Genomic DNA, 57,671 nt, shown 5'->3' on the forward strand with positions numbered 1-57,671 from the left:
TAGCCAAAAGACGAGCTAGAGGATACCGTCGTTTCGAGAATTTTCGTGCCATCGCCTACTGGATCGCGGGTAATCTCACGCTCAAAAATCAATGCCCGCTTACCCACTAAAATCTCAGGAGAGCCTAATTGGGATAGACAAAAATCTTAGCAGTTAGATCAGCGACGCACTTTAGTTGCCAATGCTGCTCGGGGTTGTAATCCTTCGGGCATTCGCAAGAACAACTGAAAGTTGACCCTTTAAAGCTGGTTCCGCCGGGACCCTTGTTTTTTGTATTCCTATCTATCTCGTAACCAGGCTCATTGTCCGCGGGATTAACATCGACGATGATCAACCCGAGGTAGTCCGCCTTGTTGATCATGTCGTTCCCGACAAACGTATAAAGGTTCACATCGCCCCGTTCACCAATCGGGTCCCTAGATAGCCAAAGAGGGATACCCGACGCGGTCTTCCGTGACTCGCCGTAGTTTTCCCGATGCGTTTCTAGGACGGCACGGCGAGCCTCTAAGCTCTCCGAAACACTTTCAGCAAAAAATCCCCAGACGCGGTTTTTCGCGGTGGGGTCGCTTTTGCTCGGCGCGGGTTCTGACAGGTAGTAGCCCAAAATTCTGGGCATAGTCCTAGCGACTTTCGGCGGCTAAAGGAAGAGGCTTTTTCAGGCCTTGCCGGTGTCCCCCCTTGCTCCAGGGGCGTCGCCCTGGTGGGCGTCGATGCAGCTCTCGGCTACCCGCGTGAACGCCATGTCAAAAAGTTTTGACTGACCCCTATTCTCCGTTCAGATTTTAAAGATCGACAAGCGATCCATTCCGCACTTTTGCCCAACCAACATGCTTAATCTTGGCTCCACGCAAGTTCACCGGACATTGCTCCGGCTCATCCGAGGCGACAATTAACTTAAAATCAGTGAGGCTAATGTGAAATCCAAGATCTCCTGCAACAGTCAGAACAACGAAGTCGTCCCATTCTCTTTCCCCAATTACAAAACGCGCCCTACTATCAGCTTGTGTCGGAATCATTCTGCAATTCTCGACAAGCCAAGCCTTACTTACGCTGTCAAACGAACCTAGCAGTCTAGATCCGGTGGACAGTTTCTTGACTGCCGTCTCGACCTGCTCCCTTTCCGATGTGGGCGACACGCCTTCGATTCCTTCCATGTAGCCACACGAACACAAGGCGCACATCAGCGATAGAATCAAACCAAGCCGCATCATTGCTACCTGACCTTTGTTGGGTTCATCTTGTTATCACAGCAATCCCAGCTGATCGTCATCTTCCGTTTCTTGTGGGCAATCAAAACGTTCCCACCACCCGGCCACGCATGACCAACTATCGAAGGGAGTGTTCCGCTATATGGATGACCGCCTTGATCACCTGGCTTAGCGTTACCCGGAACTCCCTGGCCGGGGAAGTAGGCGGCGGTTGCGGTAATCGTGATTTTTCCTTTCGTGCATAAGCCGCCATATCTGCTTTGGATCCAAGTGTCCTTGTTGCGATTAACGGTATTCCCATTGGTCTCCCAGTATTCTGTCAGGTTGGGTAACGCGAATGGATTCTGCTTCTCTAGCATCTTATCCGCCACATCCTCTTTGAACCCATCTCTGATTTGTTTGGCTTTCTTACCACAAATCTGATACCAACCGTCCCATTTGACTTGCTGTGCTATAACGCCTTTCTGTCCCTGCTCGGCGCCTGAAAGAACCCACTTGATAACCCATTGAGCACCGCCACAGGTGCCGGCCCCGTCCTTCTTCGACACAATATCCTGAGTATCCAGCTTGGGAGTCGGCCCTCTTCTTCCAGCAAGCCCCAAATAATCCCACCGGTTCACCCCATCATTCCCGACGAACCCATACAGGTTCACCCCTCCCTCTTCCTCAATCGGATCCCTAGATGGCCAGCGTCCAACATTCGGATCATAGTGAGCCTGCGTTGAGTTGGCCAAAAAGACCAAGTGAACGAGCGCTAAGAAGATGAATTTTAGATTTCTCATAAGTTTACCTGCTTTTGTGGAGACTTAGCGGTTTTGAGGGGGACGGCGGCAAGCCGAAATTGGGATTCCCAAAGGGTTGACCTGGCATTGGAGGACGGGGTGTGGGATCGGATAGGTGTTCGCCCGCGTGGCCGGGTGGTTCGCCGGAGTGGAGTGGCCCCTGATTTCGTAGGGTTTGCTGCTGATGCCAGAGAATCCAAGCGACTTCGGGAGGCTCGCCCCAAAGAGTCGGATCTGGCGGCATGCCAGCTCCCCGGAATTTCGACGCAGCTCGTGCGGCAGCTTCGCGTTTGGCCATGTCGAGAATGATCCCGTAAAGCTGGGCTTGCGGTGCGAGGCGAACAGCCTGTTCGTGAGCGGATATTGCCTCATCGCTCCGTCCTGCGGCCATGAGGCAATGCCCACGGATCGACATGAACACGGCACATTCCTCGGCGGCGGTCATATTTTTGATGAAGCCGTTGTCCTTCTCCTCTTGATTGGTCATCGGATAGGGCCATTTTCGATAGTGATCGTCATCGTAGGTGTTCACCCCAATGCCAGCAGCTTCAATATTGAGGCGTGTCTCCTGATCCTCCCAGCGCACGAACAGATGGTTTTTTGCACTGACGAGGGCGAGCGGATACTTGAGTCGTCTGCCAACGGCAATGTAGAACGAGGGCAAGGACGAGCAGGTTCCTGAGTTGTTTTCCCCTGTGAGGCCATGGATAAAGACGTCTCGTGAATCCGCAAAGAATTTGTCGTTCGACTCGAACACACCGACTGGAGTGACCCGATCCGGATTATAGATGATCCCGAAGTCCTGTTGGAGCACGGTCACGAGCATCGCCATGCGGTAATAAGGTTCCGAGTTCTCATAGTCGGCAGGATTCGAGCGGAACCGATGCATATTGCGGTCAGTTTCCAACCGGACACGAGTTGCCATTTCGTCGATTCGGTCGAGAGAATTGTCCAAGTCCAGTAACTCCGATCCTCGGAGACCCTCCGCGCAGAGGAGATTGATCAGTCCAATGTCCAACTCATCTATTTGATGCGGCTCGAGCGCAAGTAGGGCGGCAAGCGTCCACTTTTCGTAAGCCGGAGAATTAGACGAAATGGCACTGACCTTGGCCTCGTTCGCTTTGCGATTCCAAATCGCTGCTCCTGCCAGAAGAATCACAATCGCCGCACTAGCGACCCCCCAACGACGACTTTTCGCACGTTGTAGACGCTCTTGCTCAATCTGCTTGAGTCGCCGGTCTTTTTACTTGGACATCATGAGGAAAATGAACAATCAGGAATTCATTGCCAGCCGTTTCTTCCTCTGAGTTTATATTCTCCGCCTACCACGCACCCCTTCGTTCCTGAAAGTGAAAGGGGTCGCAGTCAAAGCGTTCTAGTTGAGATACAAGGAGTCGAGACTGCAGTCGCAAAGCGCAGAAACTGACTTCGCCAAACTTAATTCAGCCCATCGTCCGATCTACCATCCATCTCAAAGCGTTCAAAGTGCCAAAGCAGCTCAATGCGCCTGCCCCTCTACAAAAAATTCAACCCACCGCCCAGTCCTCGACCACCAGTCCAGGCATACGGTCGAACTCGCGGATATTGTGCGTCACCATCACCAGGCCCGCCGCCCTCGCGTGTGCGGCGATGAGCAGATCCATCGCGCCAATCGGCGTCCCTGACACCTCCAGATGCCGACGGATTTCCCCGTAATGCCGGGCGCACTCCCCACCGTAGGGCAACACCGGAAGCGATAGCAGGAAGAGATCCAGTTGCCGGTGGTAGACCTCATTCAAGATCATAGCACTACAGCAGTTCTTCGAGATCCTGGAGATCCTTCGGGCGCCCACTGGCGAGCTTGTTGATTTTCAGATCCGCGAGGCAAATGAAGGGGATCATCATGCTCCCGATTTCCACGAGATCCCGGCGATCATAGCAGCCGCTGAACTCGATGCCCGGGATACTGGTGAACAACTCCAGCCGCATCGACTCGAAGCCCATGCGGATAATCTTTTTGCCATCGGTGATCATCTCGGTGGAAACCGCATCCGGCGGAATCCAAATTCCTGCAGGACGGTGACGACGTGCAGGGCATTTTCAGGCGACGAGTCGATCCACAGATCCAGATCGCCGGTGTAGCGGGGTCGAGAGTGATGGATCACGGCGTAGCCTCCGATGACCATGAAGCGAACTTCAGACCGCCTCTTCCTCAAGCCTCTCCATCAATTCCCGGAAAGCCTCCGCGCCTCCCTCTCCCTCACACCACCGCCGGACGGCATCCAAATCGACCTCACTCTTTTGGCAGCGGCAGATCAGCACCGCTTGGTCAAAGTTCGCACGGGCTTTCCAGTGGATGTAGCCTGCAAGCCGGTCTTTCACACTGTCGGTCGGCGAGAGCAAGCGGAGCGTCCGACCTTCAACCTCGATATCCGCAGGCACCACCGGAAACTCCTCGCCAATCTCGACCGGGCCGCGCGGAAACTCCAGGAAAAGGTGAGGGCAGGAGGGATGCTTGAAATAGCGGGAACGTGAGGGCTCGAAACCGATGCGCGCAAGTTCTTCCGCCAATCTTGTCCGACCCGCATCGTCCGGCACCAGGTCGAGATCGCCGGAGCGATAAAGCCCCTCGGTGTAGATCGAGACCACCGCGCCACCGACCAACACCGAGCGGATCCCGGCACCCCCCAGATGCCGGGCCACGTATCTCCATAGCTTCTCCTCCGTGCAGCTTTTCCAATCGGGTTCTTCCCTCGCGACTTATGACTGGCTATTCGGGTCATATGACCGGACATTCAGGTCATGGTTTCAACGGCGCTCCAGGATCTGTTTGGCGGAAAAGCGGCGGAAGCAGTGCTTCTGGCGCTTTTCCATCATGGGGAAGCCTACGGACGATCCATCGCCCGTGACTTTGCCGTATCGCTGGATTCCGTCCAGCGCCAACTGGATCGCTTCGAGCGCTCCGGCACACTGGTCTGCAAACGGCAGGGACGCACCCTTGTTTACACTTGGAACTCGAAATCCCGCTTAGCCTCCCGACTCAGGGATCTCACCGGCGTGGTGTATGACGGTCTCGATCCGCAGACTAAAGAGCAGCTCTTCGCCGAACGCCGCCAACCCCGCGCCAAGGACAAGCCGGTGATTCGCAGGTAGATGATAGAAATGTTTCGATGCAGCACCTGCACTTGTCACGGTCGAGTCCATGAGAACCAGCCGATTTTATGAGAGGCTTGTTGTGTGTCTCGAAAGTGTCTGTCACTTCTCTCTGTGGTCAGACGAACTGCGTAGGCACTCCCTGTCGTATCTTCCGGAAACTTTTCCAGCTTCCAGTTGGGAACCCGCTCGCCGTCGATGGCTGGAAAAAACTCAAGAGGAACACCGCGGGCTTGCCGGCTCGCTCACCTCGTCAACTCTATTTTTGGATTTTTACTGTTTTAATTCACTGATATCCAATGCTTTGCTCCTTAACCTGACGCGAATGGGTAGCCAGCCACAGCAACCCAGTCTGGTCCAGAATTCCAGCACCACCGCAGCGCCAAGCCGTGTCACCACGACCTCATCGCCTTCGAAGCGAAATGACTTCGGCAAACGTACTGCCTGGCTGCGCCCGCTCTTGAATGGCTTCGCCGTGTCCATGAAACAACTATCTACCGTTGGTAGTTGCCGTAAAGTGGTGTTTTGCGGCACAGCATCCCTGCCATTCGCATACGCCGACTAATCCAGGCGCTCCTTGAGCCTCTCCATCAGTTCCATGCTCTCGTGAAAAACGGCAAGGATCAATGGGTGATCCCCGCTTCGCTCTTGGGGGAAGATTACATGTCTCTGGCAACGGGACACCCGTAGATCGCCACGGTGTCCAAAGACCGCTTTTGTGCGGGCCTCCCCTTTGCCAATCGCTTCAAAGTGGGCGTCGAGGAAACCGACATAGCGGATCGCCTGCTCGTCGTCCCATTTTACGATGGTGTAGCGAATAATCCCGGCGATGTCGCCATCGGCCAGATGGGATAGTTCAAAATTCGGCATGGGTCAGCGACTCTCCAGAATGTCCTGCAAGATGGCGCTGGCGGATGATCTGCCTTTCAATTGGCTTTCCCCATGGTGGTCGATCCGCGCATCAAGCAACGCCTCCAGCTCTACCAAGGCCTTCTCTTCATCGCCTGCTCCGATGTCGATCTTCCCCTCTAACAGGTAATCCTTCATCGACTTTCCCTTCAGGGCGGCAATGGCTTTCAGCTTCCTGTGCTCCTCAGGAGATACGTCGATTGAAATTCTGCTCATGATTCAAGTCCCTTCCGTTGCGCCCATCATACCCCACAAACCCACATTTGTGCAAACCGATTCTAGCAAGCTTTGGCCTGCCACTCTCCCCACCGGTAACTAATACCAAGCAAAGTCCCAAGCATCCCAGCCCGCAGCAGCAAAGCCCACCGCCAACCGGCATCCTCGCTTTCAAAACAGCTAAACGACCCTACCTCCGCGATTTGCCTCATTCCTCCATCGAGCACTCATCCTGAAATCGGAGTCATCAAGGTGGCTTGCAAAGCGGTGTCGGCGCTCCCTCCTTCGCGCAAGGCTTCGGCGGGCAGGCTCCGACTCGCTCTGCCACCCACCGACCATCGGCGCGGGCGCGCTCCAAATTCTTCCATCTCAGCGCCTTTTCCATCTCGCCGCCCCCTCCATTTTCCTCGCCCCTCAAATTCCATCCCCTACGGGGATCGCCCACCCAAATCGGGAATCCCCTTGCCAAGTTGCCCTCCGGCCCGCTAGTGGCTCCTCACCGACCACTCTGACACCTTCATGGGAAAAACACTGATCATCGCCGAGAAACCATCCGTCATGACCGACCTCAGCAAATCGCTGGCGAAAGTCCTCGGCAAGTTCACCAAAGAGGGAAAAGCCCGCGAAACCTGGTTCGAAAACGATAAGGCGATCATCACCTCGGCCGTCGGTCACCTCGTCGAACTGCGCATGCCCGTCGGCCCGAAAGGCAACAAACTCCCTTGGAATTTCCAGGTTCTCCCGGCCATCCCCGACCATTTCGAGCTCGATCCCGTCGAGAAAACCGCGCCGCGCCTCCGCCAGGTCCTCAAGCTCGCCAAACGCAAGGACGTGAGCGAAATCGTCAATGCCTGTGACGCCGGCCGCGAAGGCGAACTGATTTTCCGCTACATCATGGACATCGGAAAAATCGACAAGCCGGTGAAGCGCTTGTGGATGCAATCGATGACCAATCAGGCGATCCTCGATGCCTGGGACCGACTGCGCTCCGACGAGGAAATGCAGTCGCTCGCTGATGCCGCCCGCTGCCGTTCCGAATCCGACTGGCTCGTCGGCCTCAATGCAACCCGCGCGCTGACCTGCTTCAACTCGCGCCACGGCGGCTTCAACATCACCTCCGCCGGCCGCGTCCAGACCCCGACGCTCGCCATTTTGGCCAAACGCGAAGCCGAAATCCGCGCCTTCAAGCCGGAAGACTACTTCGAAGTCCACGGCACCTTCGGCGTGCAGGCCGGCGACTACCCGGGCCGCTGGTTCGATGAGTCGTGGAAAAAGGATGCCGAGAAACCCCACGCCCGCCCCGAGCGGATTTGGGACCGCACGCTCGCCGATGCCATCAAGCAACGCTGCGATGGCAAGACCGGCAAGATCGAGGAAACCAAGCGACCTTCCACCCAGATCTCGCCCCAGCTTTACGACCTCACCACCCTCCAGCGTGAAGCCCCCTTCTCCGCCAAAGGCACCCTCTCGCTGGCCCAGTCGCTTTATGAAAAGCACAAGATGGTGACCTATCCGCGGACCGACTCGCGCTACCTCCCCGAGGACTATGCCGCAACCGTCCGCGAAACCATGTCCGAGATCGCCAACTCCGATCTCCCCGTCGCCGATTTCGCCAAGGCCGTTCTCAAGGGCTCCGACGGCGCCAAGCTTCATACCTCGAAGCGCGTCTTCGATTCCAAGAAGGTCACCGATCACTTTGCCATCATCCCGACCGGACGCGTGGTGAAGCTCAGCGAGCCTGAGGAAAAGCTCTACGACATGATCGTGAAGCGCTTCATCGCCGTCTTCTTCCCGAACGCCGAGTTCGAACAAACGACCCGCCTCACCAAGATCACCACCGGTGACGTCACCGACGTCTTCAAGACCGAAGGCCGCGTGCTCATCAATCCTGGCTGGCTCGCCGTTTACGGACGCAAGCCAGGCATCGCCGCCGGCAAGGACGACCTCACCGTCGTCGCTCCCGGAGAATCCGCCGAGACCAAGGAAATCGAGATCCGCGACGAGCAAACCAAACCGCCCGCCCGCTTCACCGAATCCACCCTGCTCTCCGCCATGGAAGGCGCCGGCAAGCTGCTCGACGACGAAGCTCTCGCCGAAGCCATGTCCGAACGCGGACTCGGCACTCCGGCGACCCGCGCGGCGATCATTGAAGCGCTCATCCGCCAGAAATACATCGCCCGCGATGGCGACGGCGGTCGTTCACCGCTGCACGTCACCGCCAATGGCATGCGCCTGATCAAGATCGTCCAGGAAATGGACATCAACGGTCTCGCCTCGCCCCAGATGACCGGCGACTGGGAATACAAACTTCGTCAAATGGAGCAGGGCCAACTCGCCCGTGACGCCTTCATGAACGAGATCAAGGCCTACACGACTGACATCGTGGAAAAGGCCAAAGGACTCGCCACCGAACTGAAGAGCCGAACTTTCCCCGACCTGAAGGCTCCCTGCCCAAAGTGCGGCGCCAGCACCCTCAAGGTCACCGACGCCACCTACGAATGCCGCGAACCCGAATGCGGATTCCGTTCGAAAAAGTACATCGCCAGCCGCCTGCTCTCCGAAGAAGAAGCCCGCCAGCTCTTCACCACCAAGTTCGTTGGACCTCTTGAAGGCTTCCGCTCGAGATTCAACAAGCCCTTCGAAGCAGCGCTCGAGCTCGACGACAAATTCAAGATCAACTTCGTCTTCGACGGCGACGACAAGGACTCCTTCGACGACCTCACCGACGACCAGATCATCGCGAAGGTCGAGCGCGACGGCAAGGAGCTCAAAGTCTACGCCACCGACAAAGCCTACCTCGTTCCCGGCATCAAAACCAAGAACGACCCCGACGGCTTCCGTCTTGGAAAGTCCATTCTTCAGAAGGAAATCGAGCAGGCCCAGACGATCAAGCTCGTCACCGAAGGCAAGACCGACCTGATCAAAGGCTTCATCTCGAACAAGACGAAGCGTCCCTTCGACGCCTTCCTCACGCTCGACCCGAAGACCGGCAAGATCGGCTTTGAGTTCCCGCCACGGGAAGCCCGTCCGAAGAAGAAAAAGGACTGAGTCCGCTGACCCGAGGACTGCCGTGTCTCGGCATGAAATCGCTGCCGGGATCCATCGGCAGGCTTCGTCGGCCCCTAGTTGGGCGAAGCGGACTTCTGCCCCCCCGCGCGATTGAGGCTTGCCCCCTTTCATTCCCGGCTTAAGACCTCCGCCCACATGGTTCGTTTCTCCCTTTTTGGCATCCCGATCGAAATCCGGCCCTGGTTCTGGATCACCATGATCATTTTCGGCAGTCTGTGGACCGGCTCGGGCAGCTCGCGCGATGCCGTGATCCTCATCGCCCTGTTCGTCATTGCCGGCTCGCTTTCCATTCTCGTTCACGAGCTGGGGCACGCCCTGGTCGGACGCGCCTTTGGCGCCCCCACGGGAATCGTCCTCGAAGCCTTCGGTGGCTATGCCGCGTTTCCGGCCGGAGCCTTTACCCGTGGTCAGAACTTCCTCGTGACTGCGGCTGGCCCCGGCATTCAATTGATCTGGGGTGGCATTTTTCTGCTGATCCTTCTTTTCGGCAATTTGCCCGATACGATGATCCAGAGATTTGTGACCTACAGCGTGGCTGTTAGTTTCATCTGGGCCATCTTCAACCTGCTTCCTGTGCTGCCTTTGGACGGCGGACGTCTGGTCGAGCACACCCTTGGTCCGAAACGCACCCGCACCACCCTCTGGATCAGCTTTGCCACCGCGGTTGTCATCACCGTCCTCGGCGTGATCTACAAGCAGTACTTCATCGCCTTATTTCTCGGTTCGATGGCCTATCAGAACTGGCAGGCGATCCAGCAGCACCGCTGAGGCTCAGCTCAGCATCCTCACCGCCGCCATCGCAGCGAAGACCAGGATCATCCACTCGAAAGCGCGCTGCGGCACCTTCAGCAGGGCCCATTTCCCGATGTAGATCCCGGCGACAATCCCCGGCGCCAGTTTGAGGTTCTCCATCAGCGTCTCCGAGTTGATCAGATTGAGCTGCCCATTGATTGGCACCTTGATGATGTTGATCAGCAGGAAAAAGCGCGCGCCGATCCCGATCATCTCCATCTTCGGCAGCCGCCGCGAGAGCAGGTAAAGCTGGATCACCGGACCCGCCGCATTGGCCAGCATCGTCGTCACTCCGCCAGTCACGCCTGCCGCCGTGCCGAAGGCATGATGGTTCGCCATCCTTTCCAACACCCCAGGTCTCAACGCCCTGAGTCCTTGGAGCGCCAGCATCAGCAAAATGGCCACGCCAATCGTCCGCCGTGCCACCAGCTCAGACACATTTCCCAACAGCCACCAGCCGATCGCCAAACCCACCAGAGCCGCCGGCAGCAAGCGCCATACGTCCTTCCAGCTCCCGTATTTCCGAAAGGCCGGATACACGATGATGTCTGCCAAAATCAGCAAAGGCAGCGCCATCCCCGCCTGTGCCTTCGCCCCGTAGAGGTGCGTGAAAATCGCTACCCCTAACAGCGAGGTTCCACTGAACCCCGCCTTCGATACCCCCACGCAAAACGCTGCTAGCAGCGCCAAAGCAAGTTCCCACGGACCATCCAGCACGCGCGCAGCCTAGCGACCGTGGGCTAGGCTGCCAGCTTGATCGTACGACCACTGGTTGTTCCGGCTTTGGGGGTCAGGATTCAGGGGGCAGTGGTCAGAAAGATCGGTAAAAGGCTTCGCCTCACGCGATTACCCGGAGCGAAAGGGTCTTCTCACTTCTCACTTCTCACTTCTCACTTCTCACTTCTCACTGATCACTGATCACTGATCACTGATCACTGATCACTCGGCACTCGGCACTCCCGCGCAGCGGTCCTCACCCCATAAACCCAAGCGTCCCATATTCCCCCTTCAAGATCGGCGCGGGATTCGTTCGCATCCAGTCCTTCAGGACCGTCGCATACACCTGACGGAAATCCACCGAGTGCAGCAAGTCTCCCTTATCCAGATCCGTCAAACTCGGGGCCGCACCGTATAGCCCGCCTTTCACCGGCGCACCCGCCACGAACAAACACGATGCCCGCCCGTGATCCGTGCCCGCGCTGTTGTTTTCCTTCACCCGCCGACCAAACTCCGAAAAGGTCATCAGCGTCACGCGATCCGCATTTCCCTGATCCTTCAAGTCCGCAAAAAACGACTTCAAGGCATCATCCAACTGCCCGAGCAATCGATCGTGTGAATTGATCTGCTGGTTGTGCGTATCGAAGCCGCCGTGGCTCACGTAGTAAACCCGCGTCGGCATCCCACCGGCCACCATCCGCGCCACCATGTTCAAGCTCCGCGCAATCGGCGTCGCCCCGTAACGCACTTTCGTCCGGTGCTTCGCCGCAATCTCCAGCACCGTCTTCGAAGACACCCGCGCATCCATTGCCACACGCTCCAGGAAAGCCAGATTGTCCTCGCCCACAATCCCACCGGCCTTCCCTAACATCTCGATCGAAGCGCCATCCACCGGCGCGTCCGGTGAATTCAGCGAATCAAACAACCTCTCCGCCTCCGCCATTTCACCACCGCTGTGCATCCAGCGATACAGTTCCGGCGAACTCAGCGAAACTCCGGGATTCCTCAGCGCCCCGAAGCTCTCCGGCTGCGTCTTGTTGAGCGAAATTCCCACCGTCGGATCCGCGCCCGGACAGGCATTGTCAAAATATCGACCAAGCCATCCCGTATTCGAACGATTCGCCGTATCCCCCGTTTCCCAGATCGACGTCGAAACGAAGTGCGACCTGTTAGGGTTCGGATATCCCACCCCCTGCACCACCGCCAGCTCACCTTCCTTGAAGAGACGCCCCAGATAAGGCATCGAGCTATTCAGCCCGGCTCCATCCGCCAGCTTGATCAAATCCTTCTCTTTCTTCGCCAATCGAGGACGAGCCTTGTAGTAGGCATCATCCTCAAACGGCACGATCGTATTCAAACCATCGTTCCCGCCCGCCATCTGAAGAACGACCAGGATCGTATCATCCTTCCCCGTCACCGCCTGCGTCGCCAGATCCTTTGCCGCGACATGCATGTCGGCAAAAGTCCGCTCCACAAACATCGGCACCGTCCACGTCGCCGATGCCCCCAGCACCGTCGACCTCAAAAATTCACGTCTCGTCTTCATAGCTTCTAAAAGTTCGTTGTTAGAATTCCAGCACCAAGATGGATCGGACGAATAGGATATCAGAAAAATGGTCATCTATCTTATCCATCCCATCCATCCTGGTCCAAAAGCTTCACTGGTCCGTCTTCATCGTTTTGAAATTGGAAAATTGATCATTGAAAATTCCAGCGAGCCTAAGCGAGCTGGTAGTGCGGTGTGCTCATCATCAGATGACACAGCTCCGCCACTTCGTGATTGGTGAAAACCGCGCCCTTCTTCGCCTTCGCATACTCCACAAAAGTCTCACGCTGCTTGCTCCCAAGCTCTGCCTGGAACAAGCGTGCCATCAACGCGTCCGCCAACTTCTCCGGATCTTCCCGCAATGCTCTCGGGGCAATCTTCTCATAGTCCGGCCCCTCCCATGACTGCGTCCCACGCGCCATCATCCGCGCCATCGGACCATTCGCCTCCTTGGCCATCTCCATCATCATGTCGTCGCCACCCGCATCTTCCTGACCAGTCGACTCCGCGCCCTTCGTCACCATCCCGGCGATGTTGTAGCGACTCAGCAAGGTATTCGTGTTGATCCAAGCCTTGCCCCAGTCCCAGCCCGCGACATTCGGAGGCATGAAAAGCACCTGCCCCAGCTGCACCTGCGCCACCGTCACGTGACCGCCAGCCAGTTCATCGAGTTCCAGCTCGCGCGACATCTGAATCAAAAACTGAATCGGACTCTTGATCTGATTCCGCATCACCGTGGGATCGTAGAATGCCCGCGACAAAAAGATCTCGCGCAGCACAGCCTCCACCTCGAAACCGCTCTCGCGGAAAGTCTTCGCCAGCCGCTTGCTGATCGCCGCAGGCACCTCGTCCTCCACAAAATACTTCCACAGCTTGGTCGGCAAATACTCCGCCGCCGCTTCCTGCTCGAACAACAGATCAATGAGCTGATCGCCATCGAACTTCCCCGTCTTTCCGAACACCGTTTTCTCCCCGCCATCCCACTGGAAGCGCACATGCATGACCTTTCCTTCCCGACGATCAAATCGATACCCCGTGAAAGCACGCGCCGCCTCCTTGATATCAGTTTCCGAATAATTCCCCTCACCCAGCGTGAACAACTCCATCACCTCACGCGCGAAGTTCTCATTCGGTTTTCCTTTCACCGACGCCTGAGTATCGAGATAAAGCATCATCGCCGGGTCCTTCAGCACCGCATGAGTCAGTGCTTTGAAATCCCCGAAGGCATGCTCGCGAAACAGTTGGTTCTGTTTCAGCAAGAGCGCCGGTTGTTTCACCTTCTGAAGCGATGTCGCAAAGTGGTCGTGCCAGAAAAGCACCATCTTTTCCCGCAGCGGCGCTTGCGAATTCATCAGCCGCCCAAACCACCAAGCCTGTCCCTCGAAACCTTGCCGACGGCTCTCGCGCTGCCGCTCCTGCTGCTGCACCCGGAACTTCTCCTGAGCGGCCTCGCTCGTGTCCCGCTCCGCCGCCATCCGCGCCTGACGCTGCTTCGCAAAGTTTTCCCGCATGGTCACGAAGGCCGTCTTCGGATCGGCCCAAGCCGGCATCGGGAAAGCATCGAGCGGCTCCTGCGGGTTCAAATAGGCCTCCACCGCCGCCGCCCGACCGAGTTGGTAAACCCTCTGAATCTCCTCCGGTGATCCGCCGAATCCCGCTCTGCGCATCAAATGCGCCGCTTCGCTCACCGTCCATTCGTCTTTTGCTTGTGCCAACATGGTTCCAGAGTGATGAACCCCGTCCCGCAATTGGAGTCGCGAGCACCCATTCAAAATTATCACAACCCCGCCTTTGCGTCCTTGGCCACTTGGCGTTTCAATACCTCCCCATGACCGATCCCGAACTTCTCAGCCCAGCCGGAAACTGGGACTGCGCCCGCGCTGCCGTCGCCGCCGGGGCCGACGCCATTTTCTTCGGTCTCCCCGCCTTCAATGCCCGCCTCCGCGCCGACAACTTCACCGAAGACGACCTGCCGGAACTGATGGAGTTCCTCCACCAGCACGGCGTCAAAGGCTTCGTCACGATGAACACCCTCATCTTTACCAGCGAACTCGAAGCCGCCGAAGCGCAGCTCCGACTCGTCGCCGAAGCCGGTGTCGATGCTCTCATCATTCAGGATCTCGGCCTGGCCAAAATGGCCCGGGAAATTGCTCCTAATGTCGAGCTCCACGCCTCGACCCAGATGACCATCACCTCCCCCGAAGGTCTCGCGTTCGTGGAATCGCTCTTCCCCATGGAGCGCGCCGTGCTCGCCCGCGAACTTTCCATCAAGGAGATCACCAAAATCACCACCTCGCCCGAGACCGTCACTCCGATCGAAGTTTTCGTCCATGGCGCCCTCTGCGTCGCCTACTCGGGACAATGCCTAACAAGTGAATCCCTCGGTCAGCGTTCCGCCAACCGCGGCGAGTGCGCCCAGGCCTGCCGCATGCCTTACGAAATCCTCGTCGATGGCGAAGTCCAGGACCTCGGTGAACACCGCTACCTGCTCAGCCCGCAGGATCTCGCCGCCGTCGACCTCATCCCCGAGCTCATCCAGGCTGGCGTCAAATCCTTCAAGATCGAAGGCCGGCTCAAAACCCCCGAGTACGTCGCCGCCGTCACCCGCGTCTACCGCAAAGCCATCGACGCCTGCCTTTCATCCTCCATCTCCCCTCCTCCATCTCCCATCACGCACGCCGACAGGTATGCGTTAGAGATGACCTTTTCCCGTGGTCTCACCACCGGCTGGCTCGCCGGAACCGATCACCCCTACCTGACCCACGGTCGATTCGGAAAGAAGCGTGGCCCCCTTCTCGGCACCATCACCGAAGCCCAGAACGGCTGGATTCGTCTCGACGTTCCGCCATCCGAACAGAATCCGCCGCTCAAAGCCGGCGACGGCATCGTCTTCGATGCCGGAGAAAACCGCGACCTCGAGCAAGGCGCGCGCATCTGGAAGGTTGAGAACGACCGCATCATCTTCCACCGCACCTTCAGCGGCATCAACTTCGACCGCATCCGCCCCGGCATCACCCTCTACAAGACCTCCGACCCCGCCCTCGAATCCGAGATCCGCAAGTTCTGGCAGAATGCCAAGCTCACGCCGAAAAAATCACCTCTCCACCTCACCGTCGCAGGAGCCCCTGGCAAGCCACTGATTTTGCGAAGCGGTGAATCTCAAGTCACCAGCGAGCAAGCCCTCCAAGAAGCCTCAAAGCACCCCCTCAACACCGAGACCCTCACCAAGCAGCTCAGCCGCCTCGGAGATACCCCTTACGAGCTCGCCTCCCTCGACAACCAACTTGTCGGCGACTGTCACTTCCCCCTCTCCGCCCTCAACCAACTCCGCCGCGACCTTATCGAAAAGCTCGGACCGCTGACTAGCGTCGGCGCTGCAACCGGAGCGACCACCATCAGCTACCAGGACCTCCTCCCAAAAAGAGAGTCCAGTTCCTCGCTGCCCCCCCAGCTCTCCATTCTCTGCCGCAGCCTCGACCAGGTCAGCGCCGCCCTCACCTGCGGTGCCAGCATCATCTACTGCGACTTCGAAGACCCGCGCCGCTTCAAGGAAGCGGTGAGCCTCGTTCGCGAAGGAACCGCGAAGATCCACCTCGCCACTCCGCGCATCCTCAAGCCTGGTGAAACCGGATACCTCAAGCTCATCGAGCGCGCCGAGCCCGACGGACTCCTGCTCCGCAACCTCGCTTCCCTCAACTACTACAAACATCGTAGCGACCTCGCGAAAACCGGCGACTTCTCCCTCAACGTCGCCAATCCCATCACTGCCGCCCTGCTCAAGGATCAGGCAGCGCTCGATCTCCTCACCGTTTCCTACGATCTCAACATCGGCCAGGTCCTCGATCTGCTCGACCATGCTCCGCCCGAGTGGTTCGAGATCTCGCTTCACCAGCACATGCCGATGTTTCATATGGAGCACTGCGTGTTCTGCACCTTCCTGAGCGAAGGCACCACCTACAAGGACTGCGGACGGCCCTGTGAAAAGCACGTCGTTCATCTGCGCGACCGGGTCGGCCAGCTTCACCGCCTGCAGGCCGACGTCGGTTGCCGGAACACGCTCTTCAACGGCCGCGCCCAGACCGGAGCCCGATTCTACGAATCGCTGCGGGAAAAAGGCCTGTCCCGCTTCCGCATCGAGCTGCTCGACGAGGACTCCGCCACCGCCATCCGCACCATCGAAGCCTACCAGAAACTCCTCGCCGAACGCTGCTTCCCCAGTGAACTCCTCGCCGAGGTCGAAGCCATCGAAAAGCTCGGCGTCACCGAAGGCACCTTGCGGAGCGGCTCGCTCTGAGCACCCGTCGGGCCCAGCGGAAACGCATGTCATTCTCCCCCGAATCCGGAGGTTGCCCCACTCTAACCCCTGTGATATTTCTCGGCTCATGAAAGCCCAATTGCTCTTCACACTTCTCGCCCTTCCCGTCCTCAACGCCCAGGACAGCACCTCCACCATGAGCATGGAGGAACGCAAGGCCTCCGTGGTCCAACTCAAGGAAAACATCGAAGCCCGTGAGGAGCGGCTTCAGGAACTCATCGCCGACATCAAGACCCTCGACGAACGCACCGAAAAGAAGATTGATCGGGTCATCGATACCCTCAAGCGCCTTGAAGATTCCGAGTCCTCGAAAACCCGGATCACCCGGCTGAAAGGCGAGGTCATCGAAGGCCTGCGGAAGTCCATCAATGCCTACGCCACCGAGCGACGGAAAATTTTCGAACGCATCCGCACCGACCAATCCGGCGCCTCGGATCCGCTCAATGAAAGCATCAACAAGATTGACGCCCGCATTGAGAAGCGTGCCAGCCAGATCATCGAACTCGCCAAGAGCATGCCTCAAGGCAAGGACGTCAAAAAGTATGAAGGCGACGGCGGCGACTACTACAACGGCTGGTATCACGAGGACTCCCGCATCAGTGAGGAATGGCGCCAGAACCGCCGGCAGGGTGTCGCCACCGAGAACGAACTGCGCGATCTGACCCAGGCGCTTGAAGGTGCCATCGAAGATCTTGATCGCCGCATCATGGCAGTCGAAGCGAGGCTCAAGGACGGCAAGCTGAGCCCGGCCAACACCATCCTCGCCAAACAGGAACTTGCCCGCAATCAGGCGATGCTCTCGAGCCGGAAAAAGGAACTTCTGGAGCTTTCCACCCCCGCTGGCACCACCTCCGGCGATGAAGCGAACAAGGACACCGCCGACCGCCTCAAGGAGATGTTCGAGGATGCCCGCGGAGACATCCAGGACGACCACTGGGCGGTGCTCAAGAAATACGACGAAGCCGTGGACGAGCGCGAAAGCATCCTCAAGATGCAGGCCAACCTCGAGGCCCGCGAGAAGTGGCTTTCGGAAAACGCAGGCGAGTAAAACCCGCCCCATTGATTCTCATCACAAAGGCCCACCGCATCAGGTGGGCCTTTTTTTGCGTTAGGGATGGACCCTGCGGAAGAGGCTCTTCACCGCCACATCCGTTGCTTTCGTCAGAGTGCCCGACTCACCGGCATCCGCTCCGAAAAAGCGAGCCGTCACGTCCTTACGGGCCTGCTTGCCACTCGTTCTCGCTCTTACAATCGCGGAATCCAGGCTCTGGGAGAGCTGCTCCCGCATCTCGGCCTCCGCACTCACGGGAACCGCATCCGGCGCCGCCACGGCCATTTCCGGCCGCGTCACTTCACCGGTATCGAAGGGCGCACCATCGACTTCGCCGCTGATTTCCGCAGCCCGCACCAGTCCGTCACTCGTAACGACCACGCGGATCTCCGCCGTGTAAACACTCACCCGCTTGACCACCTGCTCAAGCTTCATCGTGATCTCCAGCGTGCCCCCCTCCAGTGAGCGCAGCACCGGCGTCGATGCCCGGAAGCTCAGGCCGTCGATGCCATACCACGCAAGCTGGTCTTCGTTCCAGCCGTTGAGGTCCCGGCCGACGCCGGACATGTCCAGTTCAGCCGCCGCCAGCGGCAGGGCGCCAAGCATCAGGATGGTAAAATAGTGTTTCATCTGTCGTCTTGTTAGAAGGAAAGCCGTGCGCCCGTGTGCCAGACCCAGGCATCAGTTTCGAATCCGCCGGCATCGTCCTTCATGAGGGCATACTCAAGTCCATTGAGCACCGTGACCTTGTCCTGATAGAGGTGCAGGTTCGCACCGAGATAGAAGGAGTGGAATTCATCCCCGACAAACAACGGCGAGGTGTCGTAGAAGGGGTCACTGCCCGCCCCAAGACCACCCACCAGCCCGGCCGCATCATCCGTATCGGCGTAGTGGTAGCGTCCCACAACCTTGAGGGTTCCCGGAACCGCCCAATAACTCGGAGTCAGGGTCATGCCCCAGGCATTCAGATCTCCATTCGCCAGCTGGAAATCGCCCTCGAAGGCGAAGCGATCGCCCTCCAGCTCGATCCCGGTCGAAAACAGATGGGTGAAGGCGGGGTTGTTCGCGATGAGCTGGTTGCCGTTCGCCGAACGCCGTCCCGCCACATCGTAGCGGGGAATCGACCGACTGTCTCTTCCATCCAGATTGTAGATATAGTCAAGGTGCCAGCGGGTCCGCATGGATCCACCGCCTTCGAGGGATTCGCCGCTTTCGTAGGCCAGACTACCGGCCAGGAATCCGTCTCCGTGGAAGCCGGGAATGTAGCGATCGGAGTCTCCCGAGAACCAGCCGATGCTCCAGTCCCAAGGCGCGCAGTCCTGAGAAAAGGAAACACCGAGCGTCTCTGCCGGCATCAGCATGTTGGAGAGAAGTGTGCGCTCCGGCGTGAGGAGTTGATGCGGCTCTTTCGAACCTTCGATGCCGAAACGTGGCCTCATCTTGCCGTAGCTGACATAATAGTTCGGACGAATCTGAGTCTTCGCCTTGAGTCGCTCAATTCGCTGGAAGTCGGCGTCGCCTGCAAACTCGCCGACGGCCTCGATCTCGGTGTTTCCAAACACCTTCATCCGTGCCCCGAGACGCGCCCGGCGGGTTCTTGTGGTGTTCAGGTCGGTGTCCGTGGCCCCCTCGGTCTTCGCATCACCCCATGATCCCGAAAACTCAAAGAGCCCCATGATGGCGAGCTGCTGGACCCACGGGTTGTCATTGTCTTCGAAAAGCACGGCACGTGACCAGACCGGATCGAGCGGACTTGGTGCCCACTCGGGTGCCACATAGCTCACTTCACCCCCGACCTCCTCGCTTTCCTCCTCGGGAAGCGGCGGAAGATCGATCTCGTTGACCTCCTTCTTTCCTTCAAGGATGTCGAGCGCTTCATTCGCCGCCAGCGGCAGGGAAAGAAGCAGGAACGGGGTGATGATTTGAAATGGTTTCATGGTCTTCATGGCTCTGTCTTTTCTTCGCTCTTCTTCGCCTCACGTTCGGCTTCCTCTCGTTCGATTCTTTGTTGCTCCCTGTCCGCCGCACGTCGGACCCGGCTCACGTAATTCTTCAAGCTTTCACTAGGCTTGAGCTCGAGCGCCTTATCCAGTGCCGGCATCGCCTGGATGTACTGCCTTTCTCGTACCAAAAGCTGACCCAGCGCGAGGTTGCCGGCGTAGGCCGATGACTCGATGCCTGCGGCCAGCTGGAGATTGGTTTTCGCATCGACGATCAGCTTGGCGCGGCGTTCTTCGTTTTCCTCGCTCTTCGCCATGGTTCCATAGTGGTTGCCCAACTCGGTCAACACTTCGCCATTCATCGAATCGCGCTTCACCAGTCCCTCAAGCACCTGGCCCACGCGTTCCAGATCACCTGCCGAACGCGCGATCTTCGCTTCAACCAATTCCAACTCGGTCTCGTCCTCCGCGCTCAGGCTGCTGCCTGCCTTTGCCCGGATCTGCATCACGAATGCCTCGGCCTTATCCGGATACCCGTAGTCATTGAGAATCCGCGCCGCCTTGAGCGATCGCTGGACATCGAGCTTCTCCTCTTTGTTCATCGCCGCCGTGTAAGCGAAGAGCGCCAACTGAGGCTCTTCCTGATCCATGTAAAGGTTGCCCAGCAGCGTGAGTTCCGACTCGGAGGCCAGACCCTTCATCCGCAGCACTTCGAGGTTCACCGCTGCCTCCATTTTCTTCTCCTGGGCGAGCAGCGCATTCGTCTGCTGCAGCCACAGGTCGCGATCCTCCGGATACTCCTCGATCAGCGTGCCCAGCATGGAACTCGCTTCCTCCATCTTCTCCTGCTGGATCAGTGCCTGAGCCAGTCCGAGCTTCCAATCGCGCGACTCGGGATCGAGCAGATAGGCCTGACGATAGGCATTCTCCGCCGCCAGCGGCTTCTGTTTCAAAAGGTAGGTGTATCCCAGCAATCCGTAGACCCGCGGATTTCCTTCACCGAGGGAAACCGCCTGCTGAAAGTGCGCCATCGCCTTATCAAAGTCCTCTTTCGAAATGTAGAGGTAGCCGAGGTTAACGTGGGCGCGGCGGAACTTCGGGAATCGGCGGATCGCCTCCAGAAAGGCCCGGCGAGCTTCCTCGCTACGGTCCGCGCTGAAATAGAGGTTTCCCAAAACGAAGACCATCGCCGCACTGATTTCCTGCGGCTCCTTCTCGGGATCCGTGGGGGCTTCGGTCTCCTTGATGAATCGGATCAACTCGGTCTCCGCCTCCTTGAATTTCGCCGCATCGAAGAGCTCGCGAATCTTCACCAGCATCCGGCTTTCCGCAGGGGAAACCTTCGGCTCGACATCGGATAGAAACCCATAACTCCCGACAAAGTCCCTGACGAACTCGGGATCCTGAAAAAGGTTGCGCGGAGGAATGATTCTCTCGGCCACCGCCGTCATGGACGCCGTGGCAAGGAGCAACACCGATAACAACCGGCGTGAAAAGGGATTGGTCATAACTCTCATCGTTTCACTTCGAAATTGAATGGCACCACACAGGTTGCCTTGACTTTTTTGCCACCGCGGACGGCTGGCTTGAATTTCCACTTCCGCACTGCTTTCAGCGCGGCCTGATCGAGACTGCTGTTCCCGGATGACTTGCGGATCTTGGTGCTACCGACACCTCCATCCGCATTGATCACGCAAGCAATCTCCACCTTTCCACCCACACCCTTGCTAAGAAGGTTGTTGGGATAGACCGGCTGGGATTTCACATAAGGTTGCGGGGGCGTTTCCAGATCACCGCCGCCAAAGGCATCGTCGCCACCGCCCATCGCGAAGTTCGGGATGCTCAGCGCAAAGCCGCCACCCGTACCGAGCGAAAGATCACCGACATCCAGTGCCATGTCCAGATCCGGCGCTGATTCCGGAGGGGGTTCGGGCGGCTCTTCCTCCGGCTCTTCCGGTGGTGGCTCCTCCATCACCAATTCCTGTTCCGGTGGTGGCGCGGCTTCCGGCTCGGGCATCACCACTGCAGGAGGGCTCGTCATGTCGGAAAGCTTCTGCGAAAGCGGAATCGCCACAAAGACCGCAAGGGTCGCAATGACGCCGCCGATGATCGCGAAGATCCCGGAGTAACGTCCGCGAGGGGGGCGGTAGACATGACGCGGCTTGCTCACTTCAGCGATACGGAGATTCGTTCTTTTTGAGCGCCAGCCAGGATCGCCTGCGCATGCACCTGCTGGACGATTCCGTGCGAGGCCTCCTTGTCACCCTGAATGATCACCGGCATGTCCGGCGTCTCGATGAGACTGGGTTTGATCTTACTCAGAACCCCCTGGACTCCGATGCTTTCGCCGGAATAGAAAACCTTATCTTCCGCCGTCACGGCCAGCAGGATGCTGTTGCTATCCAGCGCGCTCGCCGCACCACCCGAGTCCGGCTTGTTCACTTTCACCCCCGTCTCATCGACAAAGACGGTGGTCACAATAAAGAAGATCAGCAGGATGAAAATGCAGTCAATCATCGGCGAGAGGTCGATGTGCACCTCTTCATCCGCGTCATCTCCAAGACTTCTTCCAAACATAACGAGTAAAAATTGAATTAGTGATCCTTTTGAAACCGAGCGCAGAGAATCTGGCTTTCGAGTCGGGTCAGAGCGGCGGAGATCCGGTCCCGTTTGCTCTTCACGATCAGGGCAATGAACAGCCCGGGAAGCGCGATGGTCAGTCCCGTCTGAGTCGTGATCAGAGCCTCCTTCATCCCGCCGGCGACGCGCGTCATGGCCGCCGCTCCCCCGCCCTGAGCCAGTCCGTTGAACATCGCCAGCATGCCCATCACCGTTCCCAGCAGGCCGGCCAATGGCGCGGCGGCTACCAGGGTGTTGACCACCAGCAGGCGGCGATCGATCGCCGACAGGAGGTTCAGGCGGACTTCCGCAAATCGCCGCTGCACCGTCTTGATCGTCAGCCGCGGCCCATGCATCACATACTTGATCGCCTCACCCATCCGGCCTTCCGCCGACTCCGGATTCTCAATCCACTTCTCCCACTCATGCGAGTCTTCGCCTGTTAGATTGCCTCGATTCACATAGGCAAAGGCTGCGAATGCCGTCGCGTAGAGAATGAATGCCACACTTCCCAGCATCAACATGATCCAGCCACCCGAGGTGAAAACCTCGAGCACCTCGGAAACCAGTCCCTGACCCTCAGCGAGAACGAACATGACTTATGCGGGGTTGGGGACGAGTTCGGAATCGTCATCTTCACCCTCATCGGTGCCCATGACGGATTTCTCGCCACCAGTGAGTTCCGTCGTGCCATTGATCAGGGCAATGCCGATGGATTCGATTTCACTGAATTTGCCCTTCGCCAGACTTTTCATCATGCCATGCAGGACGAGCACCGGAATCGCCACCACCAGACCTTCCGCGGTGGTGATCAGGGCCTCGGAGATTCCCACGGTGAATGCCTGCTTGTTACCGGAATCAAGGGCCATCGCCTTGAAGGTCTTGATGATGCCGAGCACGGTGCCGAGCAGGCCCATCAATGGCGCGGCCGCGGCTGTTAGACCAAGGAAGGGCAGAAAGCGATCGAGCCGTGGCTTGATCGAAACCATCTTCTCAAAGAGGGATTCCTCCAGCACCCGACGTTTTTCATAAAAGCGTTCGACTCCTGTTCTCACCATCTCGCCGGACATGCCCTGAAGGCCTGCCGCCTTCTTCCTCGCTTCCTCCTGACGGTCGGAAACCAGGTCATCGATGATCTCATTGATCTTGCGACGCGATGGCACGGGAAATCTCGTGATCTCAAGGACCTTGAAGACCGTCAGACCCAGTGCCACCAAACCGAGAAGCAGAATTGCATGGCCGACAATGCCGCCAGCTTCAATCACCTCTATAAGCGACTCTTCAGCCGCCTCCACCTTGAGGGCCTTACCAAGCGTGGGATCGAAAGGAACGTGGCCCGCTCCGTTGCTTACCGCCGTGGCAATCATTCCATCCTCTGCCACCTTGACCCCCACGGCCGTCGGAATGCCGGTATTGTTTTCTTCGAATGTCGTGACGCCTTCAAATTCACCATCGCTTGACCGGAAGTAGGCCGCAGGACCGAGCAGCATGAACTCCCCTTCCTTGGCCTCGGTGCCGTTGCGCATCGCCTTTCCCTGAAATCGCTGACCACCAGCCAGCTCAGGCAAGCGCTTCAAGCCAATCTCGAGCGCTTCAAGTCGCGCCTCCATCTCCTTTTCCGGATCATCCTTGGCAGCCAGTGCCGCTTCGGAAATCGATTGGAGCTTCTCGCGATAAATCTGGTTCTCCGCCGCATGGAGACGGTTCGTCAGATTGTCACCATACTGACGGAGCACGCCCACAGCATAGTCGAAGTTGGCGCGCAGAATCTGGGTGTTGCGCTCGGTCGTGCGTTGCTTGCTGGTGCGCATCGCCTCCTCACGCTCGAGCTCCTTCAGCTCACGTGAGAGCTTCAGCACCTCGTCATCCAGTGTGTTGATCTCGCGGTAAAGCGCGGTGCGCATGCCTTGATACTCGCGCGATGTCGCTTCGAGCTCCTTGCGTGCCGTCTCGATTTGAGCTTCACCCGCAGTTTGAGCCGGCGAGGGCGAAGCGCTCAGGAGAAGGGCCATCAGGCCCGGAAAAATGAAGGTCTTCATGGTAGACTGATCGGTAGGGAAATAAATTTGGCGTCGGCATCACCATTCATCACATCGACGAGTGCCCGCACATCGGCAGCCAGCTCGTTCTTCTCTTCGAAAGCCCATCCATCCGGACCCGGCTTGCCGACAAAGGCCACTTCACCCGCATCATCCACACCATAGGCTGCCGCGAGACCGAAGTAGACCATGTTGATCTTGAGCTCGCGTCCATCCGCCACCTTGCGGCTTTCGCTATCCAGATGCACCGATCCCTGAAACTGCTCGGCTGCCGCCATCAGGTTCAGAACATTGTTAAGGCGTGCATTGCCACCCTGCTCAGCCTGCTCCGGCTTGGCTGCCGCCGCCTTGAGATCCGAAATCATCTGCGCCACCCGCGGCTCCTTGGTCAGTGCCGGCGGAAGGATCGGCAGTCGCTCCACCATCGCTTTCTCAAAATCGGAAAGGCGTGAAGCCAGCAGATCATTCGCGGACTTCAAGGCATCGTATTTTTCCACCGCTTCCAGCGACTTCTTGTCTGCCGCGCCCTTGCTCGACTTCGCTTTCTCAATCTGCTCCTTGAGATCCTCAATCTCTGTTAGAAGACCATCCCGATGACCTTGCAGCACCTGGCTGTCCTGGTCCCAGTCATCTTCCTGTTTCTGGATTTCGCGGGTGGTTTCGATCCATTCGCGAATCGAGTCCTTGAGTTTCTCAGTCGATGATGCCTTCGCATCCTCGGCATTTGCCAGGGATCCTGAAAGCAGCGACAGGGCGATGAAAGTGGATAAAGCGCGCATGGCTGGTAGCGGGCGAATCAAAGAGTCGAAATGGTCACTTTCCCATGGTCACCGTGTGACGAATTCGTCAGTTAGGCGATTTCTCCGTACACGAAACCGCCCGACTCCTGCGAGTCGGGCGGTCATTAATGGGGGGATTCAGGTTTGCTTACTCAGCACCCGAAACTTCGATGCGGTAGAACTCAGCCTCGCCGCTACCATTGAAGGTCGCGTCAAGTGCTGGGGCCGGAGTGAAGGAGCTCATGTCCTCCGAGCGGAACAGCGGCAGGCTCAGTGTCACCGGCTGACCGGCGCCACCACCCTGGACCATGATCTGGCTGCCAGTCACGAGGTCAAGAATGCCAGCCTCAGTATAGAGACCGTCAAAGACCGTGGAGGGAGTGCCGTTGCTCACATTCGGGTTGAAGCCAAGCTCACTGTTGGCGGACTCAACTTCATCGGAGATGCCGTCGCCATCGCTGTCGACCAACGAGCCACCGGAACCATTGGAACCACCGGAGGAATCGCTTCCACCGTCAGGCAGACCGCTGAGGTAGTTCTTGCGATAGAGGTAGGACCAACCGTTAAGCCAGTTCTTGTCACCGAAGGCACCCCGGAAGTTGACGGTGTCAAAGAATCCGGACGGAGCCGACGAAGGGAAGGCCGCGAGCGAAGCACCGCGCAGCGGGCTGCCGATCTCAGGACGAGGATCCAGGCCACAATCAGGATTGCGGCTGATGCCGATCAGCATCGGATCAACACCAGTGCTTCCATTGATCGAACCATTCGGAATGCCGTCGAGCTGGATGCCCGCCGTTCCCGGATCGGAATCGCCATTCACACCCGTGCCGATCACGGCTTGGAGGGACGGGTCACCGATGATTCCCCAGGTATTGTTGAGGAAAATCGGCTTGGGATCACCCACGCCATCGCTCTTGTCCTTGATCGCCTCGTCGGGAACATCGGTGATCACCGAGTTCGCCAAGGTGCCGGCGAAGTTGTTCTCCATGGCGATACCGTCGTTGTCGGTAGCACTGGCAGTGCCGCTTCCGATGAGTGTCGCATTGTAAACCTTGATCAGGTTGTAGGGAGTGCCGGTCTTAATGTTGCCATTGCCACCGTCCCATTCGCCAAGGTTGTCACCCAGGCTGTCGTCTTCGTTCTGAAGAGCAAACCAGAACTGGTGATGACCCTGATGGCCTTCGTCGAGGTCGAAGCTGTCGTCCTGACAGAATGCCACGGCGATGTGCTTGGTGTTGACCGTGCCGCCGAAGATCTCGACGCCGTCGTCCGTGTTCGAAACCACCTCGACATACTCAATCTCGGTGCCGGCACCGACACCACCGAGGGTCAGACCGTTGATCTCCGAGTTTGCTGCAAATTCGTAGCCACCGAAGCGAATCGATACATACTTGAGGATACCGCTGCTGTCGTTCGGGTTGCTACCACCGTAGAGGATGTCCGAACTCGCACCGCCGGGGAATCCCTCGATGTCGTTCTCATTCAGGTTCACGCCGCCGGCGTAGTAGTTGATCGGGGCCGATCCGAGCAGAACTACACCACCCCAGTAGCCACCATCACCAAGAGCTGGATCAGGCATCACATTTGGAGTCGATGCGTCGTCGTCATCGTCGAATCCGTCACGTTCCACAAGGGCCGTGAACTCGATCGGCTCGTTGACCGTGCCCTCGGCGATGAGCTTGGCTCCGCGAGTCACCACGAGGGAACCGTAGGTGCCATTCTCCAGGTTTTCGGTACCGTAGATCTTTGTTCCCGGTTCGATTGTCAGGGTAGCGCCTGGCTTTACGAAAACCACCTTATCAAGGATGTAGCAGTTGTCCTTTGTCCAAGTGGTATCTACGGCAATCTCAGCACCAACCACGACCTCAGGACATGGAGTGATGTAGCCCGCGCGGGAAAGATAGGACCATTCATCCAACCAGTTTTCGTTGGAGGCGAAAGCGCCACGGTAGTCAACCTTGCTGAAGAAGCCTGCAGGGGCCGTGGTGGGGTAAGGGGCAAGCGAAGCACCAAGAAGCGGGCTGTCGCTGGCCGGGCGAGGGTCAAGTACGCCATCCGCGTCCCGGCTGATACCGCGAAGCTTCACGTCCACGCCGACTCCGTCGTTGCTCGATCCGTCAGGTGTCCCAGCAGATCCAGCTCCAACCGATGTAAGCAAGGAAGCGTCTCCAATCGCACCCCAGGTATTGTTAAGGAAGATTGGCTTCGGTGAACCGATACCATCGCTCTTGTCCTTGATCGCCTCGTCGGGAACATCGGTGATCACCGAGTTCGCCAAGGTGCCGGCGAAGTTGTTCTCCATGGCGATACCATCGTTGTCGGTAGCACTGGCAGTGCCGCTTCCGATGAGTGTCGCATTGTAAACCTTGATCAGGTTGTAGGGAGTGCCGGTCTTAATGTTGCCATTGCCGCCGTCCCATTCGCCAAGGTTGTCACCCAGGCTGTCGTCAGCGTTCTGAAGGGCAAACCAGAACTGGTGATGACCCTGATGGCCTTCGTCGAGGTCGAAGCTGTCGTCCTGACAGAATGCCACGGCGATGTGCTTGGTGTTGACCGTGCCGCCGAAGATCTCGACGCCGTCGTCCGTGTTCGAAACCACCTCGACATACTCAATCTCGGTGCCGGCTCCGACACCACCGAGGGTCAGACCGTTGATCTCCGAGTTTGCTGCAAATTCGTAGCCACCGAAACGAATCGATACATACTTGAGGATACCGCTGCTGTCGTTCGGGTTGCTGCCACCGTAGAGGATGTCCGAGCTCGCACCGCCGGGGAATCCCTCGATGTCGTTCTCATTCAGGTTCACGCCACCGGCGTAGTAGTTGATCGGGGCAGATCCGAGCAGAACCACACCACCCCAGAAGCCACCGTCACCAAGAGCTGGATCAGGCATCACGTTTGGAGTTCCCGGATCGTCGTCGTGGTCGAAACCGTCGCGCTCGACGAGAGCGGTAAACTCGATCGGCTGCTTCCTCGTACCTTCGGCAACAAGTGTCGCACCACGTGTCACGACGAGGGATCCATAGGTCCCATTGGTCAAATTCTCAGTACCGTAGATCTTCGTTCCGGGCTCGATGGTCAGTGTCGCACCAGGCTTCACAAAAACCACCCTTTCGAGGATATACTCGTTGTCACTTGTCCAGGTCGTATCGGCAGTGATGTCCGCCGTAACCGTAACATCCGCCGCCATAACTGCGGGGGATGCCATCGTCGCGAGCAACGCGATTATCTGCTTGGTTTGTTTCATATATTCGTATTCTTGGTAGATTCTTTCGGCATGAAGTCGGGATCCTTGGCCTAAAATTCGTATTTGAACGAAATGCTGTAGCTGCGGCCGGGCTTGTAGGACTCGTAAATCTTATCGGTTCCGTCAAAAACCTGAGTATCTGTAGAATCCAAAAGGTTCCCGCACTTTAATTTGACGATTCCGACACCATTCCAGATATCGAAGCGCTTCCGGACCACCAGATCCAGGAGATCGAAGGACTCCCTGCGGATGGGTGGATCGATATCACTCAGGGGAACTCCTGTGAGATAGGAGCCGGTAAAGTTGTAGATCAGGTTGACCGCCCACCCCGTCTCCACGTTGTCGTAGCCGAGATTCAGGTTGAAGATATGCTCCGGCTGTCCTTCAAAGGTGGTATGAATGGTTCGGGAAGCGCCACCCAAGGCCTGCTGATAGACCAAGCTCGAATCGATGTAGGTAAAGTTTGTCGTCAGGGACCACCAGGTCAGGAAGTCCTTACTGATCTCCAACTCCACCCCCTGAAGTGTTCCCTCTTCTCCGTTTACCCAGGTCTTCCGGGTCAGATTGTAAGCCTGTGCAATCGGATCCGTCATGTCCTTGTGGAACAAACTGATCCCCACCGAGGTACCCGGCGTGGGCCGCCATCCGACCGTTAGATCATAGTTGTAAATCTGGGTATCCTTGAGATCCGGATTTCCCTCAATGATGTCTCCGGTCGCCTGATCCTGGGTAATCGTCGGCGCGAATTCATAGAAAGTCGGACGAGCAACCGTCTTCGACCATCCGAGAGTCACCCCGAATTCGTCGTCCTGTCCAAACGACCGGTTGATGAGGATGCCCGGCAGAAGGTAGCTGTTCTTCTCAGGCGGTGGACTTCCGACCGCGAAGCCAGGGTTGAGCCCCGGAAGCACCGAGTACCCCCTGCTCTCCCCTTCGTAGCGGAAACCCCCGGTGAAATCCCAGCGGTCGAGTTTTGCCGTTCCCATGATATAGGAAGCCATCAAATCCGTCTCAGCATCGACGTTCCGAACCGTCCGGCCGCTGGTGCTTTCCTCCGTCAGAATCAGGTTCCCGGCACGACCAATATTCGACCAACCATCGAACTTGGGGTCACCGTTTGGATCAGTCAGGGAATCGAAGGAGTCCAGATAGTCCACACCGAACTCGCCCGAGTCATCGTCGATCAGACGATCATTCAAATTGCTTGGAATCCGGTAGGTAAACAGACGTCCTCTGACCTGCCTCGAGCGGTTGAAATGAGAACCACCTGCCGAGAGTTCGAAAAAGTCCCCGGAGTTGTTAGACCACATCGGGAAGACCAGATCCAGGCGCTCGTTTCCCGCCTCTTCGTGGGTCTCGAGGTTCTCCCGGTAGCTGACCACCAGCGGAGGGTTGCTTCCATAAACGTCGCCAGCCGTCCGCACTACGCCTAGCGATGGATCGTAAGGCTCATTAAGCTCGGTTTCGATTCTGGGATCAGTGAAGTCGAGCTCCTGCGAGAAGAGGGTTCGTGACTGAGGCCGGATTTCATCAGCATCACTCCGTGAGAACGCCCACCCGAGCTCGATCGGATTTTCAAAGTCACCAATCTTATGCGATCCCGTCAGCTGGTTTAGCGTGAGGGTTCGCTGAAGCGGATCAATTGAATCGAAGGCCTCTGTCACGTAAGCACCGGCACCAAATCCCGTATCGTCTGCTCCGATGTGACCGGTGCGTCCTTCACCGACGATGACCACGTCGCTACCACGCGTTACGTGGTCCTCACCGCGGTGATTCTGGAAGAACGTATAACTGACTTCATGCCGGTCCTTGATTCTCACTCCCACGGAACCGAGCAGACCGTATCCGGCGTAGGACTCGTAGCGATCCTCCGTCTGCGAACGCAACAGTGAGTCGTCGGCCGTGCCGGCAATCTGGTCCGGGCCGGGACTGAAACTCCGCCCCACCTGCACATTTTCCGTCACGTCGTCTCCCACGTTCCAAACGCCAGAAGCCACCACGCCCACCTCAATTCCGTTTTCGAAGTCAAAGGTCTGACCGTACAGAATGTTGAGATCCTGTCCAAGCTCCGGTGAGCGAAGCGTTGGAGTCATCCCGGCGCTCGAATGCAGGGCACTCCACTCCTCGATTGCCGCATTCGCTGCGGCGTTGCTAGCTGTCGGAGGCCGGGTAGATGTCGAGCCCCGTGCAAGTCCGCCAGCCTCAAGCGGCGTGATCCCTGCGGGCAATCCGTCGTCGGGCTTGCCGAACATGCCAAGATCTCGTCCCGGCACCGCCCAGAATTCATCCGAGTCGAGGTTGTTGTTATAATCGATGCCGTATTCGAATTCCAGAATCTGCTCTTCTGGAAATGACAAGGTCTCGATCGCGACCAGTCCCCCGGCGAACTCACCCGGAAGGTTCGGAGTGAAGGTCTTGAAGATATTGATCGACTGCAGAAGATCGCTCGGAAAGAGGTCGAGCTGAACCGCCTTCTTCGAGGGATCCGCGCTTGAGATCAAGGCACCGTTGACGAGGGTGTTCGAGTAGCGATCGCCGAGGCCGCGAACCACCGCGTAGCGCCCGCCCACAATGTTGGCACCGGCGATTTTGGAAACCGCACCCGCCGCATCGCTGATGCCCGAGGCCGTGAACTCACTCTTGTCGAGACCCGAGACCAGATTCTGGCCAAGCTCGATGCTCATTTCGAAGTCCGCCTGCGCTGTCTCGCTGTATTCACCGACCACGACTTCTTCCGCCAAAACAAACTCACCATCACCGGAGTCACTCGGCTTCACCGTCAGGGCAATCCGGATCTCGGCGGGACGACCTGGCCGGGGACTCGCCGGCGCACTTCCCATTGAATACCCCAGCTTCAGGACCTCCACGAGGTAGTCCCCACTGGGCAATCCATCCACGCGAAAGCGGCCTTGTCTGTCGGTCTCCGCTTCGCGTCCCGTACCGCCAATCGTGACGATGGCTCCAATGATCGGATCAAGCGTGGTCTTGTCGGAAATTTCACCCATCACCGTGCACTCGCCGACCGTTTGAGCCGCGAGGACCGGGTTGATCGGCCCCTGCTGCAAAGGCAACTCGCTCGCCGCAGCGGCCGGCGCCCCCACCCCATCCGCGGGGGCCCATGCCCCATCGTCAGGTGGCAGGGCGATGGATTCTCCGGCGACGTTGGCGATTCCCGTTTTGACCGGGATCGGCAACATTGGCGTCGTTCTCGCATGTATCTGCTGCGTCGAACCCGCTTCCCAGGCTTCAAATAGCGTCTGAGACCTGGCGGGGTTGCCCGGAGGCTGCCACGCCTTCTTCTGCGCCGCAAAACCCCATGGAGACTCAGCCTCTGCCTCGCCGATCGTCGGGAAAAGCGAATCTGAAATCGAGGCACTGATCCCTGTCGGCAAGGAAATCATTGCCTCACCATAGCAAGGACCCAGCACCATTGCCGGACTCACCGCGATGACGGCAAGCAATCTAACAAGTGCCTTCACCACCGTCGTCCTACGCCTTTTGAAAGCGAAGTACGAAGTGACTGAGGCTAGCTGGGTGGATGAAATGGGAAGCAACACGGCGCAGTGAGGGGATGCCCTTACCTCCGAAATCGTCACTTCACGAAGTGACTCGCCGTGACGCTTCTGTCACTTTTGCCGATGACCCCTCATCTGAAAGGTCACAGCTTCGTTTCAATCCTGCTGCCAATCACTCCCGCGCCCTCACCTCACACCAGCCACGAGACCACCTGGCTTTCAGTGGCAAGCCATAGAGCTCGCTCAATCTCTCGGAGCGAAGTAGCCTCCTCGGCGACCCGTCTGCCAGGACACTGCCATTCCTGAGCATCACCACCCGCCCGATCTCCGGCGGAATCTCACCAGGGTCATGGGTGACCAGCACCAGCGTGTGACCACTTCCGATCAACTCGCGCAGGGTCATCGAGAGCTCCGTCGCCGCCGCGAAATCCAGCGCGGTCGATGGTTCATCAAGCACCAGCACTTCCGGGTCATGCGCCAGAGCCCGCGCGATCAGAAAGCGCCGTCGCTCGCCCGACGACAGCGCACCGTACTCCCGGCTGATCAGACTCGTGATGCCCATCCGGTCCACGGCTCGCGAAGCCGCAACGCGTTCCTTTTTGGAAAAACGCATGTCGCGCGTCCGACCGTAGGCCCCTCGGAAAGCCGACAGCACCACATCAAACGCTTCCTCCAGTGGGTCGAACCTCGCCACCTCTTCCGGCATCACCACGCCGATCCGGTGCCTCAGGTCATCGATACTCCAGTGTTCCTCCCCAAAGAGCCGACAAGACGAAGCATCCCGCACCTCCGGCCTCAGAGCTCCCGTCAGCAACTTCAACAGCGTGCTTTTCCCTGATCCGTTAGGACCGAGCACGGCGACGCTCTCCCCCGTCCTCAGCGTCATCGTCACCTCCGACAATGCCGCGACCTGCGCCTCGTCACCCCGCCACACATTGACCCGTTCAAGTTCCAGAAACGCCTCGCTCACCCGGCCATTGCCGCCTGTTTCATCCGAGCTGACGAGACCAAATCCACGGCCGAGCCCAAAAAGCGCGGCTCAGAGGAATCCACGGCCGCGACTCCCCCTCACTCCTTCATGCTCTTCAAGTGACAATTCCCATCAACAAAGCTCATCTGATAGGTCGACGCCCGTCCCTTGCGAATCGCCGACGCGTGTTCTGCCCGCGCCCGGTCCGTCAGGACGAACTTCGTTCCGCGGTAGTGCACCGCCCAAGCGCCCTTGCCTTGATAGCGGAGATCCCTCAGCTCGGCACCGAGCTTCACCCGGTAGCTGCTGCCGGGCCGCAAGGGGTCCACCCTGATGCCGATCTCACGTAGCCGACGCAGACATTCCGCTTCGGAGGGGACGCTCCGTGATGAGGGCGTGAAAATGACTCGGCGGACCGATCCCACCTTCCTCTGCTCTCCTAACTTCATCTTCGCCAGCCCCCTCTCTCCATACTCCAACTTCATCCCTTTCCCCAACTCCCCTGCCGTGAGCGTGGAGATCAAGGCAATCCCGATTAGACCGTGAACACTTCTCATCAGTGAAGAGACTGACATTTCCTGGAAAGCATTCAGAGAATTTTCTGCAGTTCGCAAAAAAATGCGGCTCACGGGGAAATCCCGTGAGCCGCGATAATCTGTTACGTCTTCTCAGACAGCAACAAGACGGTCACTTACAGTGCCATGTCCTTGAGCTTCTTGAGAGGGCGCACCTTGACGACGGTGGTCGCAGGCTTTGCCTTGAACATCACTTCTTCCTTGGTGAAAGGGTTGATGCCCTTGCGAGCCTTCACAGCGGGCTTGCGGACGGTGATGATCTTGAGAAGACCTGGGAGAACGAATTCACCACATGCATTCTTCTTCACGTGACCTTCGATAACACCGCTGAGGCTTTCGAGCACAGCCGACACTTGCTTGCGGCTGAGTTCGGTTTCCTCAGCGATCTGGTCGAGGATTTGGGTCTTTGAGAAACGGTCTTTGATTGCAGCTTGCTTTTTAGCCATGCCGGGAATTCCTTGAATGAGCGACGAATGTCAAGAAACCTGATCAAAAACCCGAAATTTATTTCACCACGACAGCGCTCTCGAGACTGAAAAACGAGTCGATTTTGGTCAAAAATCCGTCCGCCGACTACCCCAAAAACACCCCCGAAACACCCCCGAATCCGGCTTTGATCCGTGGGAGATTTTTTGAAAAAAGTTCTCTCCCAGCCCCCTCCGAGTCGACCGTGAATTCGGGGTTTTGCCACCCCCATCGCCGACGACCTGAGCGAGCCAAAAACCGCCGACAGCGGTCTGACGAGTTCACCCATCAAGGCATGCCAAACCATCCTTTGAGATCAAATTTTTCAGTGAGCAGAAAGCACAACTTCTGATCTTGTTAGATTAACACAAGTTCATCTCGATCATGGCCTTCATGGCGATCCGTAGTCGACAAAGGAAAGCCACCCCCGCCTGCGGAATTTCCTCATCCCGATCCCGAGCGGTCATGGCGAACCATTTAAGAAAACTTGAGCCCATCAGCTCCGTTGTGCGTCAAGCACCCGCCAAGAGCAGCGAGAAAGAAGCGGATCGCAAAGAAGCGCACGCTCGCCACTTTCAGTCAACCCCCGTTCCAAAGCTCACAACTGACTGAAAATCAGGATGGAGGCGGAGGCGGGAATCGAACCCGCGAATGTCGGTTTTGCAAACCGATGCCTTACCACTTGGCTACTCCGCCGTAACGCTCGTCGCGTGGGGCCGATTCACTACGCCGCTCCTGCCCGGGTGTCAATGCCCGGAATTTCAAAGAAACTCCACACGCATGCCCGCATTTCCCATTGGCAGCCTCTCTCAGCCTGATTTCCTTCCTTCATGTCCGACCCCGTTCGCGAGCTTTATTCCGAGCACCGCTATCCCGCACTGAGCCACGCCGAGGCGCATCCCGCGGTGCTCTGCGCCTCAGCCCGCTGCGCCGGAGTCGTCTCCCCGGCCCTGCCGGAAAGCTGCCGAGTCCTCGAAATCGGCTGCGCCTCAGGCCACCACCTGCTGCCGCTCGCCGCCGCCTATCCCGAGAGTCAGTTCGTCGGCATCGATTTTTCCGACACGGCCATCCGGACCGCCACGCGCATCGCCAGGGAGACCGGTCTGGAAAATATCCGCTTCGAGCATGCCGACCTCTGCGACTGGCAGCCAGGCGAGGAAAAATTCGACTACATCATCGCTCACGGCATGCTCTCCTGGATCACGGATCCGGCAAAGGAAGCGCTTCTCGAGCTGGTTTCCAACACGCTGGCCCCCGATGGCGTCGCCTGCCTCAGCTACAACACCCTGCCCGGCTGGTCGCTGCGCCAGGAAGCTGCGGCGATGGTCAAAGCACTTCCGAGGCTCACTCCGGAGGGGGGCAAGCTCGAGGCATTGTTAGAAAAACTCGCGACCACCGCCTCGATCAGCCCTTCCGCCCATGCACGCGATCTTGCGGCGATCTTTGAAGACATGCGCCGCAAAGGCTCCGAGATCCTCCGCTTCGATGAGCTGGCACCCATCAATGACCCGCTCCATTTCAGCCAGGTCATCCACTGGGCAGGTCAGAAGCATTTGCGTTACCTCAGCGAGTCCTCCCTTCCGGAAAATCTTCCCCCGAAGCTCGCCCCCGAAACGCTCACGCACCTGCAGCCGATTGCCGGTGACCCTGTGCTCCTCCAGCAGACCCTCGACCTCCTCTCCGGGCGCACCCATCGCTGCTCGCTCTTCTGTCACGCCGATTGCGAGATGGATCTCGCCACCACTGCGGCCGTCACTCTGCATTTCTCCGCCCGCCTCCTCGAGCCCTCGCTTCCCCGCGAAGCCATCACCGGCGAGCTCGTCGAAATCTTCCACGCCTCTCTCACCGCCGCTTCTCCCTCGGCCCGCAGCGTCCGCACAATCATGGAAGAGTGCGCCAAACGGCTCGGCAACCGCTGGGATCCCGCGCAAGCCGCCAAGGCCATCGCCAGCTGGCTTTACCAAGCGGCACGGCTCGGCTGGGTTGAGCTCCGCGCCGACGAAACCCTGATCGAGCCCGTCCCGCCCGAGCGTCCGCAGCTTTCCCCGCTCAATCGGGCCTTCGCAGGTGCCGAGCTTCCGCTTGTCGACGCCTTTCATCAAAGCTGCCACTTTCCCGTCGGCCATCAGGCCATCGTCAAAGCCCTCGACGGCAGCCGCAATCGCGAGGAACTCGCCACCTTTGCCAAAGAGCAGGCCCCAGACCTCCACTTCGACCCTTGGCTCGTCCACCTCTCCGCACGCGGATTATTCAGAGAGTAGGGAACGAGGTCGCGCAAATCATCGGATGCCGCCGAGAAGGGGGAATCCCCCGCCATCGGCCTTGAATCCAGGCCATATCGATAAACGCCTCAGACCCATGGAATTGAGCCGTTTGCGGCGTTCCTGATCCTGATTCTGCCTCCTTTTTCCTCGACTTCCCCCAGAGCCATCCGAGGGTTTCCCCTTCATGAAAACATTACTGCTCGCCGCATGCGCGGCCACCCTCAGTCTTGGCACCGCCCTCGCTGGCGGCGAAGGCTGGACCGACGATTTCGAAGCGGCGAAGAAACAAGCCGCTGCCGAAAACAAGGATCTCCTCATCGACTTCACCGGCTCGGACTGGTGTGGCTGGTGCATCAAGCTCAACAAAGAAGTCTTCAGCCACGACGTGTTCAAAGAGGGCGTGGAAGACAAATACGTCCTCGTCGAACTCGACTTTCCCAAGGACAAGTCGAAGCTCACCGAGGAGACTCTGAAGCAAAACGCCAAGCTGAAGGAAGTTTACCAGCCCAAAGGCTTCCCCACCATTCTCCTCGCCGACCCCCAAGGAAAGCCCTACGCCAAGACCGGCTATCAACCCGGCGGACCGGAAAAATACGTCGCCCACCTCAACGAACTCCAGGAATCCAAAGTAGCTCGCGACGAAGCGTTTGATGCGGCCTCCAAGGCAGAAGGAGTTGAAAAAGCCAAGGCGCTCGTTGCTGCTCTCGGCTCCATGAAGCTTGCCGATGCCACCCTTGCCTCCTCCTACAGCGACACCATCGAGGAAATCAAAGCCGCGGATCCCGACGACGAGACCGGATTCGTCAAAAAGATCGAACTGAAGGAAAAATTCGCCCAATTCGAAACCGAACTCAACAAATACGGCCAGAACGGCGATCGCGACGCCGCTCTGAAACTCGTCAATGAGACCCTTGCCGAGGATGAATTCGGCGATCCGGAGAAACAGCAGATCACTTTCATCAAGGCCATGATCCTCGCCGAGAAAAAGCAATTCGACGAGGCACTTACCACCCTCGATGCCGCCAAAGCCATCGCACCTGATAGCAAGCTTGGCGCCCGCGTCGATAGCTTCAAGGAGCACATCTCCAAAAGCCAAGCGGAAAGCAAAGCTCCGAAGACCGAAGAAAAGAAGGACGGCGAATAAGCCGATCCCCCAATCCATTCTCCAAGCGCCGCCGGACCTGCTCCTGCGGCGCTTTTTCGTTTCGATCGAGCCCCCTTCGAACCGCTCCGAAGCACCCCACTCAGGATGCAATCCGCCCTCTCGAAGACGTCACAAAATACGCTGAAACCCTTCCATGGCAGGACCTGGGACAATTTCCCATGTCCCACCCCCACTCCTCGAAAAGTCTCATTTTTGTTCTTCCGAACAGCATTTTCAATTTGACCAAGCATCGCCGATCTGCGACATCCTTTGCCATGGCCAAGACCGCAGATTCTTCCGACAAAATCGCCGACGCACGCAAGCGCAACCTCGACCTCGCAATCTCCCAGATTCAGAAGGAGTTCGGCGAAACCGCCATCATGCGCATGGGCGATGAAAACGTCGTCGACATCGACGTCATCCCCACCGGCAACCTCGTCATCGACCGCGCCCTCGGCGTCGGCGGCTTCCCGCGCGGCCGCATTATCGAAATCTTCGGCCCGGAATCCTCCGGTAAGACGACCCTTACCCTCACTGCCATCGCCCAAGCCCAGAAGCGTGGTGGTCTCGCCGCCTTCATCGACGTCGAGCACGCGCTGGATCCCCAGTATGCCCGCAAGCTCGGCGTCAATCTCGACGACCTGCTCATCTCCCAACCGAGCTCCGGTGAAGAAGCCCTGCAAATCTGCGAAGCCCTCGTCCGCTCAAACGCCCTCGACGTCGTCGTCCTCGACTCCGTTGCCGCCCTCGTCACCAAGCAGGAACTCGCTGGCGAAATTGGCGACTCCACCGTGGGGGCCCAGGCCCGCCTCATGAGTGCCGCGATGCGCAAACTCACCGCCCTCATTTCCAAGGCCAGCACGGTTTGCATCTTTACCAACCAGATCCGCGAAAAGATCGGCGTCATGTTCGGCAACCCCGAAACCACTCCTGGTGGCCGCGCCCTGAAGTTCTTCTCCTCCGTCCGCGTCGACATCCGCCGCATCGGCCAGATCAAAGCCACCGACGGCACCGTCCAGGGCAACCGCACCAAGATCAAAGTCGTCAAAAACAAAGTCGCGCCTCCCTTCACCACCTGTGAGTTCGACATCATGTATAACGAAGGCATTTCGTCGACCGGTTCGCTGCTCGACATGGCCCTCGAATTCGACCTCGTCCAGAAGCGCGGATCATGGTTTGCCTATAACGGCGAGCAGCTCGCCCAAGGCCGCGACGCCGCCAAGATTGCCCTCAAGGACAACCAGGAAATGTTCGACGAAATCACCGCCAAGGTCCTCGAAAAGCTCAACGAAGCGAAGAAGTAACCCCACGGGAAAAGCGGCTTTGCAAGCCGCCGCCTGACGTTCGGCGTCTTCAGATCTCAACGAAATTCCAACACTAACCTAGGGTTCCGCAACCCTGGGTTTTTTCGTATGGAGGTGCGACGCCCGCGTCGCGCATGGGTGGACACCTCCGCCACAAAAGAGTCGAAAGCATTACTGCAGACCCCAGCAGCGCCTCCCCTTGATCACCTGTTAGAGAATCGATGGCAGAAAACATCTCTCGCGTTGCGCTACGAGGACGTCCCCCTACCGCGACGCCACTTTCCGCTTCTTCCTCGCCGCCGTCACCTCCGCAATCAAGCGATGCAGCACCAGGCGGTGGTCCAGCCCCGTGGTCACCAGCGCCTGATCGGCTCGAAGCGCGGACTCCATGACCTTTCGCAAGCCCCTCATTTCGAAAGCCGCCGCCGCACTCATCGACAAGAAAAGCGGATAGGCATTCACCCCACCCGCCTTCTTCTGCGGCAGCCAGGCCCGTTGAATTTCCGGCAGGCGATCCAGTTCAGCGGCGAAGGCCTTGTAGTTTCGCGTCGACACTCCGGTCTCGGAAACCACCTTTGCCATGAAGAGATTGCGCACCGTCGGGATCACCGAAGCGCGCATCACCGCGATCGCGCTTTCGCCCTGCTGGAGCTGCTGGTCGATCAGCTCGATCGCCCTCGCCGCGTCGCCATTTTGCAAAGCACGGCCCACCTCAAAAATCACCCCGGCCCGGCTCATTGGCACCATCCGTCGGACATCATCGAGCTCCACCGTCCGGCGCTCCGTGCCCAGATAGAGGTCGAGCTTCTCCAGTTCGCTCCCGATCTGCCGAGTCGCCTCACCCGCCAGCATCACGAATAGCTCCATCGCCTCGGGCTCGAACTTCAAACCCAGATCCCTGGCTCGCCCCTGCACCAGCAGCGCCACCTCTTCCTCCCAGCCATCACGCGTTGTGTCGATCTTGTCATAGCTCTTCACCTCGGCGTTCTTCTGAAGAAACTTCCAGAAGGCCCGGCGCTTATCGATCCCCGTCGCACTGAGCAGAAACACCACCCCGGGCCCGAGACCCGCCGCCAGACAATCCTTCAACGATTCCACCCCGCTCAAAGTCCGCTCCGATCGCCCCGTCACATCATCGATCAAAAAGGTCGCCGACTTCAGCCACACCACCTTTTCTCCGCCGAAGAACGGCAATGTATTCAGCGCTTCCACCACATTCCGGCAAATCTGAAACGCCCCCTCAGAATTATCCGCCGTCCCATCGATCGTCTCGTGGGTAAAACCGTCGTCGTTTCCCCCCGTCAGCTCGCGGTGCAGGCGCAGAGCTTCCTCCTTCACGCGCCCCTCATCGCTTCCGACGATCGCATAAAACTGTGATTTCCCGGCCACGCCGAAAGACTACGCGGCCCGCCCCCCACGCGGCAAGAAGCGACCTCTCCAAGGAGCGGTTGCTTGCAGCTACCGGACAACCCCGGCGAACAACCCTCGAAGAAGCCGAATCTCTCGACCGAGCCCATCGACTCTCGGGAATTGCAACTCCCCGCTCCTTGTGGCCCCCATCACTCCCCAGCCTGAATCCGCTGGAACATTTCCAAAGCCGAGCGTTCCACCCAGTTGTGGGCCAACTTCCCATCCCGAACTTCCCAGATGGCGATGCCGGTAAACTCGATGGGCTCACCGTCCGCCTCGGTCCCCAGCACCCCGCCATTTCTTGCCCGTGCGATCCAGCGGCTGACCACCCGGTCTCCCTCGGCGCTCGCGAAAATCTCACGATTTTCCAGCCTCAGGCCCTGCGCTTTCTGCTGAAACTTCCGGACCCATTCCTTAAATTCCGCTCGCCCTTTCACATCGGAGCCAGCCGAAGTGATCACAAAGTCCTCCGTCATCAAGCGATCGATCAATTCCAAATCATATGGAGGATTCCACGTGTTTTCCCAAAATTGCTGCACCAGGTGGATTCCCGTCGGCCCGTCCTTCAGCGCCCGCAGGGAATCGACGATCCGCGAAGGCTCCGCGCGACGACGGTAGTCCGCATCAGCAAAAACATAGCGGATCACCCCATCCTGAGAGATCACATAGGTCGCCGGCAGTGGCAAGCGATCGGCCGCCTCCTCGCCACTCCGCTCCACCAGCTTGAAGTTCTCTTCATAGCGCGCCGCCGTCTCGGCATTGAGCGGGAAAACCAGGCCAAACTTCTCGGCCACTCGATGATTCAAATCCGTGAGCACTTGAAATCCCAGATCCTTCTCCGTTCTGGTCGCCTGCGTCACTTCCGGCAGCTCAGGTGTCAGCGCCACCAGGGTCGCTCCGAGTTCTTCGAAGTCACCCAGCCGCTCCGCCATCGCCGACAGTGTGATACTGCAGTAGGGACACCACGCCCCGCGATACCAGGTCAGCACCAGCGGTCCCTTCTCTAACAATTTGGACAAACTCCGCTCGACTCCATCCTGATTTCCCAAGGTGAAATCCGGAGCCTTGTCACCGACCTTGAGGACCTTTTCATAAATCCCCGAGTCCTCCAACTCGCGCAGGGCTTCGCTCTGGCTTTCAATGAGCTTCGCAGGGGCACGCTCGAGAAAGTCTGTTTTGCGCTCATCGAGCGCCTCGTTGAGACCTTGAGCCACCAGATTCAGTGAGCCGCCGGCGATTAGCAGCAGGGGAAGAGCGCGTTTGAACATGGCGCCAAGCTCAGCGTGCATTCCCCAAGACACAAGCGACAAGCTGCGGCATGTCAGTTCGCGCCGGAGAGACCGCAGCCTGCGCCCGGGCTAACTCGGTTTTTCCGCAGGCTCTTCCAGCAAATCCGGCTCGTCTTGCGTATTTTCCACTCGCTCGATCTGCTCATCGATCGTGCGATCCACGGAAGTATCCAGCGCGACCTCGCTCTTCCGCTTCGGGCCCTGCGGTTTACCCCCCTCGGAATCACTGACAACGGGCGTCCGATTGGTTAGATGAACCCGATAGATCGGCTCCGGCATCTCGATACCGACCTCGTCAAACTTCTCCTTAATCAGCCGGATCGCCTCGCTCTTGGTCTTGAGATAGTCCGACTTGTTTTGATCAAGCCATGCAAAAAACCGCATATTCACGGTGCTGTCACCCAGCTCTTCCACCACCACCCATGGCGCAGGGTCATCCAGAATGGCGGCAATCAGCTCAAGCGTTTCGAGCCCCAGTTCACGCACCGCCACCAGGTCCTGCTCGACGGAAACGCCCACCGCGAAGTCAAAGCGCCGAAGGGGATTCCTGGTGAAATTCAGCAAGGTCGATCCGATGATGATCCGGTTCGGAATCCTCAGGTGGTTGCCCTCGAGCGTCATCAGCACCGTGTCCCGCGTGGTCAGCCGGATCACCTTTCCCGTAAAGCCTTCCACCTCGATCACATCACCTGCGGAAAAGGGATTTCGAATGCTCAGCAGGATCCCCGCGAGGTAGTTCTCGATGATATTGCGAAAAGCAAAACCCAAGGCCACCCCCATCACTCCCGCCACCCCGAGGAAAGCCCCGACCAAAGCCGTCGCATCGAGGATTTCCAAAGCAATCACCAGCCCCATGGCCAGCAGGCCGAGCCGGATTACCTGCTTGGCCATGCTCGAGCTCAGCTCACTCATCCCCAGCTTGCTGAACAGCCCATCGCGCCCGATCAGCCATTTCCCCAGGCCCCAGAATAGTACGATCACCACCAGCGCGATGAGGAACAGCGGCAGCTTCCGCACCGCCGCATCCCATAACTCCGCCGTTTTGCGGATCGCCGGTGCCAGACGCTTCTCCACCTGGGTCGCCCGCCCCACCCGATCAAACACATAAACCACTCCTTCGGTCTTCCCAGCGAGCGCCACCGCATCCTTCACATCCCTCGCCTCCGTCACCTCACCTTCCAGAGCCACCACACCGGAATCCACCGTCACTTCCAAATCCTTCAGGCTTTCAACAGCCCCAAAAATCTTCAGCAGCCGGCTGCGAATTTCCTCATCACCCGGCAGATCGCTCACCGCAATCGACTCCTCCTTGGCCACCCCCGCCTGGCTTTCCTCGACCGCCGGAACTTCGATCGCCGCCAGCGACCCGATCATCGCTCCCATCAGCACCGCGATTACCCACCCGAATTTCATTCCCACCCATTTACCCGCATCCCCCTCATGGCAAGCGGCAAAATCCCGCCGAACTAGTGCTCCATCGTCCGCACCCGGTTCCAAAACTCCTCAAAATCCCCATCGCACTCCTCAAGCAAAGCGACAAAGCGCGGAACTTCCGCTTCGTAGGTGATGAACGAATTCAGTCGCGCGTTGTTCACCGGATCCTCAATCCATGACTTCAACCCACCTCCCCATTCCCCCCGCAAGCGGCTCAGGCCCTGCTTCAAGCTCCGCAACTCCTGCTGCTTTCTCTCTCGCTTCACCTCGGCGGAATAGTCCCCTTCAAACACCGCTCTCAGCCGCTCCGCGGCAGCGCCGATCTCCTCCCCCGCCTGGCCGATCCGCTTAAGTCGGTCCTCATACTTTCTTACAAGCTCCGGCCTTCCCGTCTGCCGGAACCAACGCCGCACCCCCTCCCTCGCCACCGCTTCCGCCATTCCTTCATTGAAGGGAGTATTACCACGAACGTAGTACTTCCGATGGACCAGTTCGTGGAAAATCAGCTCCGCAAAATCCACTTCCTCGTATCCCGCAAAGGTGTTCAGCACCGGATCTCGGAACCAGCCGAGGGTCGAAAATGCATCCACCTCTCCCACCCACGTTTCGTAGCCTCGCTGCTCAAGCCGCAAAGCCTCATCCCGCGCATGATCCTCGCGGAAATACCCGCGATAATCCTGACGCCCGACCACCGGATACCACCAATCCTTCGGTTCCATGGAGAGCTCCGGCGCGGCATACACCACCCAGACCAGATGCTCCCGCCCCAGATCCGCGTAGAGTTCATAGCTACCACCGGAGGGCATCTTGAGCTCCATTTCGGCGAAGCGCAGCAGCCGCTGGGTCAGCGCCATTCGCTCCTTGAGCGCCTCGTCGTTCGTCCCCGAGACCACTTCCGCAATCGGCTGCCTTTTGGCCATCACCTCGACTTGCCCCGAAATCGCCTGGCCATAAAAACCGATGGTCCGGCAGCTGCAAATCGCCAGCACCAGAATTCCCAAACATATCCGCCAGAGCACGCACGCCTGTATCATGGAATGCCGATCATTGCCCATCTTCCGATCCGACATTTTGTGTCGGAAGCGTAACAAATTCAGTGACTCGACCCGGATCGAGACACGATTTCATGGACCTCATGTCTAACCGCTACCTCGCCCTCAGCGCTACCGTCGCTCTCTTCGCGATCAGCAGCTCACAAGCTGCCTTGGTCATCACCGAAGCCATGCCCAGCTCGAACTTCTCCGGAGACTGGTTTGAGATCACCAATACCGGACCTTCCGCCATCAACCTGGCGGGTTACTACTGGGACGACAATGGCCCCACCGGCGCCGATGGCGCCGTTTTCCCCGACATCTCCATCGCCGTCGGTCAGTCCATCGTCATCGTCGATGAAGACAACGCCGATCTCGCGGATTGGATCGCGGCCTGGGGCGGCGGCGTGACCGCATACTCTTCCGAAGACTTCAGTGGCGACGATGCTTTCTCCGGACTCGGCGGTGGCGGCGATCAAATCGAGATCTGGGACAGCAATCCAAACGTCGGACCGGCCAACCTCGTGGCCTCAGCGGTCTTCGGCAGCTCGACCGATGGCTCGTCGTTCCAGTGGGACACTTCAGGAAATTTTCTCGGCGTCAGCAGCTCCGGCGTGAATGGCGCATTCGCCAGCACATCGGGAGGTGACATTGCCTCTCCAGGTGCCGCCGTGCCGGAGCCCGGCTCAGCCCTCCTCGCCGCGCTCGGCCTCCTCGGCTTCCTTCGCCGCCGACGCTAATTCGCGGCGGGCTTCCTTTTTCTTCGCCCTCGCCTCCCGGAAAAAACTTTGAAGGAGGGACAAGCATTCTCCCTCCATCACCCCCGGAACCACATCGCAGCGGTGGTTTAAGGGCGGATTGGATTCCAGCAGATTGATCCATCCGCCCGCTGCGCCCCCTTTCCCATCCGGACACCCGAAGACGACTCGGTCGGGCCGGCAGTGGACGATTGCCCCAGCGCACATCGGACATGGCTCCTTGGTCACGTATAGCGTGCAGCCTTCCAGCCGCCAGTCGCCGAGCGCACTCTGCGCGGCCGTCAGCGCCAGCATCTCCGCGTGCGCCGTCGCGTCCTTGAGCGTCTCCACCTGGTTCCACGCACGGCCGATCACCTTCTGATCCTTCACGATCACACAGCCAATGGGCACCTCTTCCGCCGCATAGGCCAACTGAGCCTGACGCAGCGCCTGCCTCATAAAGTGCACATCGCCGCCAAATTCGATCATCTCGTCCACCCCGCTAGCCTGAGAGACAGCGGGGAAGCCTGCCAAGCGGCAAAAGCCATCCCCCTGACATCGCTGATGAAAAACTTCGCGCTTGCCAAACTCGCCACACTGTATCATTCATACTGTTACAGTTCACACGGCTACTCAGCCGGCTTCATCCGATGCTTCCCTTCCGCTTCCAGCTTCTCGATGGACTTCCCGTTTCGGACCAGCTTGTCAAAGCGGTTCAACGTGCGGTGTTGACCGGGGAGCTGGTGGCGGGAGAAAAGTTCCCCTCCGTCCGCGTCCTTGCCCAGGAGCTGAAGATTTCCCCCACCACCGCCCACAAGGCCGTCCTCGAACTGCGCGACGCCGGCTTCCTCGCCTCGCGACCCGGTGCCGGCATGGTGGTCGTCAAACCCGCCGGTTCCTCCCGCGACCAACTCCTATCCCAGCTCGACCCCGCCTGCCGCGATCTCATCCGCCAAGCCTCCCTGCTCGGCCTTAGCGCCGACGAAATCCTCGAAGCCCTACGCCGCAATCTGCCATGAACTCCGCCCTCGAATTCCATCAGGTCACCCGACGCTTCCAGCGAAACTTCGCGCTCCAGCTCGCCTCCTTCCGGGTCCCGACCGGCTCGATCACCGCCTTGCTTGGACCGAACGGTGCCGGCAAATCGACTGCCCTGAAGATCGCGCTCAACCTGCTCAAGCCCTCCGTCGGCAAGGCCCTTACGCTCGGCACCGACTCCCGCAAACTCGGCCCCGACCAGCTCAAACGCATCGGCTACGTCGCCGAAGGCATGGAGCTGCCCTTGTGGATGAGCATCGACCAGTTCCTCGCCTGGTGCCGCCCGCTCTACCCGACCTGGGACCCCGAACTCGAAGCCTCCCTGCGCAAACAGTTCGCCCTCCCCGGCGAGCGCAAACTCAAGCAGCTCTCGCGTGGCCAGCGCATGAAGACCGCCCTCATCGCCGCCCTCGCCTACCGACCCGAACTGCTGATCCTCGATGAACCTTTCTCCGGCCTCGACCCGCTGGTGCGCGACGAGTTCATCCACGGTCTGTTAGAGCTGGCCGGCAGTGAAGGCTTCACCGTCGTCCTCTCTTCCCACGACCTTGAGGAAACCGCACGCCTCGCCGACCACCTCGTCTTCCTCAACCACGGCCACGTCCATCTTGACGAGTCGACCGACAGCCTGCTCGCCCGCCATCGCCGCGTCGAAATCCTGCTCCCCGAATCCTTCGGCGAACTCCCCAAGCTCCCCGCCGAGTGGCTCGCCCCCGAGACCTCCGGTCGCGTCCTGCGCTTCACCGACGTCCGCCATGATCCCACCCGCTTCGCGGAAAATATCGGCCGCCTTTTCCCCGGATGTCCCTCACCCGACATCCACCCGCTCAACCTCCGAGAGCTCTTCACCACCCGCACCACCGCCGGCAAGTTCGACGCCGGCGCCTAACAACTCTTCCCTTCATGATCCTCCATCTCCTCAAAACCGACTGGCAGCGTCTCCGTTGGCCGATCCTCGGCCTGTGGATCCTGATCCTCCTTTCGGCATTGCCTTGGCTGCTCCACTCACCTGGCAGCTTCACCGCTCCATGGTGGACTCGAAGCGGCTGGAACGGCTCCTTGCCAGACTCCGCGATCGGGCCCCGCAATTCCATCCCGCCCATCTTCAACATCGCGCTCAGCTTCGCCGCCCTCGCTCTCTCTGCCACAATCGGCATGGCGGGCATCCGTTGGCAGGGAGCGACACCGATCCGTCCGCTGACTCAAGCGAGCGCCAAACTCCTCGCCCTCATGGCCTTCATCGTTCTGCCGCTGCTGCTCAGCGGGTGCGCCGTGCTACTGATCCACCGCTTTCCTCTCGCCACGATTCTCGCCGCAGGCTTGGGAACGACGACTTCCCTTGTCTTTCTCCATTCCGTCTCCGCCCTCTTCGGTCGACTCTGCTCCACCGGCTGGACCTGGCTCGCAGGAGTCGCCGCACTCACGGGGCTGTCAGTGATCGTCAAGCAGACCAACCTCGGTCACGGCCTCTCGATCTTCTTCAGTGATTCCTGGGCTGTCGGAAAAGGCCCCCAACTCTGGGCGCAATGCACACTGGCGCTGCTGGCGATGCTGCTTTTCCCCAGACTCCTGCGAGCCAGCCCAGGCCAACCACGTGCCGTCGCCACCGGCATCTTCTCCATCCTTATCGCCGCCGTGGTCACCCGCTCCGTCCCGGTCCGAGCGCTGATACCCGCTCCTGATGAAGTCGCCTCAAGCGCCCTCCAGGAAATCGCACCCGACTACCAGCAATCCTCGCTGGAAATCGAGGATCAGGGCCCCTACGGAAACAATGGCGTCGTCAAACTCATCATTCCAACCACCACCACGGGAGCCCTCCCGCCCGGCACCTCGATCGTATGGAACGACGACTCCGTCCCTTCCAGCGGAGAAAAATCGATGCAGCACATTTTTCCAGCCATCAACTCGCCTGGCGATCGTGCCGCAATCGCCCCCTATCTTCCCGCCCCGCTGCATCCATTGCCGCCAGGATACTCTCGCCGCGAACATGTCGTCACCTACGAGATACCTAGTAGTGAGCTAACAGCAAAGGAGGAATTCCTCATCCCGCTGAAAGGCAATTTGTTCCGTTATGATAGAATCGTCGATTCCCCGCTCACCGAAAATCCAGTCAGCCAGCGTAGCGGAGCCTACACTTTCTCCTTTCGTCAGATTCGCAGCGATTCTCGAATCCTCATCGAGCTCGCCATCCAGCGCCCGATGCTGGGCGCTTCCAAGGACCCCGCTCAACTCCAGACGCCCACCGCTGAGACCGACGGCTTCCGCATCTTCCTCTATTCCCCTGGCGACGATCGCTGCCTCGGACTCTCCGTGGAACTCAGGCAGTCCGTCCTCATCCCCGGTGGCGCCACCTTGATCCGCCGCGTCCTTGCCCCGAACAACGACGACCGAAACCTGAAACTTGATCGCAGCGGACTGCGCCTGCTCATCTTTCGCCCTGTCTCGCTGGCCAACATCAAACGCACGCTCACCGTCGTTCCCGGCGACAGCTGGCATATCGCCACAGACAACGACTGGCTCCGCTTCCGGAACTACCACCTCGGGCTCGCTGCCTATCTCCAGAACCACCGACCATTCCGGCCTGATCCCGAACAGGCGACAGAAGCAGAAGTCGCCCGCTACATCCGCACCGTCAGCGCAACCCTGGAACTCAACTCCGACGGAAGCGGCCCCGGCCTATCTGGCCGCGATCTCGCCGAATACGCACCCCGTTTCAGCGAACTCCTCACTCTCCACGCTCGGCGGGACACTTGCGCCGACTCCATCGAATTCGGCACCCCGGACGCCCAGCGCGATCTCGTCCTCAAGACCCTCCAGGAAAACCCAAGCAATGTGTATCAGTTCGCTCCGACGCTGGTTCATCGGGCTTGGACCAGGGAAGCCATCGACATCCTCATCCAGCAACTGGAGTCCTCATTATCATCATCACCGGGCTACGGAAACACCTGGTATCGCCTCCAAGCTCTCGTCGAAGCCATCGCTACTCTTGAAGACCCCAAGACCTACCCGCACTTACTCCAAGCCCTGGAGACCTCGAACTCATGGGCCATCTACGACACCGTCCGCAAGCTCCCCGGCATTACCCCGGCGCTTGATGAAAGCATCGCAAGGATGAGCCATGACCTGAACCCCATTCAGGTGCTCGCCGACGGTCGCCACGACGACTACTTCAGGGTCTTCGATGCCTTCCGGCCAGGCGTTCGCCACGGCAATCCAGAAGCCCTCGAAAAGCTGTTAGAACTCTGGCGGCTACTGCCCCGCGAGCGTTTCCGTTTTGGCATGATCCGACCCCTCGCGAACCTCGTCCAACCCGAACCCGCCATTCCGGAAACCACGGAAGCCTGGATCGCCTTCCTCTCCGGCAAGTCCCGCGAGGATTTCACTTACGATTCCCTGACTCAAAAATGGCACGCCCCCTCGACTTCCGAGTGAGCCCCGTTGCCATCAGTCCCCATTTGCCATTCGCCATGAACCCGATCCGCCACGCCCTCCACACCCTTTGGATTCGCTACCGCTGGGAAATCACCGGCTTCCTCGCCATCGTCCTCGTCTTCAGCACCGCTCCATCGACACCACTCGAAGCCCGCTGGATCGGCACCTTCGCCATGCTCGAAACCCTCGGGCTGTTCTGGCTCACCTTACGCATCCTGCTCGCTGACGACGGCTTTAAAACCCATGCCGGCTGGCAAGCCCGCCCCGTCCACGCCCTCCATCTTCTTGCCGCTCAGCTCATTCTTCTCGCCCTGATCACCTGCCTGCCCCTCGCCCTCCACGGCTTGCTCCTCCAAACACGCTATCAACTCACTCCGGAACAATGGTCCGGCCTCCTTCGCGGCGGATTTCTCAAGGCCGCCTTCGCCTGGCTCGCCTTCGCCGTCTCGATCAAACTCTTCGCCTTCCTGCTCCTCCGCCCCCTTGAAGGCAAAGCACGCATCGCTGCCTGGTCCTGTCTCGTCATCGTCCTCGTACCGATCACTCTCGTCGTGCTCCCAAAGAACGCCTACGGCAACCGTGGCGGCAGTGGTGGCTCCGGCGACCCACCCGGAAGACTTTCGGCCAGCATCCAGGCGCAACTTCCGAAGGTCACTGAATTCATCGGCGAATGGAACGAACCCAGTCCCGTGATGGTCCCGCGAGCCAGGCTGTTCCTCTCCGTGCCGCTCGATGGCTCCCCGCAATCCAGCCTCCCCGGCATGCGCCTCGCCAAAATCAGCGCTTCTGCCAAAGGCCAACATACCGAGATCAACGTCTTCTTCGAAAGCCCCGACAGCGCGACCTTCTCCGCCCTTCGGAAGATCGAGAACCCGATCCTTCTCTACAACAATGGCATGGCTGCCACTTGCCTCAATCACATGCACTACGACTACAGCGCCGGCAGCTCCTACCTGCCGATTCGCGGCCTCACCCTGAAGGCCCTCTTCTTTTCCCCCGCCTGCCTTCCTGAAAACAGGAACGTGATCCCTTCATCCTTCAAACCCAGCCACCTCCTCTTCTTTGTCGAAGACCCGGAGGCCCCTGAATTCCCCGCTCCACTCGACCAACTCGCTGCTGACCCCGCATCACCGGCGCCACCTCTGGTCATTCCCACCACGGATCACGAAGACTTCGAGCTCGCCATCCGCCAACTCATCGACAGCCTCGTCGGACATCCTAGGTACCTCGTGGAGCCCCTCATCACGGCCGATCAACTTCCGCCCGCCGCCCTTCAACCCATTCTCGACTACCACCCATGGCACGACCGCACATGGCACGTCCTGGTCCACCCCTTTCTGAAAGCGCACGTCTCAGAAAAGGACAAAGCGATCCTTCTCGAACGCCTCGCTCTCGACCCTCGCCTCACCGGACTCTTCATCGAGAAAAACTGGACCTCCGACGCCATCCCGGTCCTGAGCCTCCGGGCAGAACAAGGCCTCGACCTCGACGCCGTATCGCTTCGCCTTCTCGTAGAACAAGCAGATCCCAAGCTCAGCGAATCTCTTGCCAAGCTCGCCATCCGCCTCCCCAAAGGCATCGAAAAGCTTGCTCCCATCCTCCGCGACTCACCAGACTTCGACTGGCCCGCATTCGTCGCCGACGGCTGGCGATCCCGCAAATACGGCGAGTCAAACTACCGCAGAGAAGGTTGGCTCTACGCCTCCTGGGCCGCCGAACTCGGCGACCGCTCGGCCCTCCGCCACCTCGCCGAACAAGCCGCCCGCGGAAAGAAGTGGGAACGCCAACAACTTGCCAAACTCATCCCCAGCGCCCCGCCTGTTCTCGTTCCTTTTCTTCGAAAGAGTCTCAGCGACCTCGACTACCGCCCCACCACTCAAACCTGGGAACTCCCCTGACCCCCTCCAAACGTGCAGCCTAACCGCAGGAGCGTCATCCATATTATGACTGCGCTCACTGCTCACTGCTCACTACTCACTGCTCACTCCTCACTCCTCACTCCTCACTCCTCACTCCTCACTCCTCACTCCTCACTCCTCACTCCTCACTCCTCACTCCTCACTCCTCACTCCTCACTCCTCACTCCTCACTGCTCACTTCTCACTTCTCACTTCTCACTTCTCACTGCCGCAAGGCCTCAATCGGATTGAGGCTGGCGGCGCGGCGCGCGGGGTAGAGCCCGAACACCACGCCGATGAGTAGCGAGATCACAAGCGACAAGATGACCGAAGTCGGAGTGACCACCGTCGGCACGCTGGTGAGGATCGAGATCAGCAGCGGGATCGAGACCCCTAACAGAATTCCGATCATTCCACCTGTTAGGGAAATCACGATCGTCTCCACGAGGAACTGGACGACGATGTCATTGCGGCGCGCGCCGAGGGCGCGACGGACCCCGATTTCGCGGGTGCGCTCGGTGACGGTGGCAAGCATGATATTCATGATGCCGATGCCGCCGACGAGCAGTGAAATGCCGGCAATGGAGCCGAGGATGATGTTGAAGAGCTTTTGCGTTTCGCGCGCCTGAGCAAGCAACTCCAGCGGCACGGTGATGCGGTAATCCTTCTCCTTATGGGTGCTCTGCATCAGTGCCTCGATCGCCGCGCCGACGGCCGGCACCTTGCTGGTCCCCTCCGTCCTCACCACCAAGGTATCATAGGCCGTCCGACTGTAGGCGAAACTGGTGATCCGGGTTTTGGCGGTGTTGATGGGGAGATAGAGAATGTCCTCGCGGGCATTGGCACCTTCCTTCTCTTCCTCATTCTCCTCCGTGGCAAAGCCCGGACTGAAGATGCCCAGAACGGTGTAGAAGTCGGCTTGAATGCGCACCGTTTTTCCCAGGGCACTGCCGAAGGGAAACAGCTTGCGCTGGAGTGCAGGCGATAGCACGCAGACCGGCGCTCCGCGCGAGTTCTCCAGTGAGGTGAAAAAGCGACCTCGGACCGCTTGCAGATTGCGGATCTCGGGAGCATTCTCGGTGGTGGCCTGAAGAATGGCGCGCACCTGCGCCGATGGACTGGTGACTTCCTCGCTCATCTCCGCCTCGGGATGGACCAGATTGACATAGGGAATGGTCGCATTGATCCGCTGAAGGTCAGCGTCGTCCAGCCCGTAGGTCTTGCGCCACAAGGGCACGCGATTCTGCTCGTTCTGTTGTTCGCTCACCAACTCAACTGGTGGCTCAGAACTCTGGAGGATGACGTTGCTGCTCCCCAGGCGAGCAATCGACTGGCTTGCCTTCTGCGATGCTCCCTCCCCCACCGCAAGCATCGCGATCACCGATCCGACACCGAAAACAATGCCGAGCATCGTCAGCAGAGAGCGAACCTTGTGCAAAAAAAGGTTTTTCACCCCGAGGGCAAAAGTGCGGCGGAATCGAAGAAACACGATCGGTTAGACTCCGGCGGTCTTGTTGTGGGTGACGTGCTTGATGCGGCCGTCCTTCATGTGAATGACGCGATCGGCGCGATCGGCGACGTGTTCATCATGCGTGACCATGACAATCGTGCGTCCCTCGTCGTTGAGCTTGTCGATCAGTGCCAGTACATCCTCTTCGGTGGCTGAATCGAGATTGCCGGTGGGTTCGTCGGCGAGGATCAACAGCGGATCATTGACCAGCGATCGAGCGATGGCGACGCGTTGCTGCTGACCGCCGGAGAGCTGCTTCGGCCGATGATCGAGACGCGAGCCGAGGCCCACGAGTTCGGCCAACTCCTTGCACCGTGCGAGGGCTTCAGGTCCTTCGTTCTGTTGATAGAACAGGGGCATTTGGATGTTTTCCAGAACCGTCAGCTGCTGGATCAGATGATACGACTGGAAGATGAATCCCAGACGCTTGCCGCGGACCAGCGAGAGAGCATCATCATCGAGCAGCGAAACATCATCACCGCCGAGATGATAAGTGCCGGAGGTCGGATGATCGAGACAGCCGAGAAGATTGAGCAAGGTGGATTTCCCTGAACCTGAGGAGCCCATGATGGCGAGGTGCTCGCCGGGCATCACGTCGAGATCGACTCCCGCCAGGGCCGCGACGTCGGAGTCGTCGCCGAGTCGGTAGACTTTCCGCAGATCGCGAATGCGAATGACCGGTTCCTCGCTCACGCCAAGGTCTGGGGTTAGTTGCGGGATGAAAGCAGCTGGTCGTCGGTGATCACGTCACCATCACCCGATTCGCCATCCTTCTCTTTTGATAGGAAGTCACGCGACGAAGGTGGAACCAGCGATACCAGGTCGCCGGCTGTCAGGCCGTTCCTGATTTCGACGAAGTCGCTATCGAAGAGACCGATTTCAACCTCCACGGCTTCGGCTTCGCCATTCTTTTCGATGAAGCAGTACTGTCGGTCATCGAGACCGACGACTGACTGAAGCGGCACTTTGATCACATCGTCGAGCTCGGCAACGAGGATGTCGACCTTGGCGGTGACGCCGGGTTTGATCTCAGGCATCTTATCGGTGACGAGGACCTCCGCCTTGTAGACCCGGTAGTTCGGGTTGCCATCGCGAGCCGGTTCGGGCATCGAAGCGATTGCTGTGACCTCGCCGGAGAAGACCTGATCAGGCAAGGCGTCGAGGCTGACAGTGGCTTGCATGCCCGGCTTCACCAGGCTGATCTGGTTCTCGTAAATGTTCACCCGGACTTTCATTTGCGAAACATCGGGAAGCGAGAGCAGTTCCTGACGTTCGCGAACTTCGGAACCTTCCTCAATGGGCCCGCCGCGCCATGAAGGCAGATTTTCGTAGATCACGAGTCCGGATTCAGGCGCGTAGATTTTGGTGAACTTCTCGGCGTCGCGAAGGTCGGCGAGTTTCCGCTCACGCAGGCTCAGCGTTTCCCGTGCCGATGCGAGCTGCATCTTGAGCTTCTCAAGCTGAGTCTCATTCTGGCGGGTGGTGCGTTCGAGACGGACCTCGGCATTTCCCACGTTGGACTCGAGCAGGCGCACGTTGCGCGGAGCATCGAAGGTGATTAGCAAGCGACGTTCTTCTTCGGCACTCTGGAGCTCGATTTCGCGGCGTTTGACGGCGAGTTCATCCACCACAAGCTCGGACGGCGTGACGTAGCCTTTCTCCTCAAGTCGGCGGGTGCCATCGAGGCGGTCCTGCGCACGGCGAAGTTCTTCACTGGCGAGGTTGATCGCCGAATCCGCCTTCTTCTTCAGTTGGGGAAACTGGCCTTCGTTGTATTTCTTGAGATCGTTTTTTGCGAATTCCAAAGCGAGCTTGGCGTCGCGAAGTTTGATCACGTTTTCACTTTCGAGACTATCGTAGCGCTCTTCGAGTTCAGCGACCTGAGCGAGGCTCTGTTGATAGGCGATCTCGGATTGCGAAAGCTGGTTTTCGATATCGTTGGAATCAAGCTCGATGAGCAGATCTCCTTTGGCGACGACGCTGCCCTCCTGAACCATCGAGATGATGCGGGTGCGTCCGGGAACCTTGTTGCGGATCTTGACCTCGTTCACCGCTTCCAGCGAACCGCCCGTCGGCAAGGCGATGGTGAAGGATCCTTGTTCGGCCTTATAATAGGCCTCCACCTGCTCGGCGCCGGACTTTCCTCCTCCGGAAACCGCCGCCCATGTCCCCCAGGCCATCACCATCGCAGCCGCCGGGATCAGGACTTTCCGGCGCATTGCATAGTTTTTGATCAATGAAATATTCATGGGGTGACTCAGAGCGAGGACTCTTGGAAAAGTTCTTCCGGAGTGATGAGGGGAGCTCCTTCGGCGGGTGATGCAGGAGATACGAGGTCCGTCGTGGAATTATTTCGGCTTGATTGAGGAATCTCAGGATTGCGGACCCAGAACTGCGACAATGTCGGATCGAAAATCCCCAGATCGAAAAGCAACTCGAGGCGGGTGAGATGGTAACTGATCAGAGCCGAGGTGAGGGCATTGCGCGCGCTCAACTGCGCGTTGCGTGCTTCCAACAGATCGCGAGTCTCGGCACGGTCGGTTTCGAGAAGCAGATTCACGGCATCGACGCGTTGATTGGCAAGCCGTAGGGCATTGACCTGGATGTCGTAACTCTGCCGGGCCAGCTCCAGCCCGCGGATTCCCGAGCGGACTTCGAACTGAATTTCATCGAGCGCCAGCGCAAGTTCGCGAAGCTGCCGCTCGAAGCTGATTTCGCTGCGCCGGTAGCTGTTGCGTGCGTCGAGATTATCGACAGGAAGATCGAGGTCGACTCCCAGGCGGGTCCGATAGACTTCGGGATCAAAGTTCGAGTAATCATGACCGCCATAGCTATCCATGGAGAGGTCCGCAAATAGGTCGAGGCCGGGTTTGAAGGCATCCGCCGCCACCACCAACTTGCGTTGGGCATCTTCGAACTGATCGACCTGGTTGAGCAGATCGAGGCGATTTTCGATGGCGATATCGATGGCTGATGACTCATCGAGTGGCACCGATGTGAGCCCGGTGCGGGAAAGCGCGGTGAGGACCTGATCATCGAGGAAAAGCTCACCGCCCACCGGCATGCCGAGAGTGAGTTTGAACTGATCGACCAGGCGCCGATAGGAATCGACGGCCAGAATGTAGCGATTGCGCGCGCGGAGTTCATCCTGGCGCGCCTGGTCGACCTGGAAGCGCGGCAATCGGTCTTCGGCAAGCTCGGTCGCCCGCTCGGTGAAGGCAATCAGGTTGCGGTAATTGAAATACTCGTTCTGCACGCGGTCCTTTTCCTGAAGAATGCGGTAGTAGTCGCTGGTGATATCGAGCGCATGGCGCTTCTGATAGCGGGAAAAGGACCGGATGGCGTAGGCGACGTTGCGTTTCCGCTGCGTCAGGGATTCCGTCGCGACCTTACCGCGGCCACGCAACAAGGGCTGATTGAGTTTGGCGACAAGAAAGGTCGTCGGCGGTGCCGCTCCACCGCCAAGATAGAACTTGAAAATGTTGTGGGCCAGATCAAGGGCAAGAAAACCGCCGCTCCGCATGAGCTGATCGAAACCAAGTCGGGTCGGAATGCTTGTCTGATTTTGGGTATGCTCTCCGTCGACCCAGGTATTGTCCAAACCCGCACCGCTCGAAGCATCGAACTGGGGGCTGAAATCATGGCGCGCTCGGGTGAGATCAAGTCCGACCAGATAGAGATTCTCCTTTTCGGTTTGATAGTCCCGCCCATTTTCCACTGCCATCGTGATGGCCTCATCGAGATCGATCTTATGGGTCTCCTTGCTGCGGCGCTCCGCGAGAATTTCGACGGCTCGAAGCTCCTCTGGATCATCGGCCGAATGCGGCGTGCTGATATCGAACTCAACGGCTTCGCCAAACAAGCTCACCTCATTGTTATGCAGGAGCGTGTAAACATCCTTGTCGGCATCCTGACTCCAGTACTGCGGAGAGCATGATGCGAGGAAAATCGGAATGAAGGACAGGAGGGCGACGGAGGGAGATCGAAGCGTGGTAAAGTGAAATGTCATGCCTGATAGCGTAACTTTTAGGCCTTGGGACATGGCTAATAACGAGGGAGGCCGACGCGATGTTTCAATGGGTTTGGGCTCGCGAGCTCCCAAGGGGTTTTTATGAGGGTCTCAGGAGTGAAAAAGATTCGGGAAAGGGTGCCTGAGAGCTTCATCGAGCGGACCTTTCCCACCCCGCATTACGGGTTTGATCTTCACGCCGCGACGTTCATCTTCCCTGCGTGATCCCGCCGACCCACAACGACCGCGTCATTGCCCCATCCCTGCTCGCCGCTGATTTTTCCAAGATCCGTGAAGAAACCTCCCGTGCCATCAATGCGGGGGCCGACTGGCTCCACATGGATGTGATGGATGGCCACTTCGTCGACAACATCTCCTTCGGCCCGGCCGTGATTCAGGCGGTCCATGAAACCAACGACATTTTCCTCGATACCCATCTCATGATCTCGCGACCGGACCACTACCTCGACCGCTTTCTCGCGGCGGGCAGCGATCTGATCACCGTCCACGTCGAAGCCGAGCACGACGTTGCCGAAACTCTCGAGCGCATCCGCAAGGCCGGCCGCCTTGCCGGCCTCGCGCTCAATCCCGCCACGCCGATCGAGGACATCAAGCCCTTCCTCGATCAGATCGACCTCTTGCTCTGCATGACGGTGGTCCCCGGATTTGGCGGTCAGGCCTTCATGCCGGAGGTCTTGCCTAAGATCGAAGCCGCCGCCGCTTGGCGCGAAAAGGCCGGCCTTGGTTTTCACATTGAAGTCGATGGGGGAATTGATGCAAAAACCGCCTCGCGCTGCTACGATGCCGGTGCCAATGTCATGGTCGCAGGCTCGTCCACCTTCAAGGCCCCCGACATGGCGGCGGCGATCCGTGACATTCGCTCGGCCTGAGCCAACAAATTCGGCCGACTGCGGCGCTTACACCACATATTCCTATGAAAACCTCTTCCCTGATCGCCGCCGGCACGGCCCTCGCTGGCTTTGCCATGGGCTGGATCCTCAAACCCGGCGGGGACGGCTCCGCCCATCAACTCGCGAACTCGGAGCCACCTCCGCGCGAACGCCCGAAGAACGCCGAATTGGTGGCTCCCGGCCGAACCAGCCCCAGGGACCCCATCAGCCTCGCTTCCAGCCCATCGGGAATCGTCGATCCGGTCAGCGTGCGACGTGAACAGGCCTACCATCAGCTCACGGGAAAGAAGGAAAAGGCACGACTCGCCCGTTTCGCAGAGGCCCTGGGGCTTGATATCGACCAATTGGAAGCCATCGCCAGCCTGCTTTCAAAA

51 protein-coding genes and 1 tRNA gene (1 of these 52 running past the window's edge) are annotated in these 57,671 nt (G+C 58.7%); 15 read left to right on the forward strand and 37 right to left on the reverse strand.

Annotated elements, in window-relative coordinates:
• Positions 1 to 124: 124 nt before the first annotated feature.
• The 8 genes from ACFQY0_RS19080 to ACFQY0_RS19115 all read right to left on the reverse strand — a co-directional run bounded on the left by ACFQY0_RS19080 (position 125) and on the right by ACFQY0_RS19115 (position 4,672).
• On the reverse strand, positions 125 to 604 hold the full coding sequence (locus ACFQY0_RS19080; protein WP_379715873.1) for an RHS repeat-associated core domain-containing protein: 480 nt from the start codon (positions 602 to 604) through the stop codon (positions 125 to 127).
• Positions 605 to 782: 178 nt separating this feature from the next.
• On the reverse strand, positions 783 to 1,016 hold the full coding sequence (locus ACFQY0_RS19085) for a hypothetical protein (RefSeq protein ID WP_379715876.1): 234 nt from the start codon (positions 1,014 to 1,016) through the stop codon (positions 783 to 785).
• Between the two features lie 197 nt (positions 1,017 to 1,213).
• Positions 1,214 to 1,990, reverse strand: a complete 777-nt coding sequence (locus tag ACFQY0_RS19090; RefSeq protein ID WP_379715878.1) for an RHS repeat-associated core domain-containing protein — start codon at positions 1,988 to 1,990, stop codon at positions 1,214 to 1,216.
• A gap of 4 nt (positions 1,991 to 1,994) precedes the next feature.
• The gene (locus ACFQY0_RS19095) at positions 1,995 to 2,879 is read right to left on the reverse strand and encodes a tetratricopeptide repeat protein (RefSeq protein WP_379715881.1); all 885 of its coding nucleotides are present in this window, start codon (positions 2,877 to 2,879) and stop codon (positions 1,995 to 1,997) included.
• A gap of 637 nt (positions 2,880 to 3,516) precedes the next feature.
• Positions 3,517 to 3,768: a PIN domain-containing protein gene (locus ACFQY0_RS19100; RefSeq protein ID WP_379715883.1), complete on the reverse strand. Its 252-nt coding sequence runs from the start codon at positions 3,766 to 3,768 to the stop codon at positions 3,517 to 3,519.
• A gap of 10 nt (positions 3,769 to 3,778) precedes the next feature.
• The gene (locus ACFQY0_RS19105) at positions 3,779 to 4,003 is read right to left on the reverse strand and encodes a hypothetical protein (protein ID WP_379715886.1); all 225 of its coding nucleotides are present in this window, start codon (positions 4,001 to 4,003) and stop codon (positions 3,779 to 3,781) included.
• Positions 4,000 to 4,155, reverse strand: coding sequence for a hypothetical protein (locus ACFQY0_RS19110; protein WP_379715889.1), 156 nt, complete (start codon positions 4,153 to 4,155; stop codon positions 4,000 to 4,002). The genes ACFQY0_RS19105 and ACFQY0_RS19110 overlap by 4 nt, the downstream gene beginning before the upstream one ends.
• Before the next feature lie 10 nt (positions 4,156 to 4,165).
• Complete coding sequence (locus ACFQY0_RS19115; protein WP_379715892.1) at positions 4,166 to 4,672, reverse strand: hypothetical protein; 507 nt, start codon at positions 4,670 to 4,672, stop codon at positions 4,166 to 4,168.
• Positions 4,673 to 4,771: 99 nt separating this feature from the next.
• On the opposite strand from ACFQY0_RS19115, the gene ACFQY0_RS19120 reads away from it, so the two are divergent.
• Positions 4,772 to 5,122: an ArsR family transcriptional regulator gene (locus ACFQY0_RS19120; RefSeq protein ID WP_379715894.1), complete on the forward strand. Its 351-nt coding sequence runs from the start codon at positions 4,772 to 4,774 to the stop codon at positions 5,120 to 5,122.
• Between the two features lie 273 nt (positions 5,123 to 5,395).
• On the opposite strand, the gene ACFQY0_RS19125 is transcribed toward ACFQY0_RS19120, so the two are convergent.
• The 3 genes from ACFQY0_RS19125 to ACFQY0_RS19135 form a co-directional block, all read right to left on the reverse strand.
• Positions 5,396 to 5,605, reverse strand: a complete 210-nt coding sequence (locus ACFQY0_RS19125) for an antitoxin (protein WP_379715896.1) — start codon at positions 5,603 to 5,605, stop codon at positions 5,396 to 5,398.
• 78 nt (positions 5,606 to 5,683) lie between these two features.
• Complete coding sequence (locus ACFQY0_RS19130; protein ID WP_379715899.1) at positions 5,684 to 5,992, reverse strand: type II toxin-antitoxin system RelE/ParE family toxin; 309 nt, start codon at positions 5,990 to 5,992, stop codon at positions 5,684 to 5,686.
• 3 nt (positions 5,993 to 5,995) lie between these two features.
• Complete coding sequence (locus tag ACFQY0_RS19135) at positions 5,996 to 6,247, reverse strand: antitoxin (protein WP_379715902.1); 252 nt, start codon at positions 6,245 to 6,247, stop codon at positions 5,996 to 5,998.
• A gap of 519 nt (positions 6,248 to 6,766) precedes the next feature.
• On the opposite strand from ACFQY0_RS19135, the gene topB reads away from it, so the two are divergent.
• Entirely contained in the window at positions 6,767 to 9,295 is a 2,529-nt protein-coding gene (gene topB / locus ACFQY0_RS19140) for a DNA topoisomerase III (RefSeq protein WP_379715905.1), read from the forward strand.
• A 156-nt stretch (positions 9,296 to 9,451) separates the two neighbouring features.
• Positions 9,452 to 10,084 (forward strand): site-2 protease family protein, encoded by a 633-nt coding sequence (locus tag ACFQY0_RS19145; RefSeq protein ID WP_379715908.1) that lies wholly within the window; start codon positions 9,452 to 9,454, stop codon positions 10,082 to 10,084.
• A gap of 3 nt (positions 10,085 to 10,087) precedes the next feature.
• Here the strand turns inward: ACFQY0_RS19145 and ACFQY0_RS19150 are convergent, their stop codons facing one another.
• The 3 genes from ACFQY0_RS19150 to ACFQY0_RS19160 form a co-directional block, all read right to left on the reverse strand.
• The gene (locus ACFQY0_RS19150; protein ID WP_379715911.1) at positions 10,088 to 10,825 is read right to left on the reverse strand and encodes a sulfite exporter TauE/SafE family protein; all 738 of its coding nucleotides are present in this window, start codon (positions 10,823 to 10,825) and stop codon (positions 10,088 to 10,090) included.
• Positions 10,826 to 11,081: 256 nt separating this feature from the next.
• Entirely contained in the window at positions 11,082 to 12,371 is a 1,290-nt protein-coding gene (locus tag ACFQY0_RS19155; protein WP_379715914.1) for a DUF1501 domain-containing protein, read from the reverse strand.
• 173 nt (positions 12,372 to 12,544) lie between these two features.
• On the reverse strand, positions 12,545 to 14,089 hold the full coding sequence (locus ACFQY0_RS19160) for a DUF1800 domain-containing protein (RefSeq protein ID WP_379715917.1): 1,545 nt from the start codon (positions 14,087 to 14,089) through the stop codon (positions 12,545 to 12,547).
• Positions 14,090 to 14,199: 110 nt separating this feature from the next.
• Here ACFQY0_RS19160 and ACFQY0_RS19165 point away from each other — a divergent pair, with 110 nt between their 5' ends.
• The gene (locus ACFQY0_RS19165) at positions 14,200 to 16,665 is read left to right on the forward strand and encodes a U32 family peptidase (RefSeq protein ID WP_379715920.1); all 2,466 of its coding nucleotides are present in this window, start codon (positions 14,200 to 14,202) and stop codon (positions 16,663 to 16,665) included.
• Positions 16,666 to 16,753: 88 nt separating this feature from the next.
• Positions 16,754 to 17,734: a hypothetical protein gene (locus ACFQY0_RS19170; RefSeq protein WP_379715923.1), complete on the forward strand. Its 981-nt coding sequence runs from the start codon at positions 16,754 to 16,756 to the stop codon at positions 17,732 to 17,734.
• Positions 17,735 to 17,794: 60 nt separating this feature from the next.
• Here the strand turns inward: ACFQY0_RS19170 and ACFQY0_RS19175 are convergent, their stop codons facing one another.
• From ACFQY0_RS19175 to ACFQY0_RS19240, 14 genes are all read right to left on the reverse strand, one after another.
• Entirely contained in the window at positions 17,795 to 18,367 is a 573-nt protein-coding gene (locus ACFQY0_RS19175) for a hypothetical protein (RefSeq protein ID WP_379715926.1), read from the reverse strand.
• A gap of 11 nt (positions 18,368 to 18,378) precedes the next feature.
• Positions 18,379 to 19,674, reverse strand: coding sequence for a porin (locus ACFQY0_RS19180; RefSeq protein ID WP_379715929.1), 1,296 nt, complete (start codon positions 19,672 to 19,674; stop codon positions 18,379 to 18,381).
• Between the two features lie 5 nt (positions 19,675 to 19,679).
• On the reverse strand, positions 19,680 to 21,194 hold the full coding sequence (locus ACFQY0_RS19185) for a tetratricopeptide repeat protein (protein WP_379715931.1): 1,515 nt from the start codon (positions 21,192 to 21,194) through the stop codon (positions 19,680 to 19,682).
• Entirely contained in the window at positions 21,191 to 21,847 is a 657-nt protein-coding gene (locus ACFQY0_RS19190; protein ID WP_379715934.1) for an energy transducer TonB, read from the reverse strand. The genes ACFQY0_RS19185 and ACFQY0_RS19190 overlap by 4 nt, the downstream gene beginning before the upstream one ends.
• Positions 21,844 to 22,254 (reverse strand): ExbD/TolR family protein, encoded by a 411-nt coding sequence (locus ACFQY0_RS19195; RefSeq protein WP_379715937.1) that lies wholly within the window; start codon positions 22,252 to 22,254, stop codon positions 21,844 to 21,846. The genes ACFQY0_RS19190 and ACFQY0_RS19195 overlap by 4 nt, the downstream gene beginning before the upstream one ends.
• 17 nt (positions 22,255 to 22,271) lie before the next feature.
• Entirely contained in the window at positions 22,272 to 22,892 is a 621-nt protein-coding gene (locus ACFQY0_RS19200) for a MotA/TolQ/ExbB proton channel family protein (RefSeq protein ID WP_379715940.1), read from the reverse strand.
• A gap of 3 nt (positions 22,893 to 22,895) precedes the next feature.
• Positions 22,896 to 24,335 carry a MotA/TolQ/ExbB proton channel family protein gene (locus ACFQY0_RS19205; protein ID WP_379715943.1) on the reverse strand — a complete coding sequence of 480 codons (1,440 nt, stop codon included), beginning with the start codon at positions 24,333 to 24,335 and terminating at the stop codon, positions 22,896 to 22,898.
• Positions 24,332 to 25,114, reverse strand: coding sequence for a DUF3450 family protein (locus tag ACFQY0_RS19210; RefSeq protein ID WP_379715946.1), 783 nt, complete (start codon positions 25,112 to 25,114; stop codon positions 24,332 to 24,334). Before ACFQY0_RS19210 ends, ACFQY0_RS19205 begins: the two co-directional genes overlap by 4 nt.
• 148 nt (positions 25,115 to 25,262) lie before the next feature.
• Complete coding sequence (locus ACFQY0_RS19215; protein ID WP_379715949.1) at positions 25,263 to 28,361, reverse strand: hypothetical protein; 3,099 nt, start codon at positions 28,359 to 28,361, stop codon at positions 25,263 to 25,265.
• A gap of 50 nt (positions 28,362 to 28,411) precedes the next feature.
• The gene (locus ACFQY0_RS19220) at positions 28,412 to 31,918 is read right to left on the reverse strand and encodes a TonB-dependent receptor (protein ID WP_379715951.1); all 3,507 of its coding nucleotides are present in this window, start codon (positions 31,916 to 31,918) and stop codon (positions 28,412 to 28,414) included.
• Positions 31,919 to 32,048: 130 nt separating this feature from the next.
• Positions 32,049 to 32,846 (reverse strand): ABC transporter ATP-binding protein, encoded by a 798-nt coding sequence (locus ACFQY0_RS19225; RefSeq protein WP_379715954.1) that lies wholly within the window; start codon positions 32,844 to 32,846, stop codon positions 32,049 to 32,051.
• Positions 32,847 to 32,944: 98 nt separating this feature from the next.
• Positions 32,945 to 33,421, reverse strand: a complete 477-nt coding sequence (locus tag ACFQY0_RS19230; protein WP_379715957.1) for a hypothetical protein — start codon at positions 33,419 to 33,421, stop codon at positions 32,945 to 32,947.
• Positions 33,422 to 33,537: 116 nt separating this feature from the next.
• The gene (locus tag ACFQY0_RS19235) at positions 33,538 to 33,867 is read right to left on the reverse strand and encodes an HU family DNA-binding protein (RefSeq protein WP_379715960.1); all 330 of its coding nucleotides are present in this window, start codon (positions 33,865 to 33,867) and stop codon (positions 33,538 to 33,540) included.
• A gap of 640 nt (positions 33,868 to 34,507) precedes the next feature.
• Positions 34,508 to 34,582 (reverse strand) — tRNA-Cys (locus tag ACFQY0_RS19240).
• 134 nt (positions 34,583 to 34,716) lie between these two features.
• Here ACFQY0_RS19240 and ACFQY0_RS19245 point away from each other — a divergent pair.
• The 3 genes from ACFQY0_RS19245 to recA all read left to right on the forward strand — a co-directional run bounded on the left by ACFQY0_RS19245 (position 34,717) and on the right by recA (position 38,598).
• Positions 34,717 to 36,147, forward strand: a complete 1,431-nt coding sequence (locus ACFQY0_RS19245; RefSeq protein WP_379715963.1) for a methyltransferase domain-containing protein — start codon at positions 34,717 to 34,719, stop codon at positions 36,145 to 36,147.
• Positions 36,148 to 36,334: 187 nt separating this feature from the next.
• Entirely contained in the window at positions 36,335 to 37,294 is a 960-nt protein-coding gene (locus ACFQY0_RS19250) for a thioredoxin family protein (RefSeq protein WP_379715966.1), read from the forward strand.
• Positions 37,295 to 37,569: 275 nt separating this feature from the next.
• Positions 37,570 to 38,598, forward strand: coding sequence for a recombinase RecA (gene recA, locus ACFQY0_RS19255; RefSeq protein WP_379715969.1), 1,029 nt, complete (start codon positions 37,570 to 37,572; stop codon positions 38,596 to 38,598).
• 264 nt (positions 38,599 to 38,862) lie between these two features.
• Here the strand turns inward: recA and holA are convergent, their stop codons facing one another.
• The 4 genes from holA to ACFQY0_RS19275 all read right to left on the reverse strand — a co-directional run bounded on the left by holA (position 38,863) and on the right by ACFQY0_RS19275 (position 43,765).
• On the reverse strand, positions 38,863 to 39,987 hold the full coding sequence (holA, locus tag ACFQY0_RS19260; protein ID WP_379715972.1) for a DNA polymerase III subunit delta: 1,125 nt from the start codon (positions 39,985 to 39,987) through the stop codon (positions 38,863 to 38,865).
• A 170-nt stretch (positions 39,988 to 40,157) separates the two neighbouring features.
• Positions 40,158 to 41,276: a redoxin domain-containing protein gene (locus ACFQY0_RS19265; RefSeq protein ID WP_379715975.1), complete on the reverse strand. Its 1,119-nt coding sequence runs from the start codon at positions 41,274 to 41,276 to the stop codon at positions 40,158 to 40,160.
• Positions 41,277 to 41,366: 90 nt separating this feature from the next.
• Positions 41,367 to 42,710, reverse strand: a complete 1,344-nt coding sequence (locus tag ACFQY0_RS19270; protein ID WP_379715978.1) for a mechanosensitive ion channel domain-containing protein — start codon at positions 42,708 to 42,710, stop codon at positions 41,367 to 41,369.
• Positions 42,711 to 42,763: 53 nt separating this feature from the next.
• A complete protein-coding gene (locus ACFQY0_RS19275; protein WP_379715981.1) occupies positions 42,764 to 43,765 on the reverse strand; it encodes an aminopeptidase in 1,002 nt (333 codons plus the stop codon).
• 101 nt (positions 43,766 to 43,866) lie between these two features.
• Here ACFQY0_RS19275 and ACFQY0_RS19280 point away from each other — a divergent pair, with 101 nt between their 5' ends.
• Complete coding sequence (locus tag ACFQY0_RS19280; protein ID WP_379715984.1) at positions 43,867 to 44,502, forward strand: lamin tail domain-containing protein; 636 nt, start codon at positions 43,867 to 43,869, stop codon at positions 44,500 to 44,502.
• Here ACFQY0_RS19280 and tadA read toward each other — a convergent pair.
• Positions 44,449 to 44,988 carry a tRNA adenosine(34) deaminase TadA gene (tadA, locus tag ACFQY0_RS19285; RefSeq protein ID WP_379716084.1) on the reverse strand — a complete coding sequence of 180 codons (540 nt, stop codon included), beginning with the start codon at positions 44,986 to 44,988 and terminating at the stop codon, positions 44,449 to 44,451. The genes ACFQY0_RS19280 and tadA overlap by 54 nt on opposite strands.
• Before the next feature lie 161 nt (positions 44,989 to 45,149).
• Between tadA and ACFQY0_RS19290 the strand changes: the two genes are divergently transcribed.
• From ACFQY0_RS19290 to ACFQY0_RS19305, 4 genes are read left to right on the forward strand one after another with little or no spacing between them, the layout of a single operon-like run.
• Complete coding sequence (locus tag ACFQY0_RS19290; protein WP_379715987.1) at positions 45,150 to 45,518, forward strand: GntR family transcriptional regulator; 369 nt, start codon at positions 45,150 to 45,152, stop codon at positions 45,516 to 45,518.
• Positions 45,515 to 46,426 (forward strand): ABC transporter ATP-binding protein, encoded by a 912-nt coding sequence (locus ACFQY0_RS19295; RefSeq protein WP_379715990.1) that lies wholly within the window; start codon positions 45,515 to 45,517, stop codon positions 46,424 to 46,426. Before ACFQY0_RS19290 ends, ACFQY0_RS19295 begins: the two co-directional genes overlap by 4 nt.
• Positions 46,427 to 46,440: 14 nt before the next feature.
• A complete protein-coding gene (locus tag ACFQY0_RS19300) occupies positions 46,441 to 48,969 on the forward strand; it encodes a hypothetical protein (RefSeq protein ID WP_379715993.1) in 2,529 nt (842 codons plus the stop codon).
• A gap of 35 nt (positions 48,970 to 49,004) precedes the next feature.
• Entirely contained in the window at positions 49,005 to 50,867 is a 1,863-nt protein-coding gene (locus ACFQY0_RS19305; RefSeq protein WP_379715996.1) for a hypothetical protein, read from the forward strand.
• A 223-nt stretch (positions 50,868 to 51,090) separates the two neighbouring features.
• On the opposite strand, the gene ACFQY0_RS19310 is transcribed toward ACFQY0_RS19305, so the two are convergent.
• Genes ACFQY0_RS19310 through ACFQY0_RS19325 form a run of 4 tightly spaced genes read right to left on the reverse strand, consistent with a single transcriptional unit; the run spans position 51,091 to position 56,386 of the window.
• Positions 51,091 to 52,320, reverse strand: a complete 1,230-nt coding sequence (locus tag ACFQY0_RS19310; RefSeq protein WP_379715999.1) for an ABC transporter permease — start codon at positions 52,318 to 52,320, stop codon at positions 51,091 to 51,093.
• Positions 52,321 to 52,362: 42 nt separating this feature from the next.
• Positions 52,363 to 53,070 carry an ABC transporter ATP-binding protein gene (locus ACFQY0_RS19315; RefSeq protein WP_379716002.1) on the reverse strand — a complete coding sequence of 236 codons (708 nt, stop codon included), beginning with the start codon at positions 53,068 to 53,070 and terminating at the stop codon, positions 52,363 to 52,365.
• 14 nt (positions 53,071 to 53,084) lie between these two features.
• On the reverse strand, positions 53,085 to 54,626 hold the full coding sequence (locus tag ACFQY0_RS19320; RefSeq protein ID WP_379716005.1) for an efflux RND transporter periplasmic adaptor subunit: 1,542 nt from the start codon (positions 54,624 to 54,626) through the stop codon (positions 53,085 to 53,087).
• A gap of 8 nt (positions 54,627 to 54,634) precedes the next feature.
• Positions 54,635 to 56,386: a TolC family protein gene (locus ACFQY0_RS19325; protein ID WP_379716008.1), complete on the reverse strand. Its 1,752-nt coding sequence runs from the start codon at positions 56,384 to 56,386 to the stop codon at positions 54,635 to 54,637.
• A gap of 221 nt (positions 56,387 to 56,607) precedes the next feature.
• On the opposite strand from ACFQY0_RS19325, the gene rpe reads away from it, so the two are divergent.
• Positions 56,608 to 57,276 (forward strand): ribulose-phosphate 3-epimerase, encoded by a 669-nt coding sequence (gene rpe, locus ACFQY0_RS19330; protein WP_379716011.1) that lies wholly within the window; start codon positions 56,608 to 56,610, stop codon positions 57,274 to 57,276.
• 44 nt (positions 57,277 to 57,320) lie between these two features.
• A protein-coding gene (locus ACFQY0_RS19335) for a hypothetical protein (RefSeq protein ID WP_379716014.1) crosses the window boundary here: on the forward strand, positions 57,321 to 57,671 show its beginning. 555 nt of this gene lie beyond the right edge of the window; the window shows 351 of its 906 coding nt (coding positions 1-351); the start codon lies at positions 57,321 to 57,323; its stop codon lies beyond the right edge, outside the window.

Source organism: Haloferula chungangensis (assembly GCF_042664875.1).
Taxonomy (GTDB): Bacteria; Verrucomicrobiota; Verrucomicrobiia; order Verrucomicrobiales; family Akkermansiaceae; genus Haloferula; species Haloferula chungangensis.

What these genes read in the sequence shown, in the direction of transcription:
- ACFQY0_RS19085 (WP_379715876.1), bottom strand. Translation starts at nt 1,016, where the DNA reads ATGATTCCGACACAAGCTGATAGTAGGGCGCGTTTTGTAATTGGGGAA.
- ACFQY0_RS19090 (WP_379715878.1), bottom strand. Translation starts at nt 1,990, where the DNA reads ATGAGAAATCTAAAATTCATCTTCTTAGCGCTCGTTCACTTGGTCTTT.
- ACFQY0_RS19095 (WP_379715881.1), bottom strand. Translation starts at nt 2,879, where the DNA reads ATGCATCGGTTCCGCTCGAATCCTGCCGACTATGAGAACTCGGAACCT.
- ACFQY0_RS19105 (WP_379715886.1), bottom strand. Translation starts at nt 4,003, where the DNA reads ATGATCACCGATGGCAAAAAGATTATCCGCATGGGCTTCGAGTCGATG.
- ACFQY0_RS19110 (WP_379715889.1), bottom strand. Translation starts at nt 4,155, where the DNA reads ATGGTCATCGGAGGCTACGCCGTGATCCATCACTCTCGACCCCGCTAC.
- ACFQY0_RS19120 (WP_379715894.1), top strand. Translation starts at nt 4,772, where the DNA reads ATGGTTTCAACGGCGCTCCAGGATCTGTTTGGCGGAAAAGCGGCGGAA.
- ACFQY0_RS19125 (WP_379715896.1), bottom strand. Translation starts at nt 5,605, where the DNA reads ATGGACACGGCGAAGCCATTCAAGAGCGGGCGCAGCCAGGCAGTACGT.
- ACFQY0_RS19130 (WP_379715899.1), bottom strand. Translation starts at nt 5,992, where the DNA reads ATGCCGAATTTTGAACTATCCCATCTGGCCGATGGCGACATCGCCGGG.
- ACFQY0_RS19135 (WP_379715902.1), bottom strand. Translation starts at nt 6,247, where the DNA reads ATGAGCAGAATTTCAATCGACGTATCTCCTGAGGAGCACAGGAAGCTG.
- topB (WP_379715905.1), top strand. Translation starts at nt 6,767, where the DNA reads ATGGGAAAAACACTGATCATCGCCGAGAAACCATCCGTCATGACCGAC.
- ACFQY0_RS19145 (WP_379715908.1), top strand. Translation starts at nt 9,452, where the DNA reads ATGGTTCGTTTCTCCCTTTTTGGCATCCCGATCGAAATCCGGCCCTGG.
- ACFQY0_RS19155 (WP_379715914.1), bottom strand. Translation starts at nt 12,371, where the DNA reads ATGAAGACGAGACGTGAATTTTTGAGGTCGACGGTGCTGGGGGCATCG.
- ACFQY0_RS19160 (WP_379715917.1), bottom strand. Translation starts at nt 14,089, where the DNA reads ATGTTGGCACAAGCAAAAGACGAATGGACGGTGAGCGAAGCGGCGCAT.
- ACFQY0_RS19165 (WP_379715920.1), top strand. Translation starts at nt 14,200, where the DNA reads ATGACCGATCCCGAACTTCTCAGCCCAGCCGGAAACTGGGACTGCGCC.
- ACFQY0_RS19170 (WP_379715923.1), top strand. Translation starts at nt 16,754, where the DNA reads ATGAAAGCCCAATTGCTCTTCACACTTCTCGCCCTTCCCGTCCTCAAC.
- ACFQY0_RS19175 (WP_379715926.1), bottom strand. Translation starts at nt 18,367, where the DNA reads ATGAAACACTATTTTACCATCCTGATGCTTGGCGCCCTGCCGCTGGCG.
- ACFQY0_RS19180 (WP_379715929.1), bottom strand. Translation starts at nt 19,674, where the DNA reads ATGAAACCATTTCAAATCATCACCCCGTTCCTGCTTCTTTCCCTGCCG.
- ACFQY0_RS19185 (WP_379715931.1), bottom strand. Translation starts at nt 21,194, where the DNA reads ATGAGAGTTATGACCAATCCCTTTTCACGCCGGTTGTTATCGGTGTTG.
- ACFQY0_RS19195 (WP_379715937.1), bottom strand. Translation starts at nt 22,254, where the DNA reads ATGTTTGGAAGAAGTCTTGGAGATGACGCGGATGAAGAGGTGCACATC.
- ACFQY0_RS19200 (WP_379715940.1), bottom strand. Translation starts at nt 22,892, where the DNA reads ATGTTCGTTCTCGCTGAGGGTCAGGGACTGGTTTCCGAGGTGCTCGAG.
- ACFQY0_RS19205 (WP_379715943.1), bottom strand. Translation starts at nt 24,335, where the DNA reads ATGAAGACCTTCATTTTTCCGGGCCTGATGGCCCTTCTCCTGAGCGCT.
- ACFQY0_RS19210 (WP_379715946.1), bottom strand. Translation starts at nt 25,114, where the DNA reads ATGCGCGCTTTATCCACTTTCATCGCCCTGTCGCTGCTTTCAGGATCC.
- ACFQY0_RS19215 (WP_379715949.1), bottom strand. Translation starts at nt 28,361, where the DNA reads ATGAAACAAACCAAGCAGATAATCGCGTTGCTCGCGACGATGGCATCC.
- ACFQY0_RS19230 (WP_379715957.1), bottom strand. Translation starts at nt 33,421, where the DNA reads ATGTCAGTCTCTTCACTGATGAGAAGTGTTCACGGTCTAATCGGGATT.
- ACFQY0_RS19235 (WP_379715960.1), bottom strand. Translation starts at nt 33,867, where the DNA reads ATGGCTAAAAAGCAAGCTGCAATCAAAGACCGTTTCTCAAAGACCCAA.
- ACFQY0_RS19245 (WP_379715963.1), top strand. Translation starts at nt 34,717, where the DNA reads ATGTCCGACCCCGTTCGCGAGCTTTATTCCGAGCACCGCTATCCCGCA.
- ACFQY0_RS19250 (WP_379715966.1), top strand. Translation starts at nt 36,335, where the DNA reads ATGAAAACATTACTGCTCGCCGCATGCGCGGCCACCCTCAGTCTTGGC.
- recA (WP_379715969.1), top strand. Translation starts at nt 37,570, where the DNA reads ATGGCCAAGACCGCAGATTCTTCCGACAAAATCGCCGACGCACGCAAG.
- ACFQY0_RS19265 (WP_379715975.1), bottom strand. Translation starts at nt 41,276, where the DNA reads ATGTTCAAACGCGCTCTTCCCCTGCTGCTAATCGCCGGCGGCTCACTG.
- ACFQY0_RS19270 (WP_379715978.1), bottom strand. Translation starts at nt 42,710, where the DNA reads ATGAAATTCGGGTGGGTAATCGCGGTGCTGATGGGAGCGATGATCGGG.
- ACFQY0_RS19275 (WP_379715981.1), bottom strand. Translation starts at nt 43,765, where the DNA reads ATGATACAGGCGTGCGTGCTCTGGCGGATATGTTTGGGAATTCTGGTG.
- ACFQY0_RS19280 (WP_379715984.1), top strand. Translation starts at nt 43,867, where the DNA reads ATGTCTAACCGCTACCTCGCCCTCAGCGCTACCGTCGCTCTCTTCGCG.
- tadA (WP_379716084.1), bottom strand. Translation starts at nt 44,988, where the DNA reads ATGATCGAATTTGGCGGCGATGTGCACTTTATGAGGCAGGCGCTGCGT.
- ACFQY0_RS19290 (WP_379715987.1), top strand. Translation starts at nt 45,150, where the DNA reads ATGCTTCCCTTCCGCTTCCAGCTTCTCGATGGACTTCCCGTTTCGGAC.
- ACFQY0_RS19295 (WP_379715990.1), top strand. Translation starts at nt 45,515, where the DNA reads ATGAACTCCGCCCTCGAATTCCATCAGGTCACCCGACGCTTCCAGCGA.
- ACFQY0_RS19300 (WP_379715993.1), top strand. Translation starts at nt 46,441, where the DNA reads ATGATCCTCCATCTCCTCAAAACCGACTGGCAGCGTCTCCGTTGGCCG.
- ACFQY0_RS19305 (WP_379715996.1), top strand. Translation starts at nt 49,005, where the DNA reads ATGAACCCGATCCGCCACGCCCTCCACACCCTTTGGATTCGCTACCGC.
- ACFQY0_RS19320 (WP_379716005.1), bottom strand. Translation starts at nt 54,626, where the DNA reads ATGAATATTTCATTGATCAAAAACTATGCAATGCGCCGGAAAGTCCTG.
- ACFQY0_RS19325 (WP_379716008.1), bottom strand. Translation starts at nt 56,386, where the DNA reads ATGACATTTCACTTTACCACGCTTCGATCTCCCTCCGTCGCCCTCCTG.